Source organism: Pseudohongiella sp., from assembly GCF_011050365.1.
Taxonomy (GTDB): Bacteria; Pseudomonadota; Gammaproteobacteria; order Pseudomonadales; family Pseudohongiellaceae; genus Pseudohongiella.
Genome location: NZ_DRFV01000017.1, coordinates 115,344 through 173,014 on the forward strand (window position 1 = coordinate 115,344; position 57,671 = coordinate 173,014).

General features: G+C 56.5%; 54 protein-coding genes, 1 other RNA gene and 1 pseudogene (1 of these 56 only partly in view). 20 read left to right on the forward strand and 36 right to left on the reverse strand.

All coding sequences use genetic code 11. The features are described from left to right. Window positions 1-183 precede the first annotated feature (183 nt). The 5 genes from groL to ENH71_RS15140 all read right to left on the reverse strand — a co-directional run bounded on the left by groL (window position 184) and on the right by ENH71_RS15140 (window position 4,924). The gene (gene groL / locus ENH71_RS15120) at window positions 184-1,839 is read right to left on the reverse strand and encodes a chaperonin GroEL (RefSeq protein ID WP_294130605.1); all 1,656 of its coding nucleotides are present in this window, start codon (window positions 1,837-1,839) and stop codon (window positions 184-186) included. A gap of 62 nt (window positions 1,840-1,901) precedes the next feature. Then, the gene (locus ENH71_RS15125; RefSeq protein WP_294130603.1) at window positions 1,902-2,192 is read right to left on the reverse strand and encodes a co-chaperone GroES; all 291 of its coding nucleotides are present in this window, start codon (window positions 2,190-2,192) and stop codon (window positions 1,902-1,904) included. Between the two features lie 225 nt (window positions 2,193-2,417). Next, entirely contained in the window at window positions 2,418-2,963 is a 546-nt protein-coding gene (locus tag ENH71_RS15130; RefSeq protein ID WP_294130601.1) for an FxsA family protein, read from the reverse strand. A gap of 65 nt (window positions 2,964-3,028) precedes the next feature. Next, window positions 3,029-4,438 (reverse strand): AmpG family muropeptide MFS transporter, encoded by a 1,410-nt coding sequence (locus ENH71_RS15135; RefSeq protein WP_294130600.1) that lies wholly within the window; start codon window positions 4,436-4,438, stop codon window positions 3,029-3,031. Window positions 4,439-4,441: 3 nt separating this feature from the next. Then, on the reverse strand, window positions 4,442-4,924 hold the full coding sequence (locus ENH71_RS15140; protein WP_294130598.1) for a YajQ family cyclic di-GMP-binding protein: 483 nt from the start codon (window positions 4,922-4,924) through the stop codon (window positions 4,442-4,444). Here ENH71_RS15140 and ENH71_RS15145 point away from each other — a divergent pair. The 4 genes from ENH71_RS15145 (at window position 4,923) to ENH71_RS15160 (ending at window position 8,901) form a co-directional block, all read left to right on the forward strand. After that, window positions 4,923-6,020: a ketopantoate reductase family protein gene (locus ENH71_RS15145; RefSeq protein ID WP_294130597.1), complete on the forward strand. Its 1,098-nt coding sequence runs from the start codon at window positions 4,923-4,925 to the stop codon at window positions 6,018-6,020. The two genes, ENH71_RS15140 and ENH71_RS15145, sit on opposite strands and share 2 nt — an antisense overlap. Window positions 6,021-6,046: 26 nt before the next feature. Further along, on the forward strand, window positions 6,047-7,027 hold the full coding sequence (locus tag ENH71_RS15150; protein ID WP_294130596.1) for a FecCD family ABC transporter permease: 981 nt from the start codon (window positions 6,047-6,049) through the stop codon (window positions 7,025-7,027). Beyond that, the gene (locus tag ENH71_RS15155; protein ID WP_294130595.1) at window positions 7,024-7,800 is read left to right on the forward strand and encodes an ABC transporter ATP-binding protein; all 777 of its coding nucleotides are present in this window, start codon (window positions 7,024-7,026) and stop codon (window positions 7,798-7,800) included. Before ENH71_RS15150 ends, ENH71_RS15155 begins: the two co-directional genes overlap by 4 nt. Before the next feature lie 156 nt (window positions 7,801-7,956). Further along, window positions 7,957-8,901 carry an HpcH/HpaI aldolase family protein gene (locus ENH71_RS15160; protein ID WP_294130594.1) on the forward strand — a complete coding sequence of 315 codons (945 nt, stop codon included), beginning with the start codon at window positions 7,957-7,959 and terminating at the stop codon, window positions 8,899-8,901. A 107-nt stretch (window positions 8,902-9,008) separates the two neighbouring features. Here ENH71_RS15160 and ENH71_RS15165 read toward each other — a convergent pair whose 3' ends face one another. The 4 genes from ENH71_RS15165 to ampD form a co-directional block, all read right to left on the reverse strand. Then, window positions 9,009-10,721: a dihydrolipoyllysine-residue acetyltransferase gene (locus tag ENH71_RS15165; protein WP_294130593.1), complete on the reverse strand. Its 1,713-nt coding sequence runs from the start codon at window positions 10,719-10,721 to the stop codon at window positions 9,009-9,011. A 45-nt stretch (window positions 10,722-10,766) separates the two neighbouring features. Next, entirely contained in the window at window positions 10,767-13,457 is a 2,691-nt protein-coding gene (gene aceE, locus ENH71_RS15170) for a pyruvate dehydrogenase (acetyl-transferring), homodimeric type (protein WP_294130592.1), read from the reverse strand. Between the two features lie 175 nt (window positions 13,458-13,632). Further along, window positions 13,633-14,526 carry a regulatory signaling modulator protein AmpE gene (ampE, locus tag ENH71_RS15175; RefSeq protein WP_294130590.1) on the reverse strand — a complete coding sequence of 298 codons (894 nt, stop codon included), beginning with the start codon at window positions 14,524-14,526 and terminating at the stop codon, window positions 13,633-13,635. Continuing rightward, window positions 14,523-15,080 (reverse strand): 1,6-anhydro-N-acetylmuramyl-L-alanine amidase AmpD, encoded by a 558-nt coding sequence (gene ampD, locus ENH71_RS15180; protein ID WP_294130589.1) that lies wholly within the window; start codon window positions 15,078-15,080, stop codon window positions 14,523-14,525. The genes ampE and ampD overlap by 4 nt, the downstream gene beginning before the upstream one ends. A gap of 78 nt (window positions 15,081-15,158) precedes the next feature. Between ampD and ENH71_RS15185 the strand changes: the two genes are divergently transcribed. Then, window positions 15,159-15,689, forward strand: a complete 531-nt coding sequence (locus tag ENH71_RS15185; RefSeq protein WP_294130586.1) for a retropepsin-like aspartic protease family protein — start codon at window positions 15,159-15,161, stop codon at window positions 15,687-15,689. 62 nt (window positions 15,690-15,751) lie between these two features. Continuing rightward, complete coding sequence (gene nadC, locus ENH71_RS15190; protein WP_294130584.1) at window positions 15,752-16,615, forward strand: carboxylating nicotinate-nucleotide diphosphorylase; 864 nt, start codon at window positions 15,752-15,754, stop codon at window positions 16,613-16,615. An 81-nt stretch (window positions 16,616-16,696) separates the two neighbouring features. On the opposite strand, the gene ENH71_RS15195 is transcribed toward nadC, so the two are convergent. Both ENH71_RS15195 and ENH71_RS15200 read right to left on the reverse strand, forming a co-directional pair. Continuing rightward, window positions 16,697-17,092: a c-type cytochrome gene (locus ENH71_RS15195; RefSeq protein ID WP_294130582.1), complete on the reverse strand. Its 396-nt coding sequence runs from the start codon at window positions 17,090-17,092 to the stop codon at window positions 16,697-16,699. 146 nt (window positions 17,093-17,238) lie between these two features. Beyond that, window positions 17,239-17,745 carry a pilin gene (locus ENH71_RS15200; protein ID WP_294130580.1) on the reverse strand — a complete coding sequence of 169 codons (507 nt, stop codon included), beginning with the start codon at window positions 17,743-17,745 and terminating at the stop codon, window positions 17,239-17,241. A 158-nt stretch (window positions 17,746-17,903) separates the two neighbouring features. Here ENH71_RS15200 and pilB point away from each other — a divergent pair, with 158 nt between their 5' ends. From pilB to ENH71_RS15230, 6 genes are read left to right on the forward strand one after another with little or no spacing between them, the layout of a single operon-like run. After that, on the forward strand, window positions 17,904-19,667 hold the full coding sequence (gene pilB, locus ENH71_RS15205; protein ID WP_294130579.1) for a type IV-A pilus assembly ATPase PilB: 1,764 nt from the start codon (window positions 17,904-17,906) through the stop codon (window positions 19,665-19,667). After that, window positions 19,667-20,893, forward strand: coding sequence for a type II secretion system F family protein (locus tag ENH71_RS15210; RefSeq protein ID WP_294130578.1), 1,227 nt, complete (start codon window positions 19,667-19,669; stop codon window positions 20,891-20,893). Before pilB ends, ENH71_RS15210 begins: the two co-directional genes overlap by 1 nt. Before the next feature lie 42 nt (window positions 20,894-20,935). Next, window positions 20,936-21,841: a prepilin peptidase gene (locus ENH71_RS15215; protein ID WP_294130576.1), complete on the forward strand. Its 906-nt coding sequence runs from the start codon at window positions 20,936-20,938 to the stop codon at window positions 21,839-21,841. Continuing rightward, window positions 21,841-22,464, forward strand: coding sequence for a dephospho-CoA kinase (coaE, locus tag ENH71_RS15220; RefSeq protein ID WP_294130575.1), 624 nt, complete (start codon window positions 21,841-21,843; stop codon window positions 22,462-22,464). The genes ENH71_RS15215 and coaE overlap by 1 nt, the downstream gene beginning before the upstream one ends. Continuing rightward, window positions 22,457-22,666, forward strand: a complete 210-nt coding sequence (gene yacG, locus ENH71_RS15225) for a DNA gyrase inhibitor YacG (protein ID WP_294130574.1) — start codon at window positions 22,457-22,459, stop codon at window positions 22,664-22,666. The genes coaE and yacG overlap by 8 nt, the downstream gene beginning before the upstream one ends. Continuing rightward, window positions 22,659-23,642 (forward strand): Nudix family hydrolase, encoded by a 984-nt coding sequence (locus tag ENH71_RS15230; protein WP_294130572.1) that lies wholly within the window; start codon window positions 22,659-22,661, stop codon window positions 23,640-23,642. The genes yacG and ENH71_RS15230 overlap by 8 nt, the downstream gene beginning before the upstream one ends. On the opposite strand, the gene argJ is transcribed toward ENH71_RS15230, so the two are convergent. From argJ to rnpB, 20 genes are all read right to left on the reverse strand, one after another. After that, the gene (gene argJ / locus ENH71_RS15235; RefSeq protein WP_294130570.1) at window positions 23,620-24,843 is read right to left on the reverse strand and encodes a bifunctional glutamate N-acetyltransferase/amino-acid acetyltransferase ArgJ; all 1,224 of its coding nucleotides are present in this window, start codon (window positions 24,841-24,843) and stop codon (window positions 23,620-23,622) included. The genes ENH71_RS15230 and argJ overlap by 23 nt on opposite strands. A 20-nt stretch (window positions 24,844-24,863) precedes the next feature. Continuing rightward, window positions 24,864-27,632 carry a preprotein translocase subunit SecA gene (gene secA / locus ENH71_RS15240; RefSeq protein WP_294130568.1) on the reverse strand — a complete coding sequence of 923 codons (2,769 nt, stop codon included), beginning with the start codon at window positions 27,630-27,632 and terminating at the stop codon, window positions 24,864-24,866. Between the two features lie 89 nt (window positions 27,633-27,721). Further along, on the reverse strand, window positions 27,722-28,654 hold the full coding sequence (locus ENH71_RS15245) for a M23 family metallopeptidase (protein ID WP_294130566.1): 933 nt from the start codon (window positions 28,652-28,654) through the stop codon (window positions 27,722-27,724). Between the two features lie 41 nt (window positions 28,655-28,695). Next, the gene (gene lpxC, locus ENH71_RS15250; RefSeq protein WP_294130565.1) at window positions 28,696-29,607 is read right to left on the reverse strand and encodes a UDP-3-O-acyl-N-acetylglucosamine deacetylase; all 912 of its coding nucleotides are present in this window, start codon (window positions 29,605-29,607) and stop codon (window positions 28,696-28,698) included. Between the two features lie 141 nt (window positions 29,608-29,748). Then, window positions 29,749-30,936 carry a cell division protein FtsZ gene (gene ftsZ / locus ENH71_RS15255; RefSeq protein WP_294130564.1) on the reverse strand — a complete coding sequence of 396 codons (1,188 nt, stop codon included), beginning with the start codon at window positions 30,934-30,936 and terminating at the stop codon, window positions 29,749-29,751. Window positions 30,937-31,006: 70 nt separating this feature from the next. Next, entirely contained in the window at window positions 31,007-32,251 is a 1,245-nt protein-coding gene (ftsA, locus tag ENH71_RS15260; protein ID WP_294130562.1) for a cell division protein FtsA, read from the reverse strand. A 15-nt stretch (window positions 32,252-32,266) separates the two neighbouring features. Continuing rightward, window positions 32,267-33,178, reverse strand: coding sequence for a cell division protein FtsQ/DivIB (locus tag ENH71_RS15265; RefSeq protein ID WP_294130560.1), 912 nt, complete (start codon window positions 33,176-33,178; stop codon window positions 32,267-32,269). Next, complete coding sequence (locus ENH71_RS15270) at window positions 33,175-34,110, reverse strand: D-alanine--D-alanine ligase (RefSeq protein ID WP_294130558.1); 936 nt, start codon at window positions 34,108-34,110, stop codon at window positions 33,175-33,177. The genes ENH71_RS15265 and ENH71_RS15270 overlap by 4 nt, the downstream gene beginning before the upstream one ends. Continuing rightward, window positions 34,110-35,498 carry a UDP-N-acetylmuramate--L-alanine ligase gene (gene murC / locus ENH71_RS15275; RefSeq protein ID WP_294137935.1) on the reverse strand — a complete coding sequence of 463 codons (1,389 nt, stop codon included), beginning with the start codon at window positions 35,496-35,498 and terminating at the stop codon, window positions 34,110-34,112. Before murC ends, ENH71_RS15270 begins: the two co-directional genes overlap by 1 nt. Window positions 35,499-35,523: 25 nt before the next feature. After that, the gene (gene murG, locus ENH71_RS15280) at window positions 35,524-36,624 is read right to left on the reverse strand and encodes an undecaprenyldiphospho-muramoylpentapeptide beta-N-acetylglucosaminyltransferase (RefSeq protein ID WP_294130555.1); all 1,101 of its coding nucleotides are present in this window, start codon (window positions 36,622-36,624) and stop codon (window positions 35,524-35,526) included. Beyond that, window positions 36,621-37,811 carry a putative lipid II flippase FtsW gene (gene ftsW / locus ENH71_RS15285; RefSeq protein WP_294130554.1) on the reverse strand — a complete coding sequence of 397 codons (1,191 nt, stop codon included), beginning with the start codon at window positions 37,809-37,811 and terminating at the stop codon, window positions 36,621-36,623. The genes murG and ftsW overlap by 4 nt, the downstream gene beginning before the upstream one ends. Continuing rightward, the gene (gene murD / locus ENH71_RS15290; protein WP_294130553.1) at window positions 37,808-39,172 is read right to left on the reverse strand and encodes a UDP-N-acetylmuramoyl-L-alanine--D-glutamate ligase; all 1,365 of its coding nucleotides are present in this window, start codon (window positions 39,170-39,172) and stop codon (window positions 37,808-37,810) included. Before murD ends, ftsW begins: the two co-directional genes overlap by 4 nt. Before the next feature lie 31 nt (window positions 39,173-39,203). After that, a complete protein-coding gene (gene mraY, locus ENH71_RS15295) occupies window positions 39,204-40,286 on the reverse strand; it encodes a phospho-N-acetylmuramoyl-pentapeptide-transferase (protein WP_294130552.1) in 1,083 nt (360 codons plus the stop codon). After that, window positions 40,286-41,653: a UDP-N-acetylmuramoyl-tripeptide--D-alanyl-D-alanine ligase gene (locus ENH71_RS15300; RefSeq protein ID WP_294130551.1), complete on the reverse strand. Its 1,368-nt coding sequence runs from the start codon at window positions 41,651-41,653 to the stop codon at window positions 40,286-40,288. The genes mraY and ENH71_RS15300 overlap by 1 nt, the downstream gene beginning before the upstream one ends. Then, window positions 41,650-43,212 (reverse strand): UDP-N-acetylmuramoyl-L-alanyl-D-glutamate--2,6-diaminopimelate ligase, encoded by a 1,563-nt coding sequence (locus tag ENH71_RS15305; RefSeq protein ID WP_294130549.1) that lies wholly within the window; start codon window positions 43,210-43,212, stop codon window positions 41,650-41,652. Before ENH71_RS15305 ends, ENH71_RS15300 begins: the two co-directional genes overlap by 4 nt. Before the next feature lie 5 nt (window positions 43,213-43,217). Further along, complete coding sequence (locus tag ENH71_RS15310; protein ID WP_294130546.1) at window positions 43,218-44,945, reverse strand: peptidoglycan D,D-transpeptidase FtsI family protein; 1,728 nt, start codon at window positions 44,943-44,945, stop codon at window positions 43,218-43,220. After that, window positions 44,938-45,252, reverse strand: a complete 315-nt coding sequence (gene ftsL / locus ENH71_RS15315; RefSeq protein ID WP_294130545.1) for a cell division protein FtsL — start codon at window positions 45,250-45,252, stop codon at window positions 44,938-44,940. The genes ENH71_RS15310 and ftsL overlap by 8 nt, the downstream gene beginning before the upstream one ends. A 97-nt stretch (window positions 45,253-45,349) precedes the next feature. Then, window positions 45,350-46,282 (reverse strand): 16S rRNA (cytosine(1402)-N(4))-methyltransferase RsmH, encoded by a 933-nt coding sequence (gene rsmH / locus ENH71_RS15320; RefSeq protein ID WP_294130544.1) that lies wholly within the window; start codon window positions 46,280-46,282, stop codon window positions 45,350-45,352. A gap of 52 nt (window positions 46,283-46,334) precedes the next feature. Next, window positions 46,335-46,790, reverse strand: coding sequence for a division/cell wall cluster transcriptional repressor MraZ (mraZ, locus tag ENH71_RS15325; RefSeq protein ID WP_294130543.1), 456 nt, complete (start codon window positions 46,788-46,790; stop codon window positions 46,335-46,337). Between the two features lie 633 nt (window positions 46,791-47,423). Then, window positions 47,424-47,808, reverse strand: an RNA gene (rnpB, locus tag ENH71_RS15330) — RNase P RNA component class A. A gap of 71 nt (window positions 47,809-47,879) precedes the next feature. On the opposite strand from rnpB, the gene ENH71_RS15335 reads away from it, so the two are divergent. From ENH71_RS15335 to ENH71_RS15350, 4 genes are read left to right on the forward strand one after another with little or no spacing between them, the layout of a single operon-like run. Beyond that, window positions 47,880-49,928 carry an intermembrane phospholipid transport YdbH family protein gene (locus ENH71_RS15335; protein ID WP_294130541.1) on the forward strand — a complete coding sequence of 683 codons (2,049 nt, stop codon included), beginning with the start codon at window positions 47,880-47,882 and terminating at the stop codon, window positions 49,926-49,928. Continuing rightward, complete coding sequence (locus tag ENH71_RS15340; protein WP_294130539.1) at window positions 49,929-50,060, forward strand: hypothetical protein; 132 nt, start codon at window positions 49,929-49,931, stop codon at window positions 50,058-50,060. 50 nt (window positions 50,061-50,110) lie between these two features. Further along, window positions 50,111-50,299, forward strand: a complete 189-nt coding sequence (locus ENH71_RS15345) for a YnbE family lipoprotein (protein ID WP_414704682.1) — start codon at window positions 50,111-50,113, stop codon at window positions 50,297-50,299. A gap of 19 nt (window positions 50,300-50,318) precedes the next feature. After that, window positions 50,319-50,669 (forward strand): YdbL family probable chaperone protein, encoded by a 351-nt coding sequence (locus tag ENH71_RS15350; protein ID WP_294130538.1) that lies wholly within the window; start codon window positions 50,319-50,321, stop codon window positions 50,667-50,669. 50 nt (window positions 50,670-50,719) lie between these two features. On the opposite strand, the gene rsmI is transcribed toward ENH71_RS15350, so the two are convergent. Further along, complete coding sequence (gene rsmI / locus ENH71_RS15355; RefSeq protein WP_294130536.1) at window positions 50,720-51,595, reverse strand: 16S rRNA (cytidine(1402)-2'-O)-methyltransferase; 876 nt, start codon at window positions 51,593-51,595, stop codon at window positions 50,720-50,722. Between the two features lie 158 nt (window positions 51,596-51,753). Between rsmI and ENH71_RS15360 the strand changes: the two genes are divergently transcribed. The 4 genes from ENH71_RS15360 to ENH71_RS15375 all read left to right on the forward strand — a co-directional run bounded on the left by ENH71_RS15360 (window position 51,754) and on the right by ENH71_RS15375 (window position 55,340). Further along, entirely contained in the window at window positions 51,754-53,634 is a 1,881-nt protein-coding gene (locus tag ENH71_RS15360) for a penicillin-binding protein activator (protein ID WP_294137926.1), read from the forward strand. Window positions 53,635-53,679: 45 nt separating this feature from the next. Next, entirely contained in the window at window positions 53,680-54,105 is a 426-nt protein-coding gene (locus ENH71_RS15365; RefSeq protein ID WP_294131179.1) for a YraN family protein, read from the forward strand. Window positions 54,106-54,177: 72 nt separating this feature from the next. Further along, complete coding sequence (locus ENH71_RS15370) at window positions 54,178-54,771, forward strand: SIS domain-containing protein (RefSeq protein ID WP_294131178.1); 594 nt, start codon at window positions 54,178-54,180, stop codon at window positions 54,769-54,771. Continuing rightward, window positions 54,768-55,340, forward strand: a complete 573-nt coding sequence (locus tag ENH71_RS15375) for a BON domain-containing protein (protein ID WP_294131177.1) — start codon at window positions 54,768-54,770, stop codon at window positions 55,338-55,340. The genes ENH71_RS15370 and ENH71_RS15375 overlap by 4 nt, the downstream gene beginning before the upstream one ends. Before the next feature lie 56 nt (window positions 55,341-55,396). Here the strand turns inward: ENH71_RS15375 and ENH71_RS15380 are convergent, their stop codons facing one another. The 4 genes and pseudogenes from ENH71_RS15380 to ENH71_RS16110 form a co-directional block, all read right to left on the reverse strand. Beyond that, entirely contained in the window at window positions 55,397-55,828 is a 432-nt protein-coding gene (locus tag ENH71_RS15380) for a ClpXP protease specificity-enhancing factor (RefSeq protein WP_317622356.1), read from the reverse strand. An 8-nt stretch (window positions 55,829-55,836) separates the two neighbouring features. After that, on the reverse strand, window positions 55,837-56,469 hold the full coding sequence (locus ENH71_RS15385; protein ID WP_294131174.1) for a glutathione S-transferase N-terminal domain-containing protein: 633 nt from the start codon (window positions 56,467-56,469) through the stop codon (window positions 55,837-55,839). Window positions 56,470-56,537: 68 nt separating this feature from the next. After that, window positions 56,538-57,170, reverse strand: a complete 633-nt coding sequence (locus ENH71_RS16105; protein ID WP_317622355.1) for a cytochrome c1 — start codon at window positions 57,168-57,170, stop codon at window positions 56,538-56,540. Between the two features lie 114 nt (window positions 57,171-57,284). Continuing rightward, a pseudogene (locus tag ENH71_RS16110) lies at window positions 57,285-57,671 on the reverse strand (cytochrome b) (its annotated part continues 882 nt past the right edge of the window); the annotation flags it as partial.

The window sequence follows — 57,671 nt, forward strand, 5'->3', positions numbered from 1 at the left end:
TATACAGACGGAGTTATCAGTCAACACAGCGGAAATAGATGAAGGGAGCCTGGATCAAGGCAGACGGTAGGCGAAAGATGCTCATCTCAGGCACTGCAACACCGTATAAAACAAACGAACAAAAAAAAGTCCGCAACCACGCAGGTTGCGGACTTTCTACTTCATGGAGGCAGGCTGGATGGTTTACATCATGCCCATACCACCCATACCACCCATACCGCCCATGCCGCCCATATCAGGAGCACCACCGGCAGGCTTGTCTTCCACGATCTCGGTGACCATGCACTCGGTTGTGATCATCAGGCCAGCCACAGAGCCAGCTGCCTGCAGCGCACTGCGGGTTACTTTGGCCGGGTCGATGATGCCGGCTTCAACCATGTCAACGTACTCACCGTTGGCAGCGTTGTAACCCATGTTGCCGGTCAGGCTTTTCACCTTGTCCAGCACCACTGAAGGCTCGTCACCTGAGTTCTTCACAATCTGGCGCAGCGGTGACGTCACCGCACGCAGCAACAGCGCGATACCAACGTTCTGGTCTTCGTTGTCGCCTTTGACCTTGCCCTCAACCGCTTGCAGGGCGCGCACCAGGGCAACACCGCCGCCAGGTACCACGCCTTCTTCAACCGCAGCACGGGTTGAGTGCAGCGCGTCTTCCACGCGAGCTTTTTTCTCTTTCATTTCCATCTCGGTGCCGGCGCCGACCTTGATTACGGCAACACCGCCAGCCAGCTTGGCCACGCGCTCTTGCAGCTTCTCTTTGTCGTAGTCGGACGAGGTGTCTTCGATCTGTTTACGGATCTGGCCAACACGGGCTTCGATCGCTTTGGAATCACCCGAACCGTCAACAATGATGGTGTTTTCCTTGGACAGCGTGACTGTCTTGGCGCTACCCAGATGCGACACATCTGCCTGCTCCAAGCTCAGGCCAACTTCTTCGGAGATCACAGTACCACCGGTCAGGATGGCGATGTCTTCCAGCATGGCTTTACGGCGATCACCAAAACCCGGTGCCTTGGCCGCAGCCACTTTCACGATACCGCGCATGTTGTTGACGATCAGGGTCGCCAGCGCTTCGCCTTCCACGTCTTCTGCAATGACCAGCAGCGGACGACCGGACTTGGCAACGCCTTCCAGCAGCGGCAGCATTTCGCGGATGTTGGAGATTTTCTTGTCAACCAGCAGAATATGCGGGTTTTCAAGTTCCGCACTCATGTTGTCCTGGTTGTTGATGAAGTAGGGAGACAGGTAACCACGATCAAACTGCATACCTTCAACCACGTCCAGCTCGTTCTCAAAACCTGAACCCTCTTCAACCGTGATCACGCCTTCCTTGCCTACTTTTTCCATGGCTTCAGCGATGATCTGACCGATCTCGCTATCGGAGTTGGCAGAAATGGAGCCAACCTGGGCAATCGCTTTGGAGTTGGCACAAGGCGTCGACAACTTGCCGATTTCCTCGACCATGGCCTTAACAGCCTTGTCGATGCCGCGCTTGAGGTCCATCGGGTTCATGCCGGCAGCTACCGACTTCAGGCCTTCGTTGAGAATGGCCTGCGCCAGCACTGTTGCTGTGGTGGTGCCGTCTCCGGCGACATCAGAGGTCTGGGAAGCGACTTCCTTGACCATCTGTGCGCCCATGTTTTCGAACTTGTCCTGCAGTTCGATTTCCTTGGCAACGGATACACCGTCCTTGGTCACTGTCGGTGCACCAAACGACTTGTCCAGCACCACGTTGCGGCCTTTGGGGCCCAGCGTTACTTTAACGGCGTCAGCCAGTATGTTTACGCCTTTCAGCAGTTTCTGACGGGCGGAATCACCAAATTTTACGTCTTTAGCCATGTTATTTATTTCCTGTATCTGAAATTGGGTTAGTCGGACTCATTAGCTGAGTGAGCAGCTTGTCAGCCTTCAATCACACCGAAAATTTCGTTTTCGCTCAGGATGAGCAGCTCTTCGTCGTCGATCTTGACGGTATTGCTGGCGTATTTGCCGAATACCACAGTGTCGCCCACCTTCAGATCGATCGGGCGCTTATCACCGTTCTCCAGAATCCGGCCTGGTCCTACCGCAAGTACTTCGCCCTGAGCAGGCTTTTCAGCGGCTGAACCTGGCAGCACGATGCCACCGGCTGTCTTGGTCTCTTCTTCCTTGCGGCGCACGACAACTCGGTCTTGCAAAGGTCGAATCTTCATTGTTCGTATTCTCCTGACTTAACATCTATGGTGATGATGGACGAAACGCTGCCCGGCATTGACCGGCGCAGCAAAACTCAATAACTGCTTGTGTCTGCGTTAATGGGGTTCAGACGACAGATTTCAATGGCGGAGGTGAAAAAAAATTCACTTTGCAGCTTTTACCCGTGCACCTGCGGCCAGCACCAGATCACGTCGCTGACAACCCGACGCAGGGGGTCCGGGTCAGGGGGTGTTTTTATCGTCATCGGACAGCCTGCCGTGCTTGCTGTCACTATCGCGATCAACTATTTCTCCGTCGATGGTGGCGCCATCCCTGTGGTCACGGCCGCTGCCGGGACCCTCATCCTGACCGCCCCGGTAGCTGGAGAAGCCGCCACCGAACGTTGTCCCGCGACCGCGCATGCCGCCGACAAAGAAGCTGGTGCCGTTGCGCATCATTCGCGTCGCCAGTCGGCGCCGTATGGGTGGCGTCAGCAAGGCAAAACCAATCGTGTCGGTGATCAGCCCGGGTGTCAGCAACAGGGCGCCGGCGAAGGCCAGCAACAGGCCCTCCACTATTTCCTGCCCGGGCAGCTCACCACCGGCCATGCGCTGATTGGCACGACTGAGTGTGCTGAAGCCCTGAATGCGCAATACGTTAAAGCCCACAAACGCGGTAACAATGACCAGGCCCAACGTTGCCAGCCCCCCAATCATATCCGCCACCTCGAATAACAGCAGCAGCTCCGCGATGGGGATAACAATAAAGGCCAGTAATGGAAAAGGCATAAGGTCTCTCGCGTCGTCAGGGTTACGAATTCAGAGCGTCACAGTAATCCGGGGTAAACAATTGATCACACGGGCTGGCGGTCCCGGTACTCTGTCACTTGCTTGCCGATATACCATAACATCAACAGCCCCGGAATAACCATGGCACCGGTCAGCACAAAGAACAAGGCCCAGTTGCCGCCCAGGGAATCAACCAGGAACCCACTGCTGGCAGCCAACGTGGTACGACCGAAATTGGAGACCGACGACATCAACGCATATTGAGTGCCGGTGTAAGTGCGACTGGTGAAATAGGAGATAAAGGAAATAAAAGCGACCGTGGCAAAAGCCGCAGTAAAATTGTCAATCACCAGCGTCACCAGCAGCAGCGGCACACTGGGTCCGACAACGGCTATAATGGCAAACATGCAGTTGGCCGCGCCCATGGCGACACCACCGACAAACAGCCCCTTGAGAACGCCGAAGCGGGTATTGATAAGTGCGCCGGCGAGACAGAAAAACGCGGTCATCAGACCACCGAAGAACTTGGTATAAAACGCTATTTCATCCCGGCTGAAACCAATTTCGACGTAAAACACCAGAGACATGCGGCCCAGCATGGCATCACCCAGCCGGAACAGGATCAGCAAGGCAAAAATGGACACCGCCAGCTTCCAGCCACAGCGCTGGAAGAATTCCCGAAACGGTCCGATCAGCAAGGTACTGAACCACAATTTGACTTTGGGCCAGGTTCGCTGACTGGCTGCATCGCCAACACCGGCTGCGTGCAACGTTTGCGGATCATCCGCCGCCAGCACGCCATCGGCCAGGGCCTCTGTCTGTTCTTCAGCAGGCTCCTTGACCAGCATCACACAGATCATCAGAACGACATACAGCAAGGCCAGCACGCGGTACACATCAGGCCATGCCAAACCGATGGTTTCACCGCCCAGCCCAAGCGCCAGCGCACCGCCGATAAAGCCATAACCTGCCCACCAGCCCGTGGTAGTGACTGCGGCAGCGAATGGCATTTTGTCGTCCATCTCCTGCCGGGAGAAAATACTGATGCGGTAGGCATCCACCGCGATATCCTGCGTTGCAGAGAATACCGCCACGCTGAGCGCACACAAACTGACCAGCATCAGGTTCAGCCGGGGATCACCAAGGCTGAGCAATAAAATGGATAATACGATGAAGGACTGAGTCAGCAGTATCCAGGAGCGGCGCTGGCCAAAAACCCGGTACAGCACGGGTAGTCGGATCTTGTCGACGAATGGCGCCCACATCCAGTTGATGGCATACACAGTTGCAACAGCACCGATATAACCAATCGCGGATCTGGACAAACCTGACGACTGCATCCACAGGGTCAGTACTGAACCGTGTAACACCCAGGGGAAACCACTGGAAAACCCGAGCAGGAAAATAGCGACGAAGCGCCGGTCCTGCAGCGTCAGCAGGGATTCGCGAAAAGTTTTGACGTGATCCGGGAGCAAAAATCAGTCCCGAAAGTTATCAAATTGCAGGGGGATGTCGAGCTTGGCTTCACGCAGCATGGCAATCACTTCCTGCAGGTCGTCGCGTTTCTTGCCGGTGACCCGCAGCTTCTCACCCTGAATGGCAGTTTGTACTTTCATTTTTTTGTCTTTGATCATCTTGACGATCTTGCGCGCCATGTCGGCTTCAATGCCCTGCTTGATGACCACTTTCATGGTCGCCTTTTTGCCGGTCTCAACGATATCGCCTTCTTCCATACTTTTGATATCAACATTGCGCTTGACCAGTTTGCCTTTAAGAATTTCCATCATCTGCTGAATCTGGAAATCCGACTCTGCCATCACCGTGATATCGGCCTCGTTAAGCTCAAAGCTGGCATCGACGCCCTTGAAGTCGAACCGGGTGCCGACTTCGCGACTGGCCTGATCAACGGCATTGCGTACTTCAGGCAATTCAACTTCGGATACAATATCAAACGATGGCATGGCCAAACCTCATCACTGGAATCATCTTCACGCGGCGCAGACAGCGCCTGCTATTGGCGCCTATACTACCACCATGACCTTAACGGATAAACCAATACCACAGCCCCTGCACTGGCATGTACTGGGCGCCGGCGCCATGGGTTGCCTGTGGGCGTGCGCCATGGCGATGCAAGCGCGGGACGGAGCGTCCGGCCGCGCGCAGGTGAGTCTGCTGTTACGACACCAGGCGGCACTGCTGAGCTACCCGGGCCATATAAAATCCAGCGCCATGGCACAGCCTGTGGTCATGCCGGCGCACACAACCGGGGGTAATGTGGTTGATCTGCCTGGACAGATCGACAACCTCTTCGTCGCCACCAAAGCGCAGGATACGCTGCCCGCCCTAACAGGCGTGGCGAAATACCTGACCACCGACTGCCGCATTGTGCTGTTGCAGAACGGCCTGAAGGTACAGCGGGAAGTCAGCCAGCAGTTCGGCGCCGAACGTGTTTTCTGTCTCTCGACCAGTCATGGCGCCTGGCTGCGCGCGCCGTTTGATGTGGTCCATGCGGGTAATGGCGAGACCTGGCTGGGGCAGCTCACCCCGGCCAGCGACGACTCGGCAGCCCGGCAGCAGGCGCTGCTCGCCGTGTTGCCCGCACAACAGTTGAATATCCGCATTGACGATGACATCGCCGCCCGGCTGTGGCGAAAACTGGCCATCAATTGTGCCATCAATGCGCTGACTGTCATCCATGATTGTCGCAACGGCGAGCTATTGCGCATACCGGCAGCCAGACAAACCCTGACCCGACTGTGCCACGAAATCAGCGCGCTGCTGCAGGCGATTCCGGCGGCGCCGGCTATTGATGACCTGTTCACCCAGGTGCAACAGGTGCTGATGGTGACCACCGATAATATCTCGTCGACACTGCAGGACGTTCGTCGCGCACGCGACACCGAAATTGATCACCTCAATGGCTACCTGTGCGAACTGGCGGCGCAGCACGGCCTGGCCTGCCCGGTCAACAAGGCCGTTCTGCAACAAATGCGTGTGCTAGAATCACGGGCTAAACAGGCCGCGCAGCACACCATTAATCAGCGTCCGTTGACCTAACCACCACACAGGAGTGCCATTCGGCCGTGAGCCCTTTCCGGCAATACACGTTGCTGTCAGCCCTGACAGGATTGCTAGTAATCAGCATCGTGATTGCGCTGAGCAGCGGCAGCGTGTCTGTTCCTGTCACCACCATCTGGCAGCAATTGATAAACCCGACACCGGGCATCGAGCAGCAGATCCTGTGGGAGCTCAGACTGCCACGCGCGCTGGCGGCTTTTGTCACTGGCGGCCTGCTGGCACTGTCGGGTGTCATCATGCAGGTGCTGCTGCGCAACCCGTTGGCTGATCCCTATATCCTGGGTATCTCCGGCGGCGCCGCGGTTGGCGCCCTGTCCGTTATTCTGCTGGGTGTAGCCAGCATCTGGATTACCCAGGCCGCCTTTGCCGGCGCCCTGTTATCGGTCTTTATCGTCTTCGGCCTGGCAGGCAGACAACAATGGTCGGCGACGCGGCTGTTATTGACCGGCGTGGTTATCTCGGCGGGCTGGGGAGCAGTGATCAACGTCATGCTGACCACCAGTACCAGTAACAATGTGCAGAGCATGCTGTTCTGGTTAATGGGCGATCTCAGCCAAAGCCGCACCGACAGCTGGCATTTTGCGTTATTGCTCGGCGGACTGCTGTTAATACTGAGTCAGGCCCGGGCACTCAATGCGCTGGCGCGTGGCGAGCTGATGGCAGCCGCGCTGGGTGTTAACGTCCCGCGTCTGAAACTGATACTTTATTTCAGCGCGTCAATACTAACCGCCACCGCCGTGACCGTCGCCGGTTCGGTGGGTTTTGTTGGCCTGGTTATCCCGCACATGTTGCGACTGCTGGGCGCACGCGACCATCGCTGGCTGGTACCGTGTTCGGTGATTCTGGGCGGCAGCTTCCTGCTGCTGGCCGACAGCCTCGCGCGAACGATCGTCGCACCGCAGCAATTACCGGTTGGCGTACTGACAGCAATGATAGGTGTGCCCGCGTTTCTGTTCATCCTTCATCAAGGGGCGCGCTCATCATGACTTCGCCCATCGTAGAGACCCGGCAACTGCGTTTACAGGTTGGCGACCGTGTTCTGTGTGATCAGCTCAACCTGACTGCAGCGCCCGGTCAACGGCTGGCGGTACTCGGCCAGAACGGCAGTGGCAAAACAACCCTACTGCACTCGTTGTTGAAACTGTGTCCTGTTGACGAAGACCGGATCCACATCAATGGCCTGCCGCTGACACAGTGGTCGCGGGCAGAGTTGGCGACCAGAGTGGGTATTCTGTTCCAGGACAACCATGACGACATGCCTGCCTCCGTACACGAAACCGTGATGCTGGGCCGGTTGCCACATCTTCGTGCCTGGCGCTGGGAAAGTGCAGACGATTTCAGGCTTGCCAGTCACGCGCTGACCATTGTCGGGCTGGAACACATGGCACAACGTGATGTCAGCAGCCTGTCCGGCGGCGAGCGTCAGCGTCTTGCCATTGCCAGTCTGCTGACGCAAAATCCGTCTCTGTATCTGCTTGATGAGCCCAGCAATCATCTGGACATATCATTCCAGATAAAAACCCTGAAACTTCTGACAGAGACTGTGCAGCAGGATGGCAGCGCGCTGATCATGGCAACGCACGATATCAATCTGGCTTCCCGCTTCTGCGATCAGATACTGTTGTTGTTCGGCGACGGAACTTACACAACAGGAAGCAACACAGACGTGCTGACGGACGACGCCCTGAGTCGCGCCTACGGCTGTGAGATTCGTCATGTTGCTACCGAATCCGGCACCTTCTACTTCCCTGCCAGCTGACCCTGCCCGCCCTTCTCTGGTGAATTCATGCCCGGTTTCTACAATTGATAAAAGCGTCCCGGTAGTTTACTCTGCGTCTCGACGCAATTGATGAAAATGATTTTCATTTCAATTTATTACAAACCTTTACAGTTGTAACACAAAGGAAACACAAACATGAAAAAGACATGTCTATCCGCATTGTTTTCGGTGCTGACCGTTGTTGGTCTGGCTGCTGCCCCTGCGATGGCGCAAGATGACGTGCGACTGAACCGAAGCATTCAGACTCTGGAGAATGGCGATCCGGTATTTGGCCTGTTCACCGGCAATTTTTCGCTGGCAAATGCGCGCGGCCTGGCACGCTCCGGTCTGGATTATATCCTTATCGACATGGAGCATACCGCGCACGACATGGAAAAACTGCAGGAGTTCCTGCTGGGCCTGACGGACAAAGCCGCCGTCGCGCGTCAGGGCCATGCCCAGATGCGCACCACCCCTATTGTGCGCATCCCGGCCAACGGTCGCAACGATCCGGAGTGGCTGGTCAAGCAGGTTCTTGATATTGGCGCTTTCGGCATCATGTTCCCGTATGTGGAAACTGCAGAGGAAGCCGAGCGTGCAGTCCGTGCCATGCGTTACCCGCAGCCACGCGGTTCCGAGATTGCCGAGCCACAGGGGCTGCGTGGAGCGTCACCGGGCGTGTCTGCCTGGTACTGGGGCGTCTCTGACTACGTACAACGTGCCGACACCTGGCCGCTGAACCCGCGCGGCGAGCTTATCTCCTTCATTCAGATTGAGTCAGCCAAAGGCGTTGAGAATGCAGAGGAAATCATCCAGGTGCCGGGCGTGAGCGCAATCTTTGTTGGCCCTGCCGACCTGGGCATGTCTATGGGTCTGCCCAGCAGCCACCCTGAAGTACAGGCAGCCATTGATAGCGTGTTGGCGTTGTGTCTGCAATACGATGTACCTTGCGGCATTACTACGAACGCCCGCGACGTGGCAGCACGTCTGGAACAGGGTTTCCTGATGCCAACAGTCGGCTATTGGGGTGATGCCGGCATCGCTGGCGGCACCGCCGAGACGCTGGGTATCGCGCGCGAAGCATCAGGTCGTACTGATTAAGGACTGATACCCGGGGTTGCGCTGATTGAAATGTCGGCGCAAAACCCGGACAAAAAAAAGGCCGGGCTGCATCACATGCAGCCCGGCCTTTCTTTTTTGCGGGAACGTTACATCATCAACAACCGGATATCCGAAAGTATCTCCGCCAACCTTGTCGCGAACAGGCCGGCATCGACGCCATTAACGGCACGGTGATCGTAGCACAGCACAAACGGCAGCATCTGGCGTGGCACAAACTCATTGTTGATATACACCGGTTTGACCTGGGTTTTGGATATTCCCAGGATGCCGACTTCGGGCGCGTTCACAATCGGCGTGAACGATGTACCACCAATGGCACCGAGACTGGAAATGGTAAAGCAGGCGCCCTGCATGTCTTCCTTGCTTAGCCGGCGATTCTTGGCCTTGTCAGTCATCTCGGTCAGTTCAGCGGCAAGCTGCCAGATGCTCTTCTGATCCACATTGCGGATAACCGGCACCACCAGACCCGCCTCGGTAGCCACCGCGACGCCGATATGAATGTATTTTTTCTGAATCAGTACTTCACCAGAGGAATGCAGGGAAACATTGAACTGCTTGTATTCATCCAGCACTTTGGCACAGGCTTTCAGCATGAACGGCAGTGGCGTCAGCTTGACACCACGTTTCTCTGATTCCTTGCGCTGAGCATTGCGGAACTCTTCCAGCCCGGTCACATCAGCCTCATTGAACTGCGCTACCGCCGGCACATTGAGCCAGTTACGATGCATGTTCGCGGCTGTGACTTTGTGCAGCTTGCTCATCGGCCGCTCTTCGATCTCACCGAACTGGCTGAAGTCGACGTCGGGAATAGCCGGAATACCGGCGCCACCTGCAGCACCTGCGGTCGCCGGACCCTGCAAACGCGATTTAACGAATTTCTGCACGTCCTCTTTCTGTACCCGGCCCTTGCTGCCGGAACCGTCCACCAGAGTCAGGTCCACGCCCAGTTCGCGCGCGAGCTTGCGCACAGCCGGGCCCGCATAGACCTTGCTGTCGCTTCGTGTTGCGGCAGTTTCGGCAAACTCGGCCTGCTTTTTGGCCAAGCGCTTGTCGTCGAGCTTGGCGGACGCTGATGGGTCTGTCTCTGGCGCTGATTCTGTGCTGCCGGCAGCCTCGAATTTCTCGCTGGTGCCGGTCGACTTTTTGTTATCGCTGGTCTTGGCGGAACTGCCTGACGACACTACCTCCATTTCCAGCACCGGTGAGTCCTTGGAAACCTTGTCACCTACCTTGAGTTTCAGGGACTTCACGATGCCGGAGGCCGGTGACGGCACATCCATGGCAGCCTTGTCAGACTCAAGTGTGATCAGGGTGTCTTCCGCCTTGACCTCATCGCCTTCCTTGACGTGGATCTCGATGACTTCAACATCACTGTCACCACCAATATCAGGCACACGAATCAGTTCAACGGATTTGCTGGCAGGCTTGTCTTCCTCCGGCTCCGACTCCGGCTCCTGTTCCTGCTTTTGCGCTTTGGCGTCAGCTGCAGGCTTTTCCGCCTGTTTCTTATCAGCGTCCTTATCGGCTCCTTTGTCTGAAGCGCTCTCGGCCTTGGCGTCGCCTTCGACCTCCATACTGAAGATCTCATCGTCCTTGTTCACTTCATCGCCGACTTTGACGATGATCTTTTTGATCACGCCGCTGCGCGGTGACGGGATTTCCATCGCCGCCTTGTCGCTTTCCAATACCAGCAGGGAGTCATTCTCCTGCACGCTATCGCCTACCTTGACCAGGATTTCGATAACTTCAACGTCTTTGGTATCCCCCAAATCGGGTACTTTTATACTTTCTACAGGCACCTTGCATGCTCCTGAACTGTTGTTCGTTTCAGTTTTTGTTGTGTGTCACACCAACAGCGGATTGGGCTTGTCAGGGTCTATACCCATGTCCTTGATCGCCTTGGTGACGACATCCGCACTGACGATACCTTTGGCCGCCAGCTCGGTGAGCGCTGCCACGACAACGTAACCACGATCGACTTCAAAGAAGCGACGCAACTGTTGCCGCGTGTCACTGCGCCCGAAACCATCGGTGCCCAGCACACGGTACGCAGCCGGTACGTATTCACGCACCTGATCTGCGTAAATACGCATGTAGTCGGTCGCAGCAATAACCGGACCTTCCTGCCCTTCAAGGCATTTTGTGACAAAAGGCACTTTTGCTTTTTTGCCCGGGTGCAGCATATTCCAGCGGCTGACATCCATTCCGTCGCGACGCAGCTCATTGAAACTGGTCACGCTCCACACGTCGACGATCACCTTGTAGCGGTCACGCAGAATTGCGGCGGCTTCGCGCACCTCACGCAGAATGGTGCCACTGCCCAGCAATCGCACATGCTGATCGCTGACTGTTTTGCCGGTAACTTTATATTCTTTGGCGGTACCATCTTCCAACAGGTACATGCCCTTGAGAATATTTTTCTCTACGCCTGCCGGCATTTCCGGGTGCGTATAGTTTTCGTTCATCGTGGTGATGTAGTAATACACTGACTCCTTGTCCTGATACATGCGACGCAGGCCGTCATTGATGATCACCGCCAGTTCATAGGAATAGGTCGGATCATAGGTGACACAGTTGGGAATCGTTGATGCCAACAGGTGGCTGTGACCATCCTGATGCTGCAGACCTTCACCATTCAGCGTGGTGCGGCCGGCGGTCGCACCAATCAGGAAGCCGCGGGCCTGTGAATCGCCTGCTGCCCACGCCAGGTCGCCGATACGCTGGAAACCAAACATGGAGTAGTAGATGTAAAACGGAATCAGCGGGAAGTCGTTAACACTGTACGATGTTGCCGCTGCCAGCCAGGATGAGAATGCACCGGCTTCACTGATGCCTTCTTCCAGCATCTGACCGGTCTTGTCTTCACGGTAATACATCACCTGGTTGGAATCGGCGGGATCGTACAACTGCCCGACTGATGAGTAGATGCCCAATTGCCGGAACATGCCTTCCATACCAAAGGTTCGCGCCTCGTCCGGCACAATCGGCACGATGCGATGACCGATTTCCTTATCCTTGCACAGGGTATTCAGGATACGGACAAAGGCCATGGTTGTTGATACTTCACGTTCGCCGGTGCCTTTGAGCTGTGCATCAAAAGCGCTGATGTCCGGCACTGGCAGGGAGTAACTCTGCGCCCGACGCTGCGGCACGGCGCCACCCAGGGCTTCGCGCATCTTGCGCATGTAACGCATTTCCAGGCTGTCTTCCGCCGGGCGGTAATAAGGCACGGACTCCAGCTTGTCATCAGCAATGGGAATATTAAAACGATCACGGAAGCGTTTGAGTCCTTCCACGTTCAGTTTCTTGGTCTGGTGTGAGGCATTCTGTGCCTCTGCACCATCACCGAACGCATAACCTTTAACGGTCTTGGCCAGGATCACCGTAGGCTTGCCCTTGGTATTCATGGCTTCTGCGTAGGCGGCATACATCTTGAACGGGTCATGACCACCCCGGTTCAGTGCCATGATGTCATCATCAGACAGATGCTCAACCATCTTCAGCAGTTCCGGACTCTTGCCAAAGAAGTGCTCGCGCGTATAAGCGCCACCACGACCCCAGTAGTTCTGGTACTCACCATCCACAACCTCGTCCATGCGAGCCTGCAGCAGACCATCTTTGTCGTTGGCCAGCAGGGTATCCCAGTGACGGCCCCAGATAACCTTGATCACGTTCCAGCCGGCACCGCGGAAAATACCTTCCAGTTCCTGAATGATCTTGCCGTTACCGCGCACCGGACCATCCAGGCGCTGCAGGTTACAGTTGATAACAAAAATCAGGTTGTCCAGTTTCTCACGACCGGCCTTGCCAATCGCACCCAGTGACTCCGGCTCGTCCATCTCGCCATCACCCAGGAATGCCCAGACTTTGCGGTCACCCTGATCCAGCAATTCACGGCTGGACAGGTACTTCATGACGTGGGCCTGGTAAATGGCCTGTAACGGACCCAGCCCCATGGAGACGGTCGGGAACTGCCAGTAGTCCGGCATCAGCCACGGGTGCGGGTAGGAAGACAGCCCGTCGCCGTTGACTTCACGGCGGAACTTGTCGAGCTGGTCTTCGGTAATGCGCCCTTCCAGATAAGAACGGGCGTAAATACCGGGCGCGGAATGACCCTGGAAATAAATCAGGTCACCGCCGTGATTTTCTGTCGGCCCGCGAAAGAAGTAGTTGAATGCCACATCGTACAGCGTTGCCGACGACGAGAAGGTCGAGATATGACCACCCAGCTCGGAATTATCCAGGTTGGCGCGCATGACCATGGCCAGCGCGTTCCAGCGGATAATACCGCGGATCTGGCGCTCCATGAACATGTCGCCCGGCATACGATCCTCTTCCTGCGGCGGGATCGTATTCCGGTAGGGTGTGGTTATCGAAGAACCGGATACCTGCAGCGTTTGCCGGGAGGCTTTATCTGACAGGCGGCCGAGCAGGTAGTTGGCGCGATCAGCGCCCTCGTGCTCGATTACGGAACCCAGTGCCTCAAGCCATTCTTCGGTTTCGGTGGGGTTAAAGTCTTCCTGATGATCGGTCATAAGCGTCAATTCTGTTTTGTTGGTTTTGATTATGTGTCGGTTACATATGTGACAAGCTGTCGTCGAGTGTGGCAGAAACCCATGGTCGCGACAATATTTGTAATTAAATTACATGAAAGCGTAAATAATACCTTCCAAGAGGCTGTGATTCAAGTCCCAAAAGTAATTCTTGTAGTTAAACTACAAGAATTATCATGGCCACCGCGATGACCCAGACAATCTGACTGCGCAGAACAAGATCCCGCAAGGCCTCCAGCCGCCATACGGCCTGCGTGCTGAGTTCCGCATCGCGGACGTCACCGTCCGGCGTGCCGATAGCTGCCTCTGCACAGTCGCGCAGCAGGGTAATATTCTGGCCCGGCGCCAGATTACCGAGCAGGTGTTCACGCAAACGCTGAAAACCGGCAACAAAGTCGCCCGCAAGTGCAAATGCCAGCGCCAACAAACGCGCCGGTACCCATTCGGCAATGGACAGAACCCGTTGCCATGCACGATCGCCGGCCCGGTCTTCAATCAGAACGTCGGAAGCGAGCATCCGCTGCAGCAGGAAATAGAACAGAGCCCCCAGAGGGCCGAGCACGATATACCAGAACAACACCACAAACAGCAGACGCAGACTGACCACAATCACATAGTCCAGAAACTGCCGGTGCATGACTGCATAGTCATTGACACGGGAATGAAACGCGTCCGGGGCCTGCTCAACGGTTGTCAGGTAGGCAGCCTCGTAGTTGCCTTCGCGCCAGCACGCCAGAAAGTTGTCAATCAGCGCTACCAGGTTAAACCGGGCAAAACAGTAAATCAGAATCAACACATGCAAACCCAGTGACAACAGGCCCAAAAATCGCCCCTCTGCCAGCCAGAGCAGCAACGCCGGGGGTATGACTGGCAGCAGTAATGCCAGCAACGGCAAGGTCACGGACCCGTTGCGCATGAACGCCGGCAGGCGATGCGCGTGATTGCCCAACCATGCTTGCCAGGCATCAAACCAGCCATCAACAGGTAAGTGGCGCTCACTGCGCCAGTAATGATTAATCAACAGACAGGTGATGACAGTAAGAAAAATCATGTTAAGTCCTTTTTATACCGTCGCCAGTCGAAACAGGGACCAGGGTCAGTCTTCCGGCCAGGTGCAATATCACTGTGCCCGACGATGCGGTCCGGCGTTATGGCCGGATACACCTCTTGCAGATGGCGGGTCAGCGCTCCCAGGCAACGGTACTGCGCATCGGTGAAGGGCTGATCGTCGCAGCCCTCCAGCTCCACGCCAATGGCAAAATCATTACATTGTGGCCGCCCGTCAAAGCTGGACTGCCCCGCATGCCAGGCTTTTTTGTCGAATGCCACATATTGAGTGAGTTGCCCAAGGCGGTCAATCAGTGCATGCGCCGACACCCGCAGGTCGGCAATGTCCCGAAAATAAGGATGAGCAGTCGGATCCAGTTGATTGCAAAACAGGTCATCTATCCAGCTGCCACCAAACTCTCCGGGGGGCAGACTGATGTTATGGATGACCAGAACATCAACCTGCACGCCAGCAGGCCGCTCACTGAAATTGGGCGACGCGACATAACGGGCATCCGGCAGATCCCGGTGCAGGTCGTCGTCTGTGCTGTTGTGCAACCAGTGCTCCCGAATCAAGCAGGCCACCTCATCGATGTGCTAAAGTCGGTATCAAGTATAGCACTGAAGCCCAACTCTATGAGCGACAACAGCAAGCAAACGCCCGGCCGTCATGCCGGCCTGGGAATGCTGATCATCAGTTTCGCGCTCGGGCTGGGCCTGTTGACCCTGTTCTTCGACGATCTGCTTGAGCGGCAGTTCAACCCCAATCAGCGACCTGCCACACAGGCACTGCAAAATGGCGGTTTCGAACTTGTCCTGCAGCGTAATCGTCAGGGCCACTATGTCATGAGCGGAGATATCAGCGGGGAACCCGCCACGTTTCTGCTCGACACCGGCGCCACTGATGTAGTGATCCCGGCAGAGCTTGCGGACCGCGCAGAACTGCAATCCGGTCAGGCCATGCGCGCCATGACGGCCAACGGCGTAGTCACCGTTTACACCACTACTATTCCGACGCTTCAGCTCGGTGACATCACGCTGTATGATGTGCGCGCCAGTATCAACCCGGCCATGCGGGGCGAGACTGTCCTGCTCGGCATGAGCGCCCTGCGCCAGGTCGAGTTCACGCAGCGGGCAGACACACTGACCCTGAGTATGCAGCCCTGAGCCTTCAACATAAAACTCCAAGCAGAACCCAGAACCCATAACTGCCAACAGCGAACCCAGCCATGAATGCAACCCCGACCGTCCCCGGCGACCTGCCACAAATCGTCAGACAGGCCCTTGCCGAAGACATCGGCAGCGGTGACATAACTGCTGCATTGATAGACGCCAACACAAAGGCCAGGGCCACTATCGTATGCCGCGAAGCCGCGGTCATCTGCGGTTTACCCTGGGCGGAAGAGGTCATTAAGCAACTGGATGGCGGCGATATCACGCTGCAGTGGCTGCAGGCCGAGGGCAGTGAAGTCAACGCGGATGAGACCATCGCCCGCTTCAGTGGGCCTGCGCGCGCGCTGCTCAGCGCTGAACGTTGCATGCTCAACTTCCTGCAGACACTGTCGGGTACGGCTACGCTCAGCCGTGAGTATGCGCGGCTGGTGGCACACACCTCATGCCAGCTACTGGATACCCGGAAAACCATTCCCGGGCTGCGCACGGCACAAAAATACGCTGTCGCCGTGGGCGGCTGTGCCAACCATCGCATGGGCCTTTACGATGCCTTTCTGATCAAGGAAAACCATATCAGCGCCTGCGGTTCCATCACTGACGCTGTTGAAAAAGCCCGGCGCCTGGCACCGGGCAAACCCGTTGAGGTGGAAGTGGAGTCCTTTGCCGAGCTCAGTGAAGCACTGGATGCCCGCGCCGATATCATCATGCTCGACAATTTCAGCATCGCCGATATGCGGGACGCAGTACGACGCAACGCCGCACGCGGCAACGCCCGCAGTCGCCTGGAAGCATCCGGTGGTATCACTCGCCAGAGCCTGGTAGAAATCGCCGAGACCGGCGTTGATTATATTTCAATTGGTGCGCTGACCAAGGACCTGAAAGCCATTGATCTGTCCATGCGTTTTGACCGACTGCAATAGTCCCCGGCCCGGGCACAAAAAAGGCGAGCACCCGGCTCGCCTTTTTTGTGTTGATTTTGAACTTTGCGACAGCGCCCGGATTCAGTCCTTTGGCGGCACGATATTGACGGTGTGCATGGTGCCACCGGCATAATCGAGCGGGGCGTCACCGGCAGGAAAGCCAGTAATCTGCAGAATATGAGCAAGAATCGATTCATACTCTGCGTCCATCAATGAACCAGGCATATCCGCGGGCATGGTGACCAGTATCTCTTCAAACAGGTAAGCCAGCGGCTGATTATTACGATTGGACAGGGTGCCGCGATAAAAGTCAGCGTTATGGCACGCAGAACAGCGCTGTTCGAACAGCGGTTGGCCCGCCTCGGCCTGCTCTACCGTGTATACACCATCTTCGATGGTCTTGGGCTGTGCCGCAGCACTGCAAGCCACAACCGCCGATACTGCAGCGGACATCAAGGTCAATTTGATTCTATTCATACGCTTTCACTCCGACACCCTCTGGTGCCCACAACTGTTAATCAGATACTGCTTTAAAGCGACGTTGTCAGGATAGATCAAACCGCCTTAATGCTGGCTTAACGGTATCTGCGTCTGTTCAAGTGGCGCTAATGTATCAAAAAAAATCAACACAAACCACTGGCCAGGCACCCCGAGCCGGTATCCTCTGTCCAGATCACCGAGCCGCCACCGACTTCGCCATTAAGCACATAGGTATCTGTGGTCGCGATTCCGGCATAGGCGCCCGTGGGTGTCACCGTCACCTGAAAGGTCTCATCGGTCAGCGCAATTGCCACTGAGTCCACCTCGGCAGATGTTGACCAGCCCGGTTGCGCGGTAATGCTCCCGCAGCTGTCCACGCCGCGTGACTGCACGCACAGATCAACCGCCGTCTTCGCCGGCGTCGCTGCTACCACCACTTCGGCAAATTTGGCGCGCGCAGCATAACCCTGATAGGCCGGCAGAGCTACCGAAGCGAGAATGCCGATAATGGCAACCACCATCATTAATTCAATAAGCGTAAAGCCGTGACTGCGCGGCACCGATACAGACGACGGTGTATGTACCGGCGCTATCGTATCGATCCGCCTGTTGCTGCCCCAAACGTTAATGACTGAGTCAATTCTGACCATGGTTTGTCCTCCCTGGACCTGAAGCGGGCGTCCTGCCCTGTTGATCAATGCAGGCAAAAACTGCACTGCACACCTGTGCTGTTCCCTATTCTGTATAGCAGACCGATGGCACAACTGCTATATAACCTCCACAGGCTGAAACAGGAGTCGTTGAAATCATGTTGCCACAGGGACTGGCAGAAACCCTGGTCGATTCAGGGCTGCTGTTGGCAGACCAGGCGGAGGCCGCACTGGTCATGGCACAACAGGAGAGCATACCCTTTGTTACCTTGCTGATCCGGCGCGGCATGACCGATAGCGGGCGCCTTGCGGCGACCATCGCGGACTGTTTTGGTTACCCGTTGCTTGACATCGACGCCATCGATATCAATGCCTGCCCAGCAGACGCACTGGATCGCGGTTATCTGCAAAAACACCGCGTGCTGCCCTTGCAGCTGCCCGCCACAGATGCGGCAAGCACCGCTCTTTTGGTGGTGTTTGCCGACCCCGCCAGTCTGCAGGTACTTGATGACATCCGGATGCAAACCGGACGCGATGTCAACGCTGTGGTGGCAGATGGCCCCAGACTGTGGCAGCTACTCGACCATGTGTTGACAGAGACTACATCCGGTAACTCTCCCAGCGACGCGGTGTTGCGCGAAATCCATGCCGACGATCACAGACAGAATGGAATCACGGCACTGCTCGACACTGCGAACAACGCTCCTGCGAACAGCCCTGACAGTCGGACGGATGATGCGCCACTGGTACGGTTTGTCGACAATGTGCTGCACGACGCAATCTGCCGGCAGGCGTCAGACATCCATATCGAACCCTTCGAGACCTCTGTCCGGATTCGTTGCCGCGTTGATGGCAGTCTGCGGGAAATCATTCGCCCACCGGCAAACCTGGCGCCACGCATCATTTCCCGCATCAAGGTAATGGCTGATATGGACATCAGTGAGCGGCGTCTGCCACAGGACGGCAGACTCAGAATGACGATAAAAAACGGGAATCATCATTCTACTACCAGGCACGGTACCCGCATTGTCGATTTCCGGGTCAGCAGCATGCCCACGCTGTGGGGAGAAAAAGTGGTGCTGCGCCTTCTGGACAGCTCGGCGTCATGTAAAAACATGGATGACCTGGGCTACGACCCCGGTCAGCAAGCGCTGTATCGGGCGGCGCTGCAGAAATCACAAGGCCTGATTCTGGTGACCGGACCCACGGGTAGCGGAAAGACCGTGTCGCTATACGCCGGGCTGGATCTGATCAATACCCAGGAACGCAATATATCAACGGCGGAAGATCCGGTAGAGATTCAGTTGGACGGCATCAACCAGGTGGCAGTCAACAAACGAAGTGGCCTTGATTTCGCTACGGCCCTGAAAGCATTCATGCGACAGGATCCGGACATCATCATGGTTGGCGAGATCAGGGATCAGGAAACCGCTGACATCGCAGTCAAGGCCGCTCAGACCGGTCACCTGGTGTTATCCACGCTACACACCAACAGCGCCGCCGGCAGTATCGTCCGTCTGCTGAACATGGGTGTGCCGGCCTACAATCTGTGCGGCTCGCTCAGCCTCGTCATCGCGCAACGGCTGGTGCGCCGCCTTTGTCCTGCCTGCAAGGCACCCGCCGCTGCCAGCCAGGAGCAATTACGTGCTGCCGGTATGACCGCCGCGCAGTCAGTCGACGCCCGCTTATTTACACCCGTTGGCTGCAAGCATTGTCACCAGGGGTTCAGCGGACGCGTGTGTGTCGCCGAAGTATTGCCGATGTCGACTGAAATCAACCAACTGATTCTGGATGGCGCGAGTGCCAGTGACATTGCTGACGCAGCCCGGGCCATGGGGCATCTGTCACTGCGTGAATCTGCGCTGACCCGGGTTGCCCGCGGCGAGCTCTCTCTCGCTGACGCGGACAGACTGACACTGTGATGACTGACGGCGCAGGTTATCGCTGGCAAGGCACAGACCGTCACGGCAATCACCAGCGTGGACACATGCTGGCGGCGAATCCGGCACAGGTCAGGGTCAACCTGCATCAACAGGGCATTAATGCGACCCGGGTGACTGCGAGCAAAGCGCCAACCCGGGCCCGTACGCGGCGCCTGCCCGGGCCCGGTTCGCGGATCAGGGCCAGGGATCTGGACCTGCTCACTCAGCAGACAGCAAGCATGATCAAAGCCGGCCTGCCCTTGTTACAGGCACTGAATATTGTGGCTGCCGGTACGGAAAATCAGCGCGCAAGGCAATTACTACAGGCACTACATGAAAGAGTGGCAACCGGCGCTAGTTTCAGTGACGCACTGGCTGAACACCCGCAGTACTTTAACCGACTGTTCATCAGCATGATCACCATCGGCGAACAGTCCGGCACCGTTGATACCGCACTACAACGAGTGGCGGCCTGCCAACAGCGGGACGCCGCCATCATCCGTCAGGTGAAAAAAGCCATGGTCTATCCACTGACAGTTCTGTGCACTGCCGCGATAGTGACTGCCGTGCTGCTGGTAAAAGTGGTACCCCAATTTGCTGCCACTTTTGCTGATCTGGGTGCCCCCTTACCGGGCCTGACCCAATCAGTGTTGACGCTGTCGGATATTGTCATCCGCTACGGTTGGCTGTGGCTGCTGTCGTTTATCGTCGGGGGGTTGTGTTGTATTCACCTGATACGCAAACGAGCCGGTGTCCGGCTGCTCTGTCACCGGCTGCTGTTGCGGACTCCTGCGCTCGGCCTGTTGCTGCGTAACGCTGCGCTGGCCCATATCTGCAGAACTCTCGCCACCACGATTGCGGCCGGACTGACGATTGTCGAGGCATTGCAATTGAGCGCAACTGCCGCGGGTAACCTTGTCTACCAGCAGACCTGCCTGGATGTTCTCTACGATGTCGAGCAGGGACAGTCACTGGGCTTCTCCATTCGCAAGACCGGCTTGTTTCCGGTTATGATTACGCAATTGACCAATGCTGGCGAGGAATCCGGCACGCTGGACACCATGCTGGAGAAGTGCGCTGATCACTACGAAGACAGTGTCAATGATCTGCTTGATGGCCTGACGGGGTTGCTGGAACCGGCAATCATGGCAACACTGGGTCTGCTGGTGGGTGGCTTGATGGTGGCCATGTACCTGCCGATTTTTCGCCTGGGCGCTGCCCTGTAACAGTACTTTGATACAAACACGGTAAAACAACGGGGTAATTCAATGGCAACATTAGTAGAGCTGATGCAGGGGTCCGCAGCGCTGACGGCGGCACTGGCAGGACTGCTGGGTTTGCTGGTAGGCAGTTTTCTGAATGTGGTGATTTATCGCCTGCCCCTGATGTTGCAACGCGAATGGCGAAGTCAGTGCCTGGAATATCTGCAAGTGGATCCGAAAAAAGTCAAAACCGCTGACCCGGTCGCCGGGCATGAAACGTTTAACCTGCTGAAACCGGATTCACATTGTCCGGTATGCCAAAAACCGGTCCGGCCCTGGCAGAACATTCCGGTGTTGAGTTATCTGTTGCTGGGTGGCCGCTGCAGCCAGTGCCAGACGAAAATACACTGGCGCTATCCAGTCGTTGAAATCCTGACTGCACTGCTTTCCGCTCTGGTCGCCTGGCAATTTGGCGCTACCTGGGCCTGTCTCGCTGCCCTGGCCTTTACCTGGAGCCTGGTCAGCCTGACAGTGATTGATATCGACCATCAGTTACTGCCCGACAATATTACCTTGCCCCTGTTGTGGCTGGGACTGCTACTCAGCGTCACCGGATTTGGCACCGGCGTTACACCTGCAGACGCCCTGCTCGGCGCCAGCATCGGTTACCTGAGCCTGTGGAGTATCTACTGGGTCTTCAAATTGCTGACTGGCCGGGAAGGTATGGGTTATGGTGATTTCAAACTGCTGGCAGCGATCGGCGCCTGGCTGGGCTGGCAACAGTTGCTGACGGTGATTATCCTGTCTTCGCTAACCGGCGCCGTTATCGGCATCACATTGGCAGTCATTGCCGGTCGTGATAAGAACATTCCGATGTCGTTCGGGCCCTATCTGGCAGTTGCCGGATTTATTGCCCTGATCTGGGGCGATGCCATCAGCAATACCTATATCTCCATGCTGGTGACGCGCTGATGCACACACGTCAACCCCTGATCATCGGCGTCACTGGCGGCATTGGCAGTGGCAAGACCGCTGCTACGGATGCGTTCGCGGCACTGGGCATCACCGTCGTTGATGCCGACCTGGTGTCGCGTGACGTGGTGCAGCCCGGTCAACCCGCGCTGGCAGCCATCGCCGAACATTTTGGCCGAACCATCCTGCTGGCCGAAGGCAACCTGAACCGAAAGGCGCTGCGCGAAATCATCTTCCGCGAGCCTGCGGCCAAACAATGGCTCGAGGCCTTGCTGCACCCATTGATACGTCAGGCAATAATCTCCCGGCTGCAGCAAAGCGACTCAGCCTACACGCTGTTGTCGTCTCCCCTGCTGCTGGAAACCGATCAACAGACACTGTGCAGCCGTGTGTTGGTCATTGACGCACCGGAGTCATTGCAGCTTGAGCGCACCGTCGTGCGCGACAACAGCAGCCCGGACACCATCAAGGCTATCATGGCCAGCCAGTTCAGCCGCCAGCAGCGACTCGACAAAGCTGATGATATCATCGTCAATGATGGCGACCTGCTGGCTTTGCACAACGCCGTGCAGACATTGCATAAAACCTATCTTGATATGAGTAAAACTGATTCCCATGAGTGAGCGCACCCTGAAAGTGAATTGCCCGACCTGCAAGGAAATTGTGACCTGGCATGAAAAAAATGCATTCCGACCATTCTGTTCGGAGCGTTGCAAATTGATAGATTTCGGTGAGTGGGCCAGCGAGCGACACAGTATTGCCGGCGAGCCAGTGGACCCGGAAGACCTGCCACAGCTCAGCGGTGGTCGGCACTCCGATGACTAGGCATGACGGCGTCAAACGGATTCATGTCGCCGTTGGCGTCATCCTTGATGCTCACGGTCAGGTTCTGGTTGCCAAACGTGCCGATCAACAACACCTTGGCGGCCTGTGGGAGTTTCCCGGTGGCAAGGTCGAAGTTGGCGAGACGGTGCAACAGGCGCTCAGCCGGGAACTCAAGGAGGAAATTGCCATTAACGTGACGCAGTCACGTCCCTTGTGCCGGATAGAACACAATTACCCCGACAAAGCGGTGCTGCTGGATGTGTGGATTGTCGACCGTTTCACCGGCACGCCAACCGGCCTGGAGAATCAGCCTCTGCGCTGGCTGCCGACCTCACAGCTTGATACAAAAGAGTTCCCGCAGGCGAACCGGCTGATCATCCGACGCCTGCAATTGCGCGACATGCTTGCCATTGTCAATATTCCTGCGCCACCCTCCACACCGATTCGGGTGGCGGGCGACACATTGCTGCGACTTCGGTGCCAGCACAAGAACCACTACCAGGATTACCTGTCTGCGGCGCATAAGATGTTGCCGGAGCTCGCGCATACCAGTGCCGGTGTCATCGTCGACCTGTCAGCGACCGATATCAATGCTGATGGCCGAATTCGCGACGACCTGCTGGCTTTACCGGGGTGCAAGGGGCTGCACGCGCATGGCGGCCTGCTAGGCTGCCTTTCTGCAAGACCGGTGCCGGAGCACCTGCTGTTCGGGGTTTCCTGTCACTCGCGCGAAGACCTGGTGCTGGCAGCGGCACTGGACGCGGACTACGCGCTCCTGTCCCCGGTGAAAGCAACTGCCAGCCATCCTGGTACAGCGCCACTGGGCTGGAATACATTTGCCGACATGGTACGGGAATCAACGGTGCCGGTTTATGCCCTGGGCGGCATGCAGACGCCTGATCTGATCATTGCCAGGGCCAGCGGCGCACGGGGAATAGCCGGCATCAGTCTGTTTAGCTGCGATACGATGCGTTGATACGGACATACTCTTCTGACAGGTCTGCAGTCCATACCTGTTCGTTGACATCACCGCGAGCCAGTTCCACGCGCAGACATATATCTTCCTGGGTCATCACTGCCTGTCCCATTTCCTCACGGTAGCCCGGCGCCAGGCCACCCTTTTCAACAATACAGACATCATCCAGATACAGATCTATGCGCGATACATCCAGGTCTGGTACACCGGCACGACCCACCGCCGCGAGAATTCTTCCCCAGTTAGGATCGGACGCTGACAACGCGGTTTTGACCAGAGGTGATTCGGCAATCGCGTAGGCGACCTGCAGACACTCTGCGGTATTGCCCCCGCCACGCACATCTACGGTAACAAACTTTTTTGCACCTTCGGCATCGCGAATAATCAGTTTCGCAAGATCCAGAACCAGTTCGTGCAAGGCATTGCGGAATGCGACATATAACCCTTCATCTGCCTTGTCGATTCTGATACCGCTTTTGCCCGTGGCGGTCAGTACGCAACAGTCGTTGGTTGAGGTGTCGCCGTCGACGGTGATTCTATTGAATGACTGTTCTACGGAAGACATTAACAGTTCCTGCAACAGGCCCTGATCAATTTCTGCGTCGGTACACACAAATGCCAGCATGGTAGCCATATTTGGCTTGATCATGCCTGCGCCTTTGGTGATACCGGTAATAGTGATGAACTGTCCATTATGGGTCACTATCGCCGACACACCTTTGGGCCGGGTGTCTGTCGTCATGATGCCTTTGGCAGCAGCCAGCCACTGATCATCCTGCAGCGCAGCCAATGCGGCGGGCGCAGCAGCAGCGATTTTCTCCGCCGGCAACCGCTCGCCGATGACACCCGTGGAAAAAGGCAGCACCTGTGTCAGGTTAACGTCTGCGCAGTCGGCCAGCGCCTGACAACAATGCAATGCATCGGCCATGCCCCTGTCACCGGTACCGGCATTGGCATTCCCGGTGTTGACCAGCAGGTAACGCACATCACCGCCATTGCCAGTCAGATGTTTCCGGGCCAGTACCACAGGTGCCGCACAGAACGCATTGCGCGTAAAAACGCCTGCCGTCCGGCTGCCTTCGGCCAGCTCAAACAACACCAGATCGAGCCGGTTCTGGTACCGTACTCCGGCACTGACAGCTGACATTTTGATGCCCTTTACCGGCACCAGGTTGCCGATGTCCTTTTTTCCTGTCGCCATATTTTCACCCAACCCGTTTATCAGCTCAGTCGACCGTGACAATGTTTGAACTTCTTGCCAGAGCCGCAATGGCAGGGATCATTTCGTCCCAGCTTGGGTTCTTCCCGGACAAACGGTGCGCCGTTATCCTGTTCATTCTGGCCACCCTCTGCATTGCCCCCGGCAGTCTCTGACTGCATGCCCGATGCTTCAGCATGTTGATATTTGATCTTTTCCTTGGCCCGCTCCGCATCGCGTGCGCGCTCAATGGCATCAATTTCTTCCGGCGAGCGCACTTGCACATGACTGAGGAAACGGATGACATCGTGCTGCAGACGCGACAGCAAGCTCTGGAACAGGGCGAAAGCCTCCCGTTTGTATTCCTGCTTCGGGTTCTTGCCCGCGTAACCACGCAGGAATATGCCTTGTCGCAACTGATCCATTGCCGCCAGGTGTTCCTTCCACAAGGTATCCAGAATCTGCAGTACAATCTGCTTTTCCAGCAGAGCCATTTTTTCGCCAACGGTCTCACGCTTCCTGGCATAAGCGTCAGTCAGCTCCTGCCTGATCTTTTCGCGCAAGGTTTCCTCGTACAGCTTTTCATCTTCTTCCAGCCATGTCTTGATCGGCAGATGGATGGCGAACTCAGCCTCCATTGCCTGTTCCAGCCCGTCGATATCCCACTGTTCAAAAATACTTTGTGGTGGGATGTGGCTGCTGATGACTTCATCCGCCACTTCGTTTCGCATACTGGAGACCAGTTCACCGATGTCGTCGCTGGCCATGACCTGATTGCGCTGCTGGTAGACGATAGTGCGCTGGTCATTGGCAACATTGTCATATTCCAGCAACTGTTTACGGATATCAAAGTTGCGACCTTCAACTTTACGCTGTGCTTTTTCGATCGATTTAGACACCATGCCGTGCTCAATCGCCTCGCCTCGCTCCATACCCAGTTTCTGCATAAAGCTTTTCACGCGGTCGGAGGCAAAGATACGCATCAGACTGTCTTCCAGCGACAGATAGAATCGCGAATAACCCGGGTCCCCCTGACGTCCTGAGCGGCCCCGCAGCTGATTATCGATACGCCTGGACTCGTGTCGTTCAGTACCAATAATATGCAGACCGCCAGCCTCCAGCACCTGATCGTGGCGCTGCTGCCAGGCATCCTTGGCCGCGGCGATCTGCTCGGGCGTTGGATTGTCCATGGCCGCCACTTCCGATTCCCAGTTTCCGCCCAGCACAATATCCGTGCCCCGACCCGCCATATTGGTGGCGATGGTAACGACACCGGGTCGCCCAGCCTGCGCAATAATAAACGCCTCTTTTTCATGGAATTTGGCGTTCAATACTTCGTGCTGGATCTTTTCCTTGTTCAGGAACTTAGACAGCATTTCCGAGGTTTCGATAGAAGCGGTACCGACCAGGATTGGCGCGCCTTTGGCACTGAATTCCGTAATATCGCTAACAATTGCCTCGAACTTCTCTTCCATGGACAGGAACACAAGGTCGTTCTTGTCGATTCGTTGCATAGGCGTATTCGGCGGTATTACAACCACATCAAGATCATAAATCTGCTTGAACTCGAATGCCTCGGTATCGGCGGTACCGGTCATGCCGGACAGTGTATTGTAGAGACGGAAGTAATTCTGGAAAGTGGTGGAGGCCAGAGTCTGACTCTCACTCTGGATCTCCAGTCCTTCTTTTGCCTCAATGGCCTGATGCAGACCCTCTGACAGGCGTCGCCCTTCCATGGTACGGCCGGTATGCTCATCGATCAGCACAATGCGGCCGTCCTTGACGATATATTCAACGTCCTTGTGAAACAGGTAGTGTGCTTTCAGCGCCGAGTGAATATGGTGCAGCAGTCCCAGATTGGCGGCGGAATACAGACTCTCGCCCTCGTTCAATAACTTGCGCTGGGTCAGCAGTTCTTCCAGGTGCTCATGACCGGATTCGGTCAACTCGACCTGTCGGGTTTTTTCATCAACCATGAAATGCCCGGACTCGACCTTCTCTTCACGCTCCAGCGCCATAGTGGGACTCTTTTCTTCCGGCGCTTCACCACGCTCCAGTCCCGGTATCAGCTCATTGATGGCCAGGTACTGTTTGGAGCTGTCCTGCGCGGCCCCGGAGATGATCAGGGGCGTTCGCGCCTCATCAATCAGAATGGAATCCACTTCGTCGACGATGGCAAAATTGAGTTTGCGCTGCAACTTGTCTTCAATACGAAACGCCATATTGTCGCGCAGGTAGTCGAAGCCAAATTCATTGTTGGTGCCGTAGGTGATGGAAGCGTTATAGGCTTCCTTTTTTTCGTGCTGCATCTGGCCACCGACAATAACACCAACGGTCAGCCCCAGAAATTCGTACAGCGGCCGCATCCAGTTGGCGTCACGACTGGCAAGGTAGTCGTTGACGGTAACAATATGGACACCATTTCCCGACAGCCCGTTGAGGTAGGCGGGCAATGTTGCCACCAGGGTTTTACCCTCACCGGTCTTCATTTCGGCAATATCACCCTGATGCAACACAATGCCACCGATCATCTGCACATCAAAATGACGCAAGCCCAGTGTCCGTTTACTTGCTTCGCGGACAACAGCGAAGGCTTCCGGCAACATTTTATCCAGAGACTCCCCTTCGTCAAAACGTGCCTTGAATTCGACTGTCTTGGCACGCAGCTCTTCGTCAGACAGCGACTGCACACCGTCCTCAAATGTATTGATCTGCCTGACGATTTTATGCAGCTTTTTGAGTTTGCGAGAGTTGCTGCTGCCAAATATTTTACTGAAAAACTGTAAGCTCATGATGACCTGTTATGACTGAATAATAAAACATACGGAACCATGACGACCTGATTGCAGTCGTCAGCTATAAAGCATCGGGGAGACGTGCGTTAGCGGTGGGTGCGACGTATATAAGAGGCCGGGTCGACGACACGGCCGTTTTTATAGACTTCAAAGTGAACGTGGGGACCAGTGGATCGCCCGGTGCTGCCGATCAGTGCGATTGCCTGCGCCTGATTGACAATCTCGCCCTGCTCTACCAGTAACTCCTGGGCATGGGCATAACGTGTCAGATAGCCATTGCCATGATCGATTTCCACCATCAGGCCATATCCGGCGCGCGTGCCCGAGAAAGTTACGACACCGGTACCGACACTGATAATATCCTCACCGGCAGCGCCGGCAAAGTCGATGCCGTTGTGCCAGGCCATGCGTCCGGTAAACGGATCGGCTCTGCGCCCGAAACCTGATGACAGCCAACCGGTATTGACCGGGCGACCGGCGATTTCAGCCTCCTGCTCGAGCTGTTGGCCGTTGATCAGTCCGGAGACGGTTTCAAGCTGATTGCCGCGCGCCTCGATTTCCTGTTCCAGACGCGTGATCGCGCGGATAAAATCGGGCGGCTGCATTGAATTGCCATCATCCAGCAGCAAACCGCCAACGCCAGGCGTCTGCTGACTGAAGTTGAATTCGGCGGGATCCAGATTGGCGACCTCGGTCAGTCGCAGACCCAGGGCATCCAGGCGCAGCAGCCGTGCCTGCAGGGTGGCCAGCCGCTGGGTCAGCGCCTCGACCTGTTGCTCCGCATTCTGCCGAACTTCGGCCAAAGCAAGCGCCTGCTCGTCAAGCTGCTGTTCCCAGCCCTCGGCGGATTTCTCACTGACGATATGATTGGCGGTGTTGGCCAGGGCCAGGTGGTAACCCATATAACCCAGCGCCACCGGGGCGCCGAGCAGACACAGCGACAGCAGGCCCTTGAGCCAGCCTTTGATCACAATCGTGCGACTGTGTCCGTAACGCTGATTAACCAATATGAGCTTCATAAGCCAGGCCTGCCCCGTATCGCTGCGCTTCGGGGTCTCCGTCAGGCAGCCAGTCCGGGCTTGAGATAAGAAATGGGTACCTGGGATTCGGAGTCAAAACTGACCATCTCCCATGCATCCCGCGTCGCCTCCAGCGTGCGCAACAGATTATTGTTCAGCGCATGTCCGGACTTGTACCCGTTGAATTCACCCAGCAGGCTGTGCCCAAGCAGGTACAGATCACCGATTGAATCCAGAATTTTATGCTTCACGAACTCGTCTTCATACCGCAGACCATCTTCGTTCAGCACCTTATAATCGCCTACCGCGATGGCGTTGTCCATACTGGCACCTAACGCCAGGTTGCGATTGCGCAGTTCTTCAAACTCATGCATGAAACCAAAGGTACGCGCCCGGCTGACTTCCTTGACGAAGGAAGTACTGGAAAAATCGATGGTTGCCGACTTGGTGTAGCGACGATAAACCGGATGATCATACAGCAGAGTATAGCTGACCTTGAAGCCATCAAAAGGCTCCAGACTGACCGTTTTATCGCCATCTTTCAGATGGATAGGCTTCAGTATCCGGATGAACTTCTTGGCAGCGTCCTGCTCCTCGATACCCGCTGACTGGATCAGAAACACAAAAGGCCCGGCGCTGCCGTCCATAATGGGCACTTCCGGCGCGCTGACTTCAACGTAGGCATTATCAATACCAAGACCCGACATCGCCGACATCAGGTGCTCGATCGTTGATACCCGCACACCATCCTGGATCAGTGTCGTGGACAGGGTAGTGTCGCCGACCAGGTGTGCCAATGCCGGTATGTGCACATTCGGCTCCAGGTCGGTGCGCACAAAAATGATACCCGTATCAACCGGCGCCGGCCTTAACGTCAGATAGACTTTAGTGCCGGTGTGCAAACCCACACCAGTGGCACGGATGACATTTTTGAGAGTACGCTGTTTCAACATAGTTGACATGAATCCCGGAATAAGCGGCGCGCAGGGGATTTACCCCTGCACAATGCGCTAGATGATAGCAAATATCAGTTGAGAACCCAAACACTGAATTGACCGTGCTCAGGCCCCAACCGCCGTGGTTACAGCCGTTTTTCAGTCTGCCTGGCGGCGCAGAAACGCCGGAATATCCAGGTAGTCCATGCTGTCTTCAGCACCCACTGCCTTGGCGAACCCACTGTTTTGCGGCATGGTATGCGAACTGGCCGCGGGGCGTGGGCGTGCTGCCGTTGCCGCCGGTCGGTCCACGGGCCGATAATTACCACCAGCAACCTGCGCCGAACGGGTATTGTCAACGACCTTGGTGGGGCGCTGTTCAGCAGCACGTACTTCGCCCAACCCGGTTGCGACCACTGTTACCCTGATTTCATCACCCATTTCCGGATCGATCACGGTACCAACAACAACTGTCGCATCGTCAGAGGCAAATTCGGAAATGGTGTCACCCACTTCAGAAAACTCGCCCAGTGACAGGTTCTCACCAGCCGTAATGTTGACCAGAATGCCGCGGGCGCCATGCAAGTTCACATCTTCCAGCAGCGGGCTGCGGATCGCAGCCTCAGCAGCTTCCCGGGCTCGTGACTCGCCGGTCGCGTAACCGGTTCCCATCATGGCCATACCCATTTCCGACATCACCGTGCGCACGTCAGCAAAATCCACATTGATCATGCCCGGACGAATAATCAGGTCAGCGATACCTTTGACCGCACCCAGCAGCACGTCATTGGCCGCTTTGAAAGCCTCCAGCAGGGATGCATTCTTGCCCAGCACCGCCAACAGTTTTTCATTGGGGATGGTGATCAGGGAATCTACGTGCTGAGACAACTCCTGAATGCCCTGGTCTGCAATCAGGGAGCGCTTTTTGCCTTCGAACGGAAACGGTCGGGTTACCACCGCCACCGTCAGTATGCCCAGCTCTCTGGCTACTTCAGCAAAAATGGGTGCGGCACCGGTACCGGTACCACCGCCCATGCCGGCAGTGATGAACACCATGTCTGCACCACTGAGGATCTCTGCGATTTCTTCCCGATCCTCCAGGGCTGCCTGGCGCCCGATCTCGGGATTGGCACCGGCACCCAGACCTTTGGTAACGGTACTGCCCATCTGCAGCAGAGTTTTGGCCTGCAGATTGGTCAGCGCCTGAGCGTCGGTATTGGCGCAGACAAACTCTACGCCTTCAACGTGATGACTGATCATGTGCCGGACGGCGTTTCCGCCGCCACCACCAACACCGATAACCTTGATGACGGCACTTTGTGGAATACTATCTAGAAGTTCAAACATACGGCCCCCTGTCATGCCTTGGTTTTATTGAAACGTTAATTAATGTATTTACTCTTGCAAAATTTACGGCTCAAAAGTTCTCTTTCAGCCAGTTCTTTACCCGTTCTACGATACTGATCTTTGGTTCCTTGACGGTCACCGGGTGATGACTGCGCTCCTGCTGTTGCAGTTGACGCATGCCGTACAGCAGCAAACCGACACCCGTGGAATAAATCGGATTGCGCACGATGTCCGCCAGGCCCTTGACGCTCTGCGGCATGCCAATACGTACCGGCATATGGAAGATCTCCTCAGCCAGCTCTATGACACCTTCCATTTTGCTGGTGCCACCGGTCAACACGATCCCCGCAGCCAGCAGGTTTTCATACCCGCTCCGCTGCAGCTCAGCCTTGACCAGAGTGAATAACTCGTCATAACGCGGCTCGACTACTTCGGCCAGCGCCTGGCGCGATAGTTCGCGAGCTGGTCTTTCACCGACACCTGGCACCTTGATCATCTCACCGGCACTGGCCAGTTGCGTCAATGCACAGGCGTACTTGATCTTTATTTCATCCGCGTTATCCGTTGGCGTGCGCAGCGCCATGGCAATATCATTGGTCACCTGATCGCCGGCGATAGGTATGACACCGGTGTGGCGGATAGCGCCTTCGGTGAAGATAGCGATGTCTGTCGTGCCACCACCAATATCCACCATGCATACCCCAAGCTCTTTCTCGTCCTCTGTCAGCACGGCATAACTTGAAGCCAGTTGCTCCAGGATTATTTCCTCTGTCTGCAGCCCGCAACGCTTTATGCATTTTTCGATATTCTGCACAGCATTGATGGCACAGGTGACCAGATGCACTTTGGCTTCCAGACGCACACCTGACATTCCCAGGGGCTCTTTCACGCCCTCCTGGGAATCAATAATGTATTCCTGCGGCAGGATGTGCAGTACACGCTGATCGGCGGGTATGGCGACTGCCTGTGCCGCATCAATCACCCGGTCAATATCCGCGCGCGTTACTTCCCGGTCACGAATCGCCACGATGCCGTGTGAGTTCATACTGCGAATGTGGCTGCCGGCGATACCCGCGTAAACCGAATGTATGCGGCAACCGGCCATCAGTTCCGCCTCTTCTACTGCACGCTGAATAGACTCGACTGTGGATTCAATATTCACCACTGTGCCCTTCTTCAGACCGCGCGATCGATGGCTGCCGATACCCACAATATTGAGACTGCCATCGGCCTTTACCTCGCCCACAATGGCAACCACCTTGGACGTGCCGATATCCAGGCCGACAATCATGTTGCTGTTATCTGGAGCGCTCATAAGTCACACCTGCTCTCACCGACGGGCCACAGAATCTGTGGTCACCGTATTTTTACTGACTGAAAATCCATTCCCGTACCGCAAGTCAATCGTGCGTGCATCTGCCAAATGGTCCTGTAATCCACTGCGGTAAACCATAATCAAACGATCCAGCCGTGCCATGACGTCGTCACGACCCAGACGCAACACCGGACCGCCATCTACTGCAATTGTCCAGCTGCCACGCTGACTCAGGCTCACCGACGCTGGTGTCATGGCAAGCGCCGACAAGACCTCTTTAAACGTCTCGTACCGGGACAACACCACAGCCTCTGAACCTGCCGGCCCGCTCAGTGCCGGCAGCGCTGTTTCAGACCCGCGTGGCGGTGGCGTAAAAATCTCACCGGCGGCATTGAGTAGCGAAGCCTCTCCCCAGCGCGCGATTGGCTGCTGCTCACGTATATTGATCACCAGCACATCCGGCCACACCCGGCGCACGGTAGCGTGCGCGACCCAGGGATTCAGCTCCAGCTCATCGCGTAAATCCTGCACATCCACACCCAGGAAACCTGACTCCGTGTAACGGGCCAGCAATGTTCTGACCTCATGTTCTGTCACGCGATGCAGCGGCGAATCCAGCCTGACGGTGTTGATCTCCCGGTTCACCACGGGCCGGCTTATTTCCGGCAGATTCAATGCCGGCAGGCTGTCCGCCAGCGTCGCCATATAATCCGCCGCTACGCCACGATACTGATGAACGGCAACGCCACCCGCACCTGTCAGGATCAGACCCAGCAAAACAAACCGCAGTACGCCGCCAGAACGTTTCTCTGCCGCTGCATCGGGTACTGTGTGCCGCGCCTCAGCACGCAGCGGCGCGAAATCCATCGGTACGTCCGGGCCGTCGTCATAGGCCGAAAATGTTGTTCTGCTTCGGGAATCGCTCATGATGATTCGCCGGCGGCGCCTCCCTGCAGAATGTGTAAAACCAGAGCCGGAAAATCCAGACCTCTGCTTGCCGCCGACACTGGCACCAGACTGTGGTCTGTCATGCCCGGCACTGTATTAAGCTCAAGCAACCAGAATTCACCATGTTGATCCTGCATCACATCAACCCGACCCCAACCCTCGGCGCCCAGAATGGTGAACGCACGCAGGCAAAGATCAGCCAGTTCTGCAGTTTTCTCACGGGTCAGCGGTGCCGGACAAAGGTAGCGGGTGTCACTGGCCACGTATTTGGCATCGTAATCATAAAACTCATGACTGGTGCTCAGCTCGATTGCCGGGAACGCCTCGCCGTGAATGACCGGCACGGTAAACTCGGCACCACGGATCCGTTGCTCCGCCATGACAGCGGTATCATACATACTGGCCTTCTGGTAGGCGTGCTGGAGTGCTGCGGCATCAGACGCCATCGACATGCCGATACTGGATCCCTCATGCGCAGGCTTGACCACCACCTCACCCAGATCATCAATCAGGCCTTGCCAGTCAATGTTGTCGTGTAACAGGCTGAATCTTGGCGTAGGCAATCCGCTTGCTGCCCATAACTGCTTGGTCTTGACTTTATCCATGGCCAGCGCAGATGCCAGCACACCGCTGCCGGTATAGGGGATATGCATCATCTCCAGCAATCCCTGCAGCTTGCCGTCTTCACCGCCACGGCCATGCAAAATATTGAATACGCGATCTATTTTTTCGGCACGCAGCTTCTCAGCAAGATCAGGACCGACGTCGATACCGACCACATCAAGACCCTGACTCTGCAGCGCCGTGAGCACAGCCTTACCACTGAGCAGCGATATTTCACGCTCGGCTGAATCGCCACCCATTAGCACAGCGACGCGCTCCGGACTGGCCATTGAATTCTTCTCACTCATCACAGTAACCCCTGTGCGGCCAACGTACGCGCCAGGGCACCCACACTACCGGCCCCCTGGGTAATCACGATGTCGCCGTCTTTCGCCAGATCTTTCAGCACCCCACGCACATCCGCTTCATCTTTGACAAAAACCGGGTCCACCTTGCCTCGCAATCGGATGCTGCGGCATAAACTTCGCGAATCGGCACCCGGTACCGGATCTTCCCCGGCGGAGTACACGTCAAGCATCAAAAGAACATCGACTTCGGAGAGAACCCGGACGAAGTCGTCATACAAATCCTTGGTTCGGGAGTAGCGATGCGGCTGATAGATCATCACCAGTCTCGCCTCCGGCCATCCGGCACGCAGTGCAGCCACTGTTGCAGCGACCTCGCTGGGATGGTGCCCATAGTCATCAAGCAGCATTATCTTGCCGTCCGCGATCGGAAACTCACCCTGAATATCAAAGCGTCGACCCACGCCGGCAAACTCGGCCAGACCTTTACAGATTGCTTCGTCAGCAATGCCTTCGTCGGTAGCAACTGCGATGGCAGCGGTGGCATTCAATGCATTGTGGCGCCCCGGGATGCTGAGACTGATATGCAGCGGATCACGACCATCCGGACGGTAGACATCAAAGTCGGTAAACTGCCTGTCCTGTCGCAGGTTTTCGATGCGATAGTCAGCGTGCGCGGAGAAACCATACGTCAGCATGGGCCGCGATATCCGTGGCATGATTTCCGCAACCACAGGATCATCGACACACAACACCGCCAGTCCGTAAAAAGGCAGATTGTGCAGAAATTCGACAAAGTAGCTCTTGAGCTTGTTGAAGTCGCCGTCGTACGAACCCATATGATCAGCGTCAATATTGGTGACCACCGCAACCATGGGCTGCAGATGCAGGAATGAAACATCGCTTTCATCCGCCTCACAGACCAGATACCGGCTCTCACCCAGGCCCGCGTTGGCGCCGGCGCTGTTCAATCGACCACCGATGACAAACGTCGGCGCCAGTTTAGCTTCGGCAAAAATAGAAGCCACCAGACTGGTTGTTGTGGTTTTGCCATGCGTGCCGGCGATAGCCACGGCGTGGCGGTAGCGCATTAACTCCGACAACATCTCGGCACGTGGAATGATGGGTTTCGCGGACTGTTTGGCCGCCACCAGCTCCGGGTTGTCGTCACGTACCGCACTTGAATACACCACCACATCGGCACTGGCGATATTGTCACTGGCGTGCCCGATAAATATCTGCGCACCCATGCCCGCCAGACGGTCCGTCACCACTGACGACTTGATGTCAGAACCGGTAATCCGGTATCCCTGGTTTAGCAGAACTTCGGCGATACCGCACATGCCGGCACCACCAATGCCAACAAAATGGATGGTCTTGATGCGACGCATCTCCGGCACCTGGTAATAACGTTGATCAGCCACGGCAAACCTCCAGGCACACATCAGAAACCCGTTCTGCGGCATCAGCAATGGCCAGGCTGTGAGCGCGCTGCGCCATATCCTGTAGCCGTTTTTTATCTGTCATAAGTTCCTCTAATAGTTGCTGCAGGCCGTCTTTGTTCAGGCGCGACTGCGGCATCAGCTCAGCGGCGCCGGCATCCACCAGCCAGCGCGCATTGGCGCTCTGATGATCATCCACGGCGTGCGGATAAGGCACCAGAATCGACGGCAAACCGGCCGCAGCAAGCTCGGCAACCGTGCTCGCGCCGGCGCGACACAGCACCAGGTCGGCCCAGGCATATGCCGCTGCCATATCGCCAATAAACGGTTCCACTTGTCGCTTGATGTCGGTACCGGTAGCGTCGACTGATTGTTGATAGGCTGCCTGCGTGCTTTCATGTTTGTTGCGTCCGGTCTGATGCCAGACCTCGATACCCTGATGGCTATCGACACCGGACACAGCCAGGGGCACAACCTCATTGATGGCAGCCGCGCCCAGGCTGCCACCCAGCACCAGCAGACGCAGCGCGCCCGTGCCATCCGTGCCTGTGCTCTGCCTGCCGCTCAAACCGGCGATGTCCGCCCTGACCGGGTTGCCGGTATGAACCAGTTTACTGCTGGCCTTAAAGGTACCGGGAAACGCTTCCAGTACCCTGGCCGCCATCGGTGCCAGCAAACGATTGCTCAGTCCGGCAATGGCGTTCTGTTCGTGAATGACCAGGGGCCGGCGCAACAACCAGGCAGCAACACCACCGGGACCGGTCACATAACCTCCCATACCCAGAACACAGCAAGGCTGCAGGGCCTGCAACAGCCGCAGCGATTGCCAGATACTGGCCAACAGCATGAAAGGCGCCTTCAGTAAAGCCAGTTTGCCCTTGCCCCGTAAACCATTAACGTTCAGACGATTCAGTTTGATGCCGGTATCACGCAGCACATCGTTCTCCATGCCGGCCGGCGTGCCCAGCCATTCAACCTGAATGTCACGCGCCTGCAGCACCCGGGCAATGGTCAGTGCGGGGAATATGTGGCCGCCAGTGCCTGCCGCCATGATTAATACCGTGCGTCTGCTCATGCATCACCTCCGGCCGGATCCGGATCGGGCTGTGTCCGCAGCTCGTACTCAATACGCATAAGCATCGCGACCATAAAACAACTAATCAGCAGGCTATTGCCGCCATAGCTCAGGAACGGCAGTGTCAGTCCTTTGGTCGGCAACAGCCCCGTGTTAACTCCAAAATTTATAAACACCTGGGTCGCAAATATCATGCCGATGCCAAACGCAACATAGGCCGGAAAATACCGCGCCCTGGCTTCGCACTCACGCCCCAGACGCAGCGCCGTCCATACCAGAAAACTGAACAGGAACAGAACGAAAAGCACACCCAGCAAGCCCATCTCTTCAGCGATAATCGACAGCACAAAATCCGTGTGCGCTTCCGGCAGGAAATACAACTTCTGGATACTGTTGCCCAGACCCACGCCGAACCATTCGCCGCGTCCGAACGCTATCAATGCCTGTGTCAGCTGGTACCCTTCACCGTAAACGTATTCGGCAGCCCACGGATTCAGGAACGATGTCAGGCGATTGATCACGTACGGCTTCATGATGGCGAGCGCGACAACGCCGGCAAAACAAACCATCACAATCAGCACAAATCGATGCAGCCGCGCACCGGCGAGAAACAGCATGGTAAACGTGGTCAGCATTATGATAACCATCGCGCCGTGATCAGGCTCAAAATGCAGCAATGTGATAGCAGCAGCCAGAATGACCATTGGCTTGAGGAACCCTGACCAGCGCTCATGAACTTCGTCGCGGTGCCGGTGCAGATATGCAGCCATGTACACCACCATGAAAATCTTAGCCATCTCCGAAGGTTGCAGGCGATAAAAGCCCAGATCAATCCAGCGCGCACTGCCGTTGACGACAGTTCCGATACCGGGCACCAGCACCAGTGCCAGCAATACCAGCGCCAGACATAACAGTCCGGCACTGCAGCGATACCAGAGGTTCATGTTGACATGCAGGGTAATCAACATCACAACCAGCGATAAGCCAATAAAAAACACCTGACGCTTAAAGAAATAGAATGGATCACCTGCCATGCTGTTGGCGATTTCCATGGAGGCCGACGTCATCATGATCAGCCCGGTTCCCAGCAACAGAAAAAGGACCAGCAACAGGGTATTGACCGGCCGCTCGGCCACCCGGCGGGGCACACGAACAGCGCCTCTGCTTTTGCTCAGCAACACACTCATGACAGGGCCTCCACAGCGGCGGCAAAAACGCGCCCGCGATGCGCAAAGTCCTTGAACATGTCGAAGCTGGCGCAAGCCGGCGACAGCAACACAGCATCGCCATCAACGGCACTGCTGGCCGCTTCAATAACAGCTTCCTCCATGGAGGTCGCACGCATGATGTCGGCACGATTACCAATCAGCTTCGCCAGTTTGTCGGCATCACGACCAATCAGCACCACCCGCTTTACATAACGCTCCAGCGCCGGCAACAGTGAGGAGAAGTCCGCATCTTTGCCAATACCGCCGGCGATCAGCACGATCTCGCCAGACGTGCGCTCAGCAACAGATTCAATGGCAACCAGAGTTGCACCAACATTGGTGCCTTTGGAGTCGTTGTAATAGTCAACGCCACGCAGCTGTCGCAGCAGCTGGCAACGGTGTGGCAAGCCGGGAAATTCACGCAGGGTTGTGACCATGGCGGCATCCGGAATACCGACAGCATGACCCAATGCAAGCGCCGCCATCGCATTGCTGACATTGTGTCGCCCCACCAGAGCGATATCCCGCACCGGCATCAGATGGTTCGATCCGCGCTTGAGCCAGGTTTCGCCCTCATGTGTCGACAAACCGTAATCATGCTCACCTGCCGCATCGTTAAAACCATAGGTCCATCGTTGTGCGGCAGTTGGATGCGCAGGCTCGCTGGCCGGATCATCCCGGTTCACCAGCACTTGCCGCGCCCCCTTAAAGATGCGCTGTTTGGCGGCCGCATAGTCCTGCATGGATGGGTAGCGGTCCAGATGATCTTCAGTCAGGTTCAACAGTACCGCGACTTCGGCGTCCAACCGGGTCGTTGTCTCGAGCTGAAAGCTCGACAACTCAAGGACGTACAGATCGCGCTCGCCGCTGCGCAACAGATCGAGCGCCGGCATACTGGCCCGACCGTCAAGGTTGCCGCCAACTGCGACCCGGATACCGACCTGACGGGCCATCTCGGACACCAGGGTCACCACGGTACTTTTGCCGTTAGACCCGGTTACAGCAACCACCGGCGCTTTCACTTCGCGGCTGAATATGTCGATGTCGCCGGTCACAGGCACACCCTGACTGATTGCATGAGCGATTTCCGGGGTCTGCAAACTGATACCGGGACTCAGTACGATCTCACTTGCCTGCAACAGGCTTTGTTGCGGGAAGCCACCCAGCTCAATGGTTTGTCCGGGAAACTCGGTTTCAAACTCGGCCAGCGCGGGTGGACTGAAACGACTGTCGATAACCTTGAACGGGCGACCCAGAGCATGGAAATAGCGCGCGCAGGACAGCCCGGTCTTACCCAGACCGACTATCACCACCAGCTTGTTGTCCACTGCCTGCGTCATCGACGCGTCTCCACTACAATGTATTTCGTTGTTATCTCAGCTTCAGCGTTGCCAGCCCGAACAGCACCAGCATCACGGTAATAATCCAGAAGCGCACAATAACGCGCGGTTCCGGCCAGCCTTTAAGTTCAAAATGATGATGCAAAGGCGCCATGCGAAAGATGCGCTTGCCCGTCAACTTGAATGACGCCACCTGCAGAATCACCGAAACGGTTTCCATGACAAAGATACCGCCCATGATAAACAGCACGATTTCATGCCGCGAAATAACGGCCACGATGCCCAGTGCAGCGCCCAGCGCCAGTGCGCCCACATCGCCCATGAATACCTGGGCGGGATAGGTGTTAAACCAGAGAAACCCGAGCCCGGCGCCGAGCAGGGCGCCGCAGAAAATGACCAGTTCGCCGGCGCCGGTCACCGTCGGTATGTTCAGGTATACCGAAAACTCAGCGTGTCCGGACAGGTACGCGATGATGCCCAGCGCACCCCCCACCATCACCGTCGGCAGAATTGCCAGACCGTCGAGACCGTCCGTCAGGTTGACTGCATTACTGCTGCCCACAATGACAAAATAGGTAACAACGATAAACAACAGCCCGACCTCTATCGAAACATCCTTGAAGAACGGAACGATATAGGCTGTCTGCACCGGATCAGTGGCCGTGTAATAAAGGAACAATGCGGCGCCCAGACCGATAACCGACTGCCAGAAGTACTTCCATTTTGCCGGCAGTCCTTTGGGGTCCTTGCGAAATACTTTTCTGTAGTCATCGACCCAGCCAATGGCGCCAAATAACACCGTCACCAGCATGGTGACCCAGACATAGGCATTGCGCAGATCAGCCCAGATCAGCGTACTCAACACAATGCTGACCAGGATCAGGGCGCCACCCATGGTCGGTGTGCCAGCTTTGCTGAAGTGACTCTCGGGCCCATCGGTTCGCACAACCTGGCCAATCTGGTGATAATTCAGACGGCGGATCATCCAGGGCCCTATCAGCAATGAGATGATCAGTGCCGTCAGAATTCCCATGATGCCACGCACGGTTATATACTGAATAACAGCAAAGCCGGGGTCGATCCGGATGAGGTAATCAGCTAGCAATACCAACATCAGACAGTCTCCTTGCTGCTTAATTGTTGAACGACGTAATCCATTCCCGCGCTTCGTGATCCCTTGACCAGGACGACACTGCTTTCGTTCAGCGCTTGCGCAGCGTGACTGATCAGTGCATCTCTGTCTTCAAAGTGCCGTCCGCCTGCTCCGAATGACTGACTTGCCAGTTCACTGCAGGCGCCGGTGCTCCATAATTCGTCCAGACCACATTCCCGCGCATAGCTGCCAACATCACGGTGTGCCTGTACTGTCAGCGCACCCAGTTCCGCCATGTCGCCCATGACCAGTACCCGACGGACATCCTTGCCGTTCCTGATAACGGCCAGCACATCAATCGCGGCCCTGAATGATGACGGGCTTGCGTTGTAGCTGTCATCGAGCAGACGACTGTTATTGATTCCGCTCAGCGGGCATAGTCGCCCCGGCACTGCGGCCACGCGTGCCAGGCCATCGCAAACACTGGCAGACGTCGCGCCCGACTCAATTGACAGCGCTGCGGCCGCCAGCGCATTGGCCACATTGTGACGCCCGGGCAGCGGCAGAAAACACGCTATCCGGCCACGGGCAGACTCGATATCAAACCGCGCACCGTCGGCTGTCATGACCAGGTTCACGGCGCGATAGTCGGCCGGAGCATCAAGAGCAAAGGTCACACAGCGCCGGCGACCGGCGCGCTCGCGCCAGCGCTCGATATTGGGATCGTCCGCATTCAGCACCACGGTGTGTGTTGACGCCGCCGAGTCGATAATCTCACCCTTTGCCTGCACCACACCTGCCAGGCTACCAAACCCCTCCAGATGAGTTTCTGCGGCGTTATTGATCAGTACAATCTGCGGATCCACCAGTTTAGCTGTCCAGGCGATCTCGCCACCGGCGTTGGCGCCCAGCTCAATGATTGCCTGCTGGTGATCCTGCTCAAGCTCCAACAGCATCATCGGGGCACCGATATTGTTGTTGAGGTTGCCGCGAGTCACCAGAATATTGAATTGCTGGGATAAAATAGAGCCAGTCATCTCCTTTACCGATGTCTTGCCCTGACTGCCGGTAATCGCAACAACGTTGGCCCGGGAGCGTTTGCGATTTATGTGTCCCAACCAACCCAGTGCAGCCGCAGTATCAGCCACCACCAGCTGCGGTATGGGCACGTCCTGCGCTTCACTGACAATTGCCGCCACGGCACGCTGTTCCGCAACCCGGGAGACAAACCGGTTTCCGTTAAAATTCTCGCCACTCAGGGCAACAAACAGGTCACCGGCCTGCAGCTGCCGGGAATCCGTGTTGACACGAGAGAATGTGACATCAGCCCCGGTCATGGTGGCGGGCATATACTCACTGACATCACTGAGCGTCATTGTTCCTATCATGACAACACCTCGCTATCTGGCGCCTGACCTGATGCCTGAGCCGCCCGCTTCTGCAATGCCAGCCGGACCTGCGCGGTATCACTGAATGCCATGCGCTGGCCACCAATATCCTGATACGCTTCATGGCCTTTACCCGCCACCAGGACAATATCCCCGGGCCCAGCCGAGGACACGGCATAAGTAATCGCGCTGGCCCGGTCGCGCTCCACATAAATGCCATCGCGCTCATTAAATCCCAACAGAATCTGCCGAATGATATCGTCAGGATTCTCGTTTCGCGGATTGTCATCGGTCAACACCACAAAGTCAGCCAGCTCTTCGGCAACCTCAGCCATCAGTGGGCGTTTACCCTGGTCGCGGTTACCACCACAACCAAACACACACCAGATACGGCCATCTACATGTTCATGAATGGCGCTCAATGCCGAGCGCAAGCCATCGGGAGTGTGAGCATAGTCCACCACGGCGGTCACATCAGACGTAGCATCGCCCAAAAGCTCCATCCGGCCACTGACCGGTTTCAACAACGCGGCCTGCGCCAGCACCTGCTGCAGATCCATCTCCTGTGGCAAGGTCATTGCGGCCGTGATGGCTGCAAGCACGTTGCTGAAATTGAATGAACCCAGCAGCCGCCCCTGTAAATCACCTTCGCCCCATGGCGTATGCACACGCGCCCGGTAGCCATTCGGTTGAAAGCTGAGCTCGCGGGCGTACACGTCAGCCCGGCTGTCATTCAGGCTATAGGTCAGGCTCTGCGTGTTTCTCGGTAACGCATTCAGCATACAGGCGGCGTAACTGTCATCAGCATTAACAATCCCCACTCGCAACGCCTCATGTTCAAACAGTCGGCGCTTGGCTTCAGCGTAGGCAGCCATACTGCCGTGATAGTCCAGATGATCCCGTGTCAGGTTGGTAAAGACTGCACTGTGGAAACGAACGCCATTCAGTCGGTGCTGATGCAGCCCCTGAGATGACACCTCCATGGCGATACAGGAGGCTCGTTGCTGCAGGATATCGGCGAGCGCAGCCTGCAGGATGACCGGGTCCGGCGTGGTGAACCCGGTGTCTTCCAGTTCCGGGAAAATGCCATAACCCAGTGTGCCGACAATGCCACAACGCTGGCCAAAACCGGACAGTATTTGACCGATAAACTGGGTACAACTGGTCTTGCCATTGGTGCCGGTGACACCGATCACGGGTAGCTGCTGCGACGGATGCGCATAGAATCGGGCAGCGATGTCCCCCAGACGAATGCGAAGACTGTTGACCGCAATAATCGGCACATTGCCAACCCGGCGACACCCATGCCACTGTCCGCCCTCATCTGCCAGCACGGCTGTTGCACCGCGCTGCAAGGCCAGTTCAATGTAGTCCCGAGCGTCGTGATTCTTGCCAAACAGGGCTATAAATATCTCGCCCGGATTGACCTGGCGACTGTCCAGCGTCATGCCACTGATTGAAATACCACTGCACGCCTGCCGACATTCGGCATCCATCACAAGCCCTTCGACCAGCTCGGTCAACGGCATTTTGGCATCGGTCTGTCGAGCGGTATTCACAGTTCTCACCTCGCGCTCAGAGTCATAATGCGTGATGGATCGATTGCGTCCGGCGTAACTTCAAGCAAACGCATGGCACCTGCGGCAATACGGGCAAATACCGGCGCCGCAACCTGGCTGCCGTAGTGCTGGGCACCCTGGGGCTCATTGACAACAATGATGACCACAATTCTCGGGTCATCGGCCGGCGCGTATCCGGCAAACATCGAGTTGTGCAGATTAGCCTCATAACCGCTGGCACCCACAACACGTGCAGTGCCGGTCTTACCCGCGATACTGTAAAAGGGCACACTGGCGCCATCGAAACCGCCCTGTGCCGGATCAACGACGGCTTCGAGCATGTTTTGCACTTCTGCAATAATGTCAGCGTCAACAACTCGCTGGGGCTCGCTGGCCCCCGCCATCTCGTTCCCATTCTTGAGCAGGGTCACTGGCACACGCAGCCCGCCATTGGCGATGACCGAGTAGGCCTGCGCCAGTTGCAGAGTTGAAGTTGACATGCCATAGCCGAAGGACAGTGTCGCCAGTTCAATGTCGTGCCAGATACGGTGATTGGGCATGACACCCGCACGTTCGCCCGGAAACCCACTGGCCGGGTTTTCGCCAAAACCAACTCGCAGCAGAATGTCGCGCAGCGCTTCATGGCCCACCGCAAGCGCGACTTTTGCCGAGGCAATATTGCTCGAGTTGACCAGCATGCCTTCCAGCGTTACATCACCAAAATTCTGCCCACGATCCTGCACCACATCACGCCCCACACGCATCCTGCCCGGATGTGTGCTGATAATTGTTTCTCGGTTATATAACCCTGATTCCAACGCCGCGATCGCGGTGAAGGGTTTAAGGGTGGACCCCGGCTCGAACAGGTCTGTCACCGACCGATTACGCAGTGCACCGAAGTCGGCGAGAGTGGACCGGTTATGGGGGTTGAATGAAGGCTGATTAACCATCGCCAGCACTTCACCGGTTTTTGCATCCAGAACCACGGCAGACGCAGCCCGGGCATCGCGATGCACAAACTCTGCCTTGAGCTCCTTGTATGCCAGATTCTGAATCCGGAAATCTATGCTGAGCGCCAGTGTGTTACCCGGCTGCGCTGTCTCGATGGTGTCGAGCTGGCGAATAATTCGTCCGCGACGATCCTTGATGACCTGTTGACGGCCGGGCACACCCTTGAGCCAGTCATCAAAGGCCAGCTCAAGACCTTCCTGGCCAATGTCATCAATATTGCTGAACCCCAACACATGAGCCGTAACCTCGCCCTGCGGGTAGTAGCGCTGATACTCCTGCCGCGAATAAACACCCGGCAAGGACATGGCCAGCACAGCGTCTGCTTCGGCTGGCGGCATACGTCTGCGCACATACAGGAATTCGCGCTCGGCACTGGCTTGCACGGAGGCAAGCAGACTATCTTCATTTAACTGCAGCGACCGGGCAAGCTGGCGAACGACGTTCGCATCGCCGGCTATTTCACGAGGGTTAATCCAGATCGACTTGACGGGTGTGCTGATAGCGAGCGGCTCACCGTTGCGATCGGTGATCATACCGCGATGTGCGACCAACGGCTCAATACGAATGGTGCGGGCATCACCCTGCCCCTGCAGAAAGTCGCGATCAACCAACAGCAAGGTCAATAACTTCCACAGCAAAGCCAGCACCGCCAGCGCAAGCGCACTCCAGACCAGCGCCAGACGCCAGCTGCTGAATCGTTTCACTGTCTGCGAATCACTCATGGCGCACCATTATTATTCTTGACCAATCCGGCAGTGTCATATCAAGCTCATCCATGGCTTTTTGCTCTATCCGCCCTTCCAGTCCGAAGGTGCTTTGCTCAATCAACAACTGCCCCTGCTGCACGTCCAGCTCGTTGCTTTCGGCGCGTAATTTTTGTAGCTCGTGGAACACTGTCCGGCTTTTGAAACTGGTATTGACGATGGCCAGCGCCGACGCCATGACGGCTGCCAGCAGAACCGTCAACCCCAAATTGCGCGAGTTGAACAACTGCAACCAACCAAATACAGACACAGGTGTCTCAGCCACCCTGGTATTCGCCGGTGCTACTGATCCGTCTCTGTTCTGCTCTGTTTTCATCATGACATCTTGTCTGTTATAGATTTTCCTGCATCTGGCCGTGTTATCAGGCCGGTTTTTCCGCTACCCGCATGACGGCACTTCGCGCCCTGGGGTTTTGTCTTATCTCCTGCTCCGAGGGTTTCACCGCCTTGCCAATCTTGATCAGCTTGGGGCTCAGTGCCGATACTGTCACCGGCAAATCTCTGGGAAAATCATCCCCCTTGCTTTGTTTCTGTATGAACTGTTTGACCAGTCGATCTTCAAGGGAATGAAAACTGATCACTACCAATCGTCCACCTGGCCTGAGCGCCGACAACGCCTTCTCCAGCACATTCTCCAGCGACACCAATTCTTTGTTAATGTGAATCCGGATTGCCTGAAAGGCCCGCGTCGCAGGGTGCTTGTGCCTCTCCCAGGCCGGATTGGCCTGTTTTACGATCTCTGCCAATTGCAGAGTCCGGCTTATCGGTGCCACCTCGCGTTCTTTAACGATGGCGCGAGCGATACGCCGTGAAAACCGATCCTCGCCATAACGGTAGATGACGTCGGCGATGTCCTGCTCGGCAGCGGTCGCCAGCCACTCGGCGGCACTCAACCCGGCCTGCGGGTTCATCCGCATATCCAGCGGGCCGTCCTGGACAAAACTGAAGCCACGCTCGGCCTCATCCAGTTGCGGCGAGGAAACACCCAGATCCAGCAATATGCCGTCCACCTCGCCAGCGGCGCCAGTGTCAGCAAGCATGACATCCAGTTCGTCGAATGAGCCCTGGCGAATGCTGAACCTTGCATCATCCGCCATCAACGCCATGCCGACTTCGATCGCCCGTGGATCCTTGTCGATTCCCAGCAAACGGCCTGTCTCGCTCATCCGCTCCAGAATCAGCCGGGAATGACCGCCACGGCCGAAGGTGCCGTCGACATAAAAACCAGCCGGATCGGTTAGCAACGCATCCACTGCAGGATGCAGCAGCACTGTTTCATGAGCCTGTGTAGCCATAACGCTCCGTTCCGAGAAGACTGACGCCCTGTTCATTGCAATACAAACCAGCTTATAACGACAGACTTAACAACTCAGGCGGCAAGTCCGCCTGACCAGTTGTACCGGCGAACCAGCTATCTGCCTGTTCGTTCCAGTTCTCTTCACTCCAGATCTCAAATTTCATGCCCTGACCAACCAGGGCCAGATGCTTGTCCAACTGCGCGCGTGTGCGCAAGATCTGTGGCAACAACAGACGACCGCTGCCGTCCATTTCCAGGTCATGGGCATGACCGATCAGCATGCGCTGAACGCGTCGACTGGCCTCATCAAAGCTGGACAGGCTCTCGACTTTTTGCTGGATCACTTCCCACTCATCAATCGGATACAGCAGCAGACAGCGGCCGGTAAAATCGACGGTCGCCACCAGGCGGCCGCCGTATTTTTCCGTCAATAAATCCCGATAGCGCGCCGGCATCGCCATGCGCCCCTTTGCATCAAGATTGATTGTGTTGACACCTCTGAACACTTTGCTGCTCCGGAGTCTCGGGTCCGACTTGCCACTGCCGGACCCTTGAAACCCACTTTAGTACATATTTATCCACTTCATGCCACTTCACGCCACTATATGCACAGCAATAAGCAAGCGCAAGTACTATTTGCACTTTTTCAGCACCTAAAGCGCCTGAAATTACAGGGAAAATTGCCAAATCTTGAGGATACGCACGAGGTTCGCTGACAAACAAAATATTTATCAGCAGGCTAAGAAATTTACTTAAAGTGAATTATCAGAAGTGAGTTGCGGTCGATGAGGGAAGAGGTGAACGCAAAGCCAGAAAAACACAATTTCCGGCGCGGGTCGCCTGTCAACGCCTACCCGGGAAACCCCTTCGGGAAAGGGGTCCGATAAACAGCCCTGAGCGCAAGGATCCGACCACGGAGGATCCCATAAACAGCCCTGAGCACAAGGATCCAACCACAGAGGATCCGATAAACAGCCCTGAGCGCAAGGATCCGACCACAGAGGATCCGATAAACAGCCCTGAGCGCAAGGACCCGACCACAGAGGATCCGATAAACAGCCCTGAGCGCAAGGATCCGACCACAGAGGATCTGATAAAAACCCTGAGCAAGAATTGTCCCGCAGGACAATCCTGATAATTAAGCGAGTCAGCCGATAAGCCGGGTTCTGTCGGGGACAGTCATTCATCTGGGACCAGCATCACTACTGGCCTCAAGCAGCCTACCCGGATCCAGTGCGAGCCGCACCATCGGATCCCTATTTGGCCTTGCTCCGAACGGGGTTTACCATGCCACGAGCTGTTGCCAGTCGCGCGGTGCGCTCTTACCGCACCCTTTCACCCTTACCGCCCAGCCGAAGCCGGGGTTGGCGGTCTACTCTCTGCTGCACTTTCCGTAGGCTTTCGCCTCCCAGGCGTTACCTGGCGTTCTGCTCTATGGAGCCCGGACTTTCCTCCACCAGGTGCCTCATTTACCGCCGAAACGGTAATAGACGCAGATCTGGCAGCGACTGCCTGGCCGACTCGGCGGCAAGATTAAGCGAGCCCTGTGACAAAGACAAGTGTTTTATCCGCAGGTACCGTGTCAAACTGATCGTATGGACTCACCAACCACAACACACCACGATGACAGGCCGGTCCGACGCCGACGCTGGCCTCTTTGGCTGGGCGCACTGGTATTGATACTGACAGCCCTGGCGTGGCTCACCTATCAGCAACGTGTCATGCTATTCACCAACACTGTCAATTCGACATTGCTGCCTTATGGCCTGCAAGTTGAAGCACTCGCAGGCCTGCGCCTGGGGGCGGCATCACTGCAGATACGAGAGTTGGCACTGATACACAGCGAAAGCGGTTTATCACAAACGCTGGACAATATAGACATCAGCTTTACCGTCTCGGGGCTGGTCAACGGTCGTGTCGACAGCATTGCCATTGCGAGCGCCAATATCAATATACCCGATTCACTGACCGCTGCCACCGCCAGCCCTGACGTCATTGCCGCTCTGCCAGCGGCCATCAACGCCAAACCGCCCACCCCCGTAACCGGCGCACTACCGGCAGATATCATGAGCGCCATCCCGTTTAACCGGATGCGCATTGCGCAGTTGGACATCACCGGCCACGAGATAACGCTCGGCGCTGCACACATCCACCAACTGTCGGCCGGACTGAGCACAGTGCAGGTGTCCTGCCAGCCCTCCCGTTGCCGCCTCACCACCGAGCTGGATCTGACCATCAACAGGCTTGATGTCAGCAGTGACAGTGCAGACCTGGAGTTGGACCTGATCACCTTCCACACCGACGCACCCATCGACGCTACATTCGAAGCGAATACTAACACTCTGACGCTGGCAGCGAGCTCGTCGACACTGCGGCTGCCAGCCATCCGCGCAGGCGAGACACTGACCGGAATGACCGGCGCCCTCCATCGCATCAGTGTTTCCCTGCCCCTGACCGACACTGGCACTGATCTCACTGACCTGTATGCGCACGCCGAAATGTCTGTCAGCGAGCTGTACACCAATCTGGTGGACATCAATCTGTGGTCAATGCGTCTGGATCAACACCTGACCTGGCAGCAGGACACAATGCACGCTGCAGGCGCACTGATGCTGGGCAATCAGCGCCTGCTGCTCAATGACCTGCAGCATAGTGTGTACGCAGGCACGGGCCAGGGCACGCTGGACGTGCCGCGAACAGAGTTCAATGACAACAACAGGAAACTGTCGGACCTGCTGACGCCGCTGCCCTGGCAGGCCGACATCCTGGCCGGCGCGCTCAACGCCCACGCCCGGCTGTCATGGCGGGCAGACGAGCACAGCCTGCCAGCAGTCAGCGGCGTCGTTGGCATATCGCTGGATGACATCAGCGGCTATATCGGGGAAATTGCCTTCCTGCGTCTGAACACCGACTTTGCCGCAGAATTATTGCCGAACTGGCACTTGCGCAGCTCCCGCGCAGCCTCTGTCAGCATGGCATCGCTGGACCCCGGTATCGAGCTTACCAACATCAGCAGCGATGTTCTGCTCGACTCACAGGCCGGTTCGGTGACCCTGAGCAACGCATCACTGAATGTATTCGGCGGCACCGTCAGCAGCGATCAACTGCATTACCAGCTTGAGAATAATGACAGCCAATTCACCCTTAAAATCGACCGCATAGACCTGGAGAAGGTGCTTAGCATGAGCGCCTACGAGGGGGTCAGCGCCACGGGCATGGTCAGTGGTCAGTTACCGGTCCGGCTGCAGGGGCTTAACCCCAGTATCAGCGGCGGCACGCTCACCGCACTGCAACCGGGAGGTACAATCAGGTACAGCGCCGGGAAGGATGCAGCCGGCAACCCGTCTTCGTCCGGGAACCAGAGTCTCGATATGGTTTATCAGGCGCTGGAGCACTACCGTTTCAACCTGATGGAAACTACCGTGGACTACCAGCCCGACGGCGAACTTGATCTGGCAATTCGCATGGAGGGTATCAGCACGGAACTTAACGGCGGTCAACGCATCAACCTGAACCTGACTATCAACGATGACGTGCCCGCCCTGTTACAGAGCCTGCAGGCGGCCCGATCGGTTACTGACAGCATTCAGGCGCGTCTTGATGCGCGGCAGGCCGATTCCGGTCAGGACTCCCCTGAACAGTGAATGGCAGCTCTGGCCGAAAAAACAGTGCCCACCATTCAGCCGTTATTCATCGCGCTCTGTTATAGTGAAGCTCTCGAATGCATTGGCGGCAAGACAAATTTGCAGGCCCAAGTCATCACCCAGTTGAGTTGAGTATCATGACAAGACATGGAACATTCACCACCCCGATGTCAGGACGTCCGCTGATACTGTCAGCAATGGCGCTGACAATTACACTGGGCAGCGTTGTTGCCTGTACACCAACGGTCCGGGTTGAAGCGCCGACCGAACCCATCACCATCAATCTCAATGTGCGCATCGAACATGAGATTCGTGTCCGGGTCGACCGGGAACTGGATGACATCTTCGCCGCCGATAGCGGTCTGTTTTAACGCAGCAGAGGACACAGACATGAAACACCATACCGGCATCAAACTTATGACCCGAACCCTTGCGCTGGCGCTGATGCTGTTCGCCGGCATGGCTATCGCCCAAAGTCTGGACGACGCCAAGGCCGCAGGCCTGATCGGCGAGAAGAGTGACGGCTATATCGGCCTGGTGCAAACAGACGCACCCGAAGCGGTGGTAGAGCTGGTAAGAAGCGTCAATCGCCAGCGCCGGGAACGCTACGCGCAAATTGCCCGTGACAATGATATATCCATCAATACCGTGGCACAGTTGGCCTATGCTCGCGCAGTCGAGGCAACCCGCTCGGGTAACTATATCGAAGACGCCAATGGTCGCTGGGTGCAAAAACCCTGAGCCGGTTGTGTTAGCCTTTTAACCCACCCGGCCTGAATGGCCAGCGATCGTCAGGAGGCGGTGTCGGCCAATTCCAGCCCGCGCTTGTACAGCGCATTTTTTTTGCTGCCGGTGATCTCCGCAGCCAGTGCAGCGGCCTGTTTCAGCGGCAGCTCACGCAGCAGAATCTTCAGAGCCCGCTCGGCGTCTGCGCTCAGCGCCAGTTGCGCCGCTTTGGCCGCGCCGTGCACCAGCACCACAAACTCACCACGGCGGTTGTTGTCATCCTGCTGCAACCAGTCGCAGAGGCCGGCCAGTGAGTCGCCATGAATGGTTTCCCAGGTCTTGGTCAGCTCACGACAAATCACTGCCTGCCGCTCACCGCCGAACACCTGCGCCATGTCAGCAAGTGATTCGCTGATACGGTGCGGTGATTCATAAAACACCAGGGTCCGCTGCTCATCCGCCAGCGCCTCGTACATCTGTCGCCGTCCGGACGCCTTGTGAGGGGGAAAACCTTCAAACGAGAAACGATCGCTGGGCAGTCCGGCGGCGCTGATGGCGGCCGTAATGGCGCTGGCACCCGGAACCGGCAAAACCGGATAGGATGCTGCACGCACGCGCACTACCAGGCCGTAACCCGGGTCAGATATCAGCGGGGTACCGGCATCGGAAATCAGCGCCACCGCCTTGCCTTCGTCCAAAGCCCGCAAAATGGCGTCTTCGCGGGCACTGCCGCTGTGCTCATGATAGGAGACAAGTCGTGTCGGGATCGCGTAATGCTGCATCAGCCGGGCGCTGTGGCGGGTGTCTTCAGCGGCAATCAGGTCGACACTCTTCAGTGTATCAACCGCGCGCTGGCTCATGTCACCGAGGTTGCCGATCGGTGTCGCCACCACATAAAGCGCGGGTCGGATCAGCGTGGTGTCAGTAAACGTCTGTGTCATTTGTGTCGCCTGGCCGTGGTCTTGCCGGCTTGCGTGAGTGGATCTGCATGATAACGGTTTGTCGGCTGTCGCAACAACATGAGTCGCCTGCTATGATCTACAATACCAGTGTCGTTCTGCACGATTGCTTCCAGCGAGTTTTATCAGCGAGTTTATCAGTGAGTTCATTGAAAACCATTTACCCGTTTGTGTTCTTTACCGGTGCCATGATGCTGTTGAGTGCCTGCACCAGCACGGTACCTGACACAGCCGAAACACCCGGCCCCGTCGTTGCGACCAGCAACAGCACGATCAATGAATTGTTGGCACTGGCGGCGGATGCCACGTCGCCGCAGGCAGAAACCTATATCCTTCAGGCCAGCGCCCTTGCACTGCAGGCCCGCGATCTCGACAATGCCGCGGCGATTCTTGCTGGCGTGGAGTTGAGTGATGACCTGCCGACCGTCACCGCCATTGAGGCCACAAGACAACAGGCAGAACTGGCGCTGTTACGCAACGACGCCCGCAACGCACTGGCGCTCGCCAACAACCAGTTGCTGGAACGCACTGCAGAACTCCCGGTCGACACGCAACACGCCCTGATGCAGTTGCGCGCTGACGCCTTCATCGAACTGGAACAGTATCTGGCGGCGGCACGCGAACATACCCGAATGACAGCAACACTGGATGCTCCGGACCGGATTGCAGACAACAACAACCGCATCTGGCAAATCCTCACTGCTGCGCCGGCGGGCAGTCTCAGCAGCCAGTCAGCCATTGTTGACTCCTACGAACTGCGCGGCTGGCTGGAACTGATCAACGTCGTTAACAATGAGCAGAACAATATCGAGCGACAGGTGGCCGCCATCACCCGCTGGCAGAATCGCTGGAATCGACATACCGCCGCAGCGGTGCTGCCCGATGCCCTGACCTTTGCTGTCGAACTGCTCAACAACCGGCCACAACACATCGCCCTGATGCTGCCGTTGGGTGATGCCGCCGGCCAGGCTGTTAACGAAGGCTTTATGTCGGCGTACTACCATGCCGTCAGCCAGAACCAGCAGGTGCCTGAAGTTGAAATCTTCGATACCACCGGTGTTCGTGATATCAGCGATCTGTACCGGCAGGCGGTAGCGCTTGGCGTCGACATGATCATTGGGCCTCTGCTGAAAGAGTCCGTGCGTCAGCTGCAGAGCATGGAACAACTCCCGGTGCCAACGCTTGCGCTGAACTATGGCGATGACTGGCGCACAAACCCGGCGGGGTTCTATCAGTTCGGACTGGCACCCGAAGATGAGATCCGGCAGGCCGCGCGTATGGCCTGGCAGGCGGGCCACCGCAATGCGGCTGTGCTGACGCCGGCCGGTGAGGATTATCGCCGCATTCAGGATGGCTTTGCCGAGTATTGGCAATCGCTTGGCGGCCAGGTGGTGAGCCGGGCCAGTTTTGGCAATGCTGCCGGCTACTCCGATATCATCAGACAACTGATGAGCATCGACAGCAGCGAGGCCCGTGCGCAGCGTCTGCGCGAGGTGCTGCCGCGCGACAACATCGAATTTTCCCCCAGACGGCGCCAGGATGTCGACTTTATATTCATGCTGGCCAACCCTGCCGAGGGCAGGCAATTGAAACCCACCATGGCATTCCATTTTGTCGGCGATGTCCCTGTCTATGCCATGCCAGCGATTTATGATGGCCGCCGCGATGCGGTCGGCAACCGTGACCTGAACGGCATCACATTTGTTGATGCACCCTGGGTACTTGGCGGCGACGACCCGCTGCGCACCAGCACCGCGGAAGTATGGTCACAAGCCACCGGTCCGGTGCAGCGCTTACGTGCCATGGGTATCGACAGTTTCCGCCTGTACGCGCGCATTGCCCAACTGGAAAACTTTCCGGGTATCCGGTTGCAGGGTGCCACCGGCATTCTGTCCATGCGCGAGGACGGCAGTATCATGCGAGAGCTGACCGGCGCACACTTCGTCGACGGTAATATTGTGGTATTGATTCCGGAAACATCCGCAACCGAAAGCTCCGACAGCCAGGATGAGAACCCGTAGCCGGTGCTCAGGCACCCGGAATCAGGCAGAAAGGGATATCTGCACATGAAACCAAACGACAACACCCGACACCAGTCAGGACCGCAGCCTGTCGCGCCGGCAAAGCGGCGGGCAACCGGCCTGGCACACGAAGTCCTGGCTGCGCAATATCTGACCCGACAAGGTTTGCATCTGATCGAAAGCAACTTCAATTGCCGGGTCGGCGAGATTGACCTGATCATGAAAGACGAGGACACGCTGGTCTTTGTTGAGGTGCGTTACCGGACCCGGGCGGACTTCATGGACCCCGTGACCAGTGTCGATTACCGCAAGCAGAAAAAGCTGCTGCGCAGCGCAACCACCTATCTCAAGTACCGGGGCCTCACTGACCGCGTGCCGTGCCGTATAGACGTGCTCGGTATCAGACAGTCCGGCAGACAGGGTGAAACCGAGTTCAACTGGATAAAGAACGCCATTCAACAGCGCTATTGAATATGCCGGACGGCCAACACAAAGCGGACTGATTGCAGTAAACTGAAGGCCAGTTCATCACCGGAAGTCGTCATGGAACCGCAACAAAGAGTGCAGCAACACATCCAGCACAATATCGCGACGCTGCGCGAAACCGTGGGCAGCCAGGCTGACGTGCTGTGCGCCGCTGCCAATCGAATGGCCACCGCGCTTGTTCAGGGTGGAAAAATACTGGTCTGTGGCAACGGCGGATCAGCAGCCCTGGCGCAATACCTGTCGGCCCTGTTTATCAACCGCTTTGACCGTGAACGGCCCGGCCTGCCCGCTCTGGCGTTATCTGCTGACGCGGTCTGTTTGTCGACCATCGCCACTGATCAGCAATATAAAACCGGGTATGCACAACAAATTCGGGCGCTCGCCCAACCTGCTGATATACTTTTTGTCATGGCCGCAGGCAAAAGCAGTGCTAACTTGCGTGAAGCCATCACTGCTGCGTATGATCGCGACATTGCCGTGATTCTGCTTAGCAGCGAAGAGAGCAGTAATCTGGCAGAAATGCTGCAGGCCGATGACATCGAAATTCGCGTCCCTGCCCGCGTCACCTACCGCAGCCAGGAAATCCATCTGGTGCTGCTTCACTGTTTGTGTGATCTAATCGACATTGAAATTTTTGGAGAAGAGTTGTGAGCATCAAACGACTATCGATTATTGCGTTGCTGTTGAGCACCACAGCGTGTACCACTGTCCTCACGCAGACCACCGGTGAAGACGGGATCCGGGAAGACCCCTACCTGCGCACCGCCGGCACGGTGGTGGAGGACGAGTCCATTGAAACCAAAGTGACGGTGAATATGCGATCACAGAATGAAACCTTTCGGGAGGCCAATTTCGATGTGGTCAGTCACAACGGCGTCGTGCTGCTGGTAGGTCAGGTGCAATCAGAAGCACTGAAGAGCGAGGCGACCCAGATTGCATCCGAGGCCAGTGTTCATGTGCGACGGGTGCACAACGAGATGGAAGTCGCCGGGCGTCGCAGTTTACTCTCGCGCGGCAACGACACCTGGCTGGCCACCAAGGTCCGCACCCAGCTCACTGCCAATGACGATATCAACGCCAATCGCATGCGAGTGGTGGCCAATGATGGCACAATTTATCTGATGGGAATTGTCGAACGCGACGAAGGCAGTCGCGCCATCGCGCTATCACGGAGCGTCGGCGGCGTGCAGCGTGTGGTGAACGTGTTTGAATATCTCTGAGCGTCGCGTGGCAGAATGGCGGGCTGACAGGTAGTCAGCCCGCACCGCAAAACGTATTACTTGACGACCCGCAGAGAAGGCCGGGATCGCGTTTTGGAATCCGATGACGGTGACTTGTCCACCTTCCCTTCATTCTTTACTGACTTGGGCGATGATGGGGGTGGCGGCTCCGGTGTCGGGCTTTCCGTCTCGAACACCATACCCTGACCATTTTCCCGCGCATAAATGCCCATGACAGCCGTCACCGGCACATAGACAGGCGTCGGTATGCCAGAGAAACGGCCACTGAAGTTAACCGCTTCATTGGTCATCTCCAGCGCGTGAACTGCCGACGGAGAAATATTGAGGATGATCTGTCCATCCTTGACATACTCCTGCGGCACCATCACGTCATTGGCGTAAGCGTTTACCACAATGTAGGGCGTACACTGGTTTTCCAGTATCCACTCGTACAGGGCACGCAGCAGATAAGGACGACTCGAGGTCATGCTCACGCTTATACCATCTCTTTTTCCTGATCCGACAGACTGGCTCTGACTGAATCACGGGAAAACAGGCGCGCTCGATATTGCAGTAGCGGCTGAACGGATTTATGGTTGCCAAGATCAATGCCCAGTGATGGCAAGCGCCACAGTATGGGCGTCACACAGCAATCGACAATAGTGAATTCATCACTCATGAAAAAAGGTTTTTCAGTAAAGATGGGAGCAATAGAGATCAGGCTCTCGCGCAACTCTTTTTTCATTTTTTCCTGTTGTGCAGCCGTACCCTTGCCGGCTGTCAGGTCATCAACGACCTGACACCAGTCACGCTGGATACGGTACATCCACAAACGGCTTTGCGCCCTTGCCACCGGGTATACCGGAAACAGGGGCGGGTGCGGGAATCTCTCGTCAAGATATTCCATCATGATATTGGCTTCGTAAAGCACCAGATCACGATCCACAAGCGTGGGCAGACTGTTATAGGGATTCAACGAAGCCAGATCTTCTGGTGTGTTCGCCGGGTCAACATTGACAGTTTCAACGGTCACCCCTTTCTCGGCCAAAACTATCCGCACCCGATGACTGTACTGAGAACTGCCATCAGAATAGAACGTCATGGAAGAGCGCTTTGCTACAACACCCATAAACCTTTCCTCAAAAAATCGAATTAGCCTGATCGCTACATCACGCGCTTGTCACTGTACGGCGCTCCTTAGTGGATGCGCCGCCAGTATTCACGGTTGAGCAGTGTCACCAGCACAAACAGTATGGCCAGGAAACCCAGTACATAGACCCCAATTTCCTGTCGCTTGAGGCGTACAGGCTCCCCAATGTAGTAGAGGAAGTTGACCATGTCATAAACAAATGCATCAAACTCTTCCGGCGTCAATTCACCGGTACCCGCCACATGGCTGAGTTCGCAGTCTTCGGGGGCCTCTGCATTGTTGGTGCAGACTACGTCCCCCTGCAGCTCATACAGAACATTGGGCATACCGACATTCGGGAACACGGTGTTATTGACACCCCAGACCCGGCTGGTATCGGTATAGAACGAGTTCAGATAGCCTGACAGCCATGCCGGACTGTGAAGACGGCCCGCCAGCGTCAGGTCGGGTGGTGTTTTACCGAACCAGTTATTGCTGTCATCCGCATCCATGTTGTTTTGCATCAGATCGCCGATGGAAGCGTCACCGAACACCAGGTTTTCCATCACCAGATCTGTGGGGATACCCAGGTCGTCAGCGGTACGCTGGTAGCGCGCGTATTGCAGCGAATGGCAAGAGTGACAGTAGCTCATGTACGACGTGAAGCCACGCTGCAAGGAGGCTTCATCACGCAAATCCATCTCTACCGGCTCAAGCTCGACCGTTACTTCTGCACCCACAGCTTTGAGCGGCAGGAACACCAGTGCAGCCAGCAGCGCCAGGGTGATGGCAAGCTGCTTGTTGGTAATCCAGCGGCCTGTCACGCGCTGCGGCTCCGCAAACGTCTCCTCTTTCTTCGTGTACCAGGGCATCAGGAAGAAGAACAGGAAATACAGCAGTGTACAGAACTGCGCCAACGCTATCCGAGGTGCGCTGGTGCCCAGCGTGCCCAGATAACCGAGGATCAGGAAGCTGGCAGTAAAGATCAGCAACGCTATGCGGCTGTACCAGCCTTTATAACGAATTGAACGTACCTTGCTACGATCCAGCCAGGGCAGTACAAACAGGATGGCAATCGCGCCAAACATGACAATCATGCCCCAGAACTTCGCGTCGATGCCAAACAACGGCACGGTAACGGCGCGCAGCATGGAATAGAACGGCGTGAAGTACCAGACTGGGGGTACGTGTGCCGGCGTGAC

Coding starts and splice junctions, on each gene's coding strand:
- groL (WP_294130605.1), bottom strand. CDS start 1,839: ATGGCTAAAGACGTAAAATTTGGTGATTCCGCCCGTCAGAAACTGCTG.
- ENH71_RS15125 (WP_294130603.1), bottom strand. CDS start 2,192: ATGAAGATTCGACCTTTGCAAGACCGAGTTGTCGTGCGCCGCAAGGAA.
- ENH71_RS15130 (WP_294130601.1), bottom strand. CDS start 2,963: ATGCCTTTTCCATTACTGGCCTTTATTGTTATCCCCATCGCGGAGCTG.
- ENH71_RS15145 (WP_294130597.1), top strand. CDS start 4,923: ATGGCCAAACCTCATCACTGGAATCATCTTCACGCGGCGCAGACAGCG.
- ENH71_RS15140 (WP_294130598.1), bottom strand. CDS start 4,924: ATGCCATCGTTTGATATTGTATCCGAAGTTGAATTGCCTGAAGTACGC.
- ENH71_RS15155 (WP_294130595.1), top strand. CDS start 7,024: ATGACTTCGCCCATCGTAGAGACCCGGCAACTGCGTTTACAGGTTGGC.
- ENH71_RS15160 (WP_294130594.1), top strand. CDS start 7,957: ATGAAAAAGACATGTCTATCCGCATTGTTTTCGGTGCTGACCGTTGTT.
- aceE (WP_294130592.1), bottom strand. CDS start 13,457: ATGACCGATCATCAGGAAGACTTTAACCCCACCGAAACCGAAGAATGG.
- ampE (WP_294130590.1), bottom strand. CDS start 14,526: ATGATTTTTCTTACTGTCATCACCTGTCTGTTGATTAATCATTACTGG.
- ENH71_RS15185 (WP_294130586.1), top strand. CDS start 15,159: ATGAGCGACAACAGCAAGCAAACGCCCGGCCGTCATGCCGGCCTGGGA.
- nadC (WP_294130584.1), top strand. CDS start 15,752: ATGAATGCAACCCCGACCGTCCCCGGCGACCTGCCACAAATCGTCAGA.
- ENH71_RS15195 (WP_294130582.1), bottom strand. CDS start 17,092: ATGAATAGAATCAAATTGACCTTGATGTCCGCTGCAGTATCGGCGGTT.
- ENH71_RS15200 (WP_294130580.1), bottom strand. CDS start 17,745: ATGGTCAGAATTGACTCAGTCATTAACGTTTGGGGCAGCAACAGGCGG.
- pilB (WP_294130579.1), top strand. CDS start 17,904: ATGTTGCCACAGGGACTGGCAGAAACCCTGGTCGATTCAGGGCTGCTG.
- ENH71_RS15210 (WP_294130578.1), top strand. CDS start 19,667: ATGACTGACGGCGCAGGTTATCGCTGGCAAGGCACAGACCGTCACGGC.
- ENH71_RS15215 (WP_294130576.1), top strand. CDS start 20,936: ATGGCAACATTAGTAGAGCTGATGCAGGGGTCCGCAGCGCTGACGGCG.
- coaE (WP_294130575.1), top strand. CDS start 21,841: ATGCACACACGTCAACCCCTGATCATCGGCGTCACTGGCGGCATTGGC.
- yacG (WP_294130574.1), top strand. CDS start 22,457: ATGAGTGAGCGCACCCTGAAAGTGAATTGCCCGACCTGCAAGGAAATT.
- ENH71_RS15230 (WP_294130572.1), top strand. CDS start 22,659: ATGACTAGGCATGACGGCGTCAAACGGATTCATGTCGCCGTTGGCGTC.
- argJ (WP_294130570.1), bottom strand. CDS start 24,843: ATGGCGACAGGAAAAAAGGACATCGGCAACCTGGTGCCGGTAAAGGGC.
- secA (WP_294130568.1), bottom strand. CDS start 27,632: ATGAGCTTACAGTTTTTCAGTAAAATATTTGGCAGCAGCAACTCTCGC.
- ENH71_RS15245 (WP_294130566.1), bottom strand. CDS start 28,654: ATGAAGCTCATATTGGTTAATCAGCGTTACGGACACAGTCGCACGATT.
- lpxC (WP_294130565.1), bottom strand. CDS start 29,607: ATGTTGAAACAGCGTACTCTCAAAAATGTCATCCGTGCCACTGGTGTG.
- ftsZ (WP_294130564.1), bottom strand. CDS start 30,936: ATGTTTGAACTTCTAGATAGTATTCCACAAAGTGCCGTCATCAAGGTT.
- ftsA (WP_294130562.1), bottom strand. CDS start 32,251: ATGAGCGCTCCAGATAACAGCAACATGATTGTCGGCCTGGATATCGGC.
- ENH71_RS15265 (WP_294130560.1), bottom strand. CDS start 33,178: ATGAGCGATTCCCGAAGCAGAACAACATTTTCGGCCTATGACGACGGC.
- ENH71_RS15270 (WP_294130558.1), bottom strand. CDS start 34,110: ATGAGTGAGAAGAATTCAATGGCCAGTCCGGAGCGCGTCGCTGTGCTA.
- murC (WP_294137935.1), bottom strand. CDS start 35,498: ATGCGTCGCATCAAGACCATCCATTTTGTTGGCATTGGTGGTGCCGGC.
- murG (WP_294130555.1), bottom strand. CDS start 36,624: ATGAGCAGACGCACGGTATTAATCATGGCGGCAGGCACTGGCGGCCAC.
- ftsW (WP_294130554.1), bottom strand. CDS start 37,811: ATGAGTGTGTTGCTGAGCAAAAGCAGAGGCGCTGTTCGTGTGCCCCGC.
- murD (WP_294130553.1), bottom strand. CDS start 39,172: ATGACGCAGGCAGTGGACAACAAGCTGGTGGTGATAGTCGGTCTGGGT.
- mraY (WP_294130552.1), bottom strand. CDS start 40,286: ATGTTGGTATTGCTAGCTGATTACCTCATCCGGATCGACCCCGGCTTT.
- ENH71_RS15300 (WP_294130551.1), bottom strand. CDS start 41,653: ATGATAGGAACAATGACGCTCAGTGATGTCAGTGAGTATATGCCCGCC.
- ENH71_RS15310 (WP_294130546.1), bottom strand. CDS start 44,945: ATGAGTGATTCGCAGACAGTGAAACGATTCAGCAGCTGGCGTCTGGCG.
- rsmH (WP_294130544.1), bottom strand. CDS start 46,282: ATGGCTACACAGGCTCATGAAACAGTGCTGCTGCATCCTGCAGTGGAT.
- ENH71_RS15335 (WP_294130541.1), top strand. CDS start 47,880: ATGGACTCACCAACCACAACACACCACGATGACAGGCCGGTCCGACGC.
- ENH71_RS15340 (WP_294130539.1), top strand. CDS start 49,929: ATGGCAGCTCTGGCCGAAAAAACAGTGCCCACCATTCAGCCGTTATTC.
- ENH71_RS15350 (WP_294130538.1), top strand. CDS start 50,319: ATGAAACACCATACCGGCATCAAACTTATGACCCGAACCCTTGCGCTG.
- rsmI (WP_294130536.1), bottom strand. CDS start 51,595: ATGACACAGACGTTTACTGACACCACGCTGATCCGACCCGCGCTTTAT.
- ENH71_RS15365 (WP_294131179.1), top strand. CDS start 53,680: ATGAAACCAAACGACAACACCCGACACCAGTCAGGACCGCAGCCTGTC.
- ENH71_RS15370 (WP_294131178.1), top strand. CDS start 54,178: ATGGAACCGCAACAAAGAGTGCAGCAACACATCCAGCACAATATCGCG.
- ENH71_RS15380 (WP_317622356.1), bottom strand. CDS start 55,828: ATGACCTCGAGTCGTCCTTATCTGCTGCGTGCCCTGTACGAGTGGATA.
- ENH71_RS15385 (WP_294131174.1), bottom strand. CDS start 56,469: ATGGGTGTTGTAGCAAAGCGCTCTTCCATGACGTTCTATTCTGATGGC.
- ENH71_RS16105 (WP_317622355.1), bottom strand. CDS start 57,170: ATGGATTTGCGTGATGAAGCCTCCTTGCAGCGTGGCTTCACGTCGTAC.